The sequence below is a fragment of the Roseiarcus fermentans genome (assembly GCF_003315135.1).
GTDB classification, from domain to species: Bacteria; Pseudomonadota; Alphaproteobacteria; order Rhizobiales; family Beijerinckiaceae; genus Roseiarcus; species Roseiarcus fermentans.
Map to the genome: position 1 here is coordinate 1 of NZ_QNRK01000027.1, position 56,968 is coordinate 56,968.

51 protein-coding genes and 1 pseudogene (1 of these 52 cut by a window edge) are annotated in these 56,968 nt (G+C 69.3%); 27 read left to right on the forward strand and 25 right to left on the reverse strand.

Translation table 11 applies throughout. From position 1 onward, the window contains the following. Window positions 1-187: 187 nt before the first annotated feature. Window positions 188-2,146 carry an acetyl/propionyl/methylcrotonyl-CoA carboxylase subunit alpha gene (locus tag DFR50_RS21295; RefSeq protein WP_113891286.1) on the reverse strand — a complete coding sequence of 653 codons (1,959 nt, stop codon included), beginning with the start codon at window positions 2,144-2,146 and terminating at the stop codon, window positions 188-190. 171 nt (window positions 2,147-2,317) lie between these two features. On the opposite strand from DFR50_RS21295, the gene DFR50_RS21300 reads away from it, so the two are divergent. The 4 genes from DFR50_RS21300 to DFR50_RS21315 all read left to right on the forward strand — a co-directional run bounded on the left by DFR50_RS21300 (window position 2,318) and on the right by DFR50_RS21315 (window position 4,999). Next, the gene (locus DFR50_RS21300) at window positions 2,318-3,586 is read left to right on the forward strand and encodes a patatin-like phospholipase family protein (protein ID WP_170153319.1); all 1,269 of its coding nucleotides are present in this window, start codon (window positions 2,318-2,320) and stop codon (window positions 3,584-3,586) included. Between the two features lie 100 nt (window positions 3,587-3,686). Next, window positions 3,687-4,172: a DUF992 domain-containing protein gene (locus DFR50_RS21305; RefSeq protein WP_113891288.1), complete on the forward strand. Its 486-nt coding sequence runs from the start codon at window positions 3,687-3,689 to the stop codon at window positions 4,170-4,172. 164 nt (window positions 4,173-4,336) lie between these two features. Continuing rightward, the gene (locus DFR50_RS21310; protein ID WP_113891289.1) at window positions 4,337-4,591 is read left to right on the forward strand and encodes a hypothetical protein; all 255 of its coding nucleotides are present in this window, start codon (window positions 4,337-4,339) and stop codon (window positions 4,589-4,591) included. A 3-nt stretch (window positions 4,592-4,594) separates the two neighbouring features. Next, on the forward strand, window positions 4,595-4,999 hold the full coding sequence (locus DFR50_RS21315) for a phage holin family protein (protein WP_113891290.1): 405 nt from the start codon (window positions 4,595-4,597) through the stop codon (window positions 4,997-4,999). A 37-nt stretch (window positions 5,000-5,036) separates the two neighbouring features. On the opposite strand, the gene DFR50_RS21320 is transcribed toward DFR50_RS21315, so the two are convergent. The 3 genes and pseudogenes from DFR50_RS21320 to DFR50_RS21330 form a co-directional block, all read right to left on the reverse strand. After that, window positions 5,037-5,915 (reverse strand): restriction endonuclease, encoded by an 879-nt coding sequence (locus DFR50_RS21320; RefSeq protein ID WP_113891291.1) that lies wholly within the window; start codon window positions 5,913-5,915, stop codon window positions 5,037-5,039. Window positions 5,916-5,968: 53 nt separating this feature from the next. Then, window positions 5,969-7,578: pseudogene (locus DFR50_RS21325) on the reverse strand (carboxyl transferase domain-containing protein). 271 nt (window positions 7,579-7,849) lie between these two features. Continuing rightward, the gene (locus DFR50_RS21330) at window positions 7,850-8,503 is read right to left on the reverse strand and encodes a glutathione S-transferase family protein (protein WP_113891292.1); all 654 of its coding nucleotides are present in this window, start codon (window positions 8,501-8,503) and stop codon (window positions 7,850-7,852) included. Window positions 8,504-8,633: 130 nt separating this feature from the next. Here DFR50_RS21330 and DFR50_RS21335 point away from each other — a divergent pair, with 130 nt between their 5' ends. After that, complete coding sequence (locus DFR50_RS21335) at window positions 8,634-9,821, forward strand: bifunctional 2-C-methyl-D-erythritol 4-phosphate cytidylyltransferase/2-C-methyl-D-erythritol 2,4-cyclodiphosphate synthase (protein WP_113891293.1); 1,188 nt, start codon at window positions 8,634-8,636, stop codon at window positions 9,819-9,821. 293 nt (window positions 9,822-10,114) lie between these two features. On the opposite strand, the gene DFR50_RS21340 is transcribed toward DFR50_RS21335, so the two are convergent. Next, entirely contained in the window at window positions 10,115-11,674 is a 1,560-nt protein-coding gene (locus DFR50_RS21340; protein WP_170153325.1) for a DHA2 family efflux MFS transporter permease subunit, read from the reverse strand. Window positions 11,675-12,128: 454 nt separating this feature from the next. Here DFR50_RS21340 and DFR50_RS21345 point away from each other — a divergent pair, with 454 nt between their 5' ends. The 6 genes from DFR50_RS21345 (at window position 12,129) to DFR50_RS21370 (ending at window position 23,774) form a co-directional block, all read left to right on the forward strand. Continuing rightward, on the forward strand, window positions 12,129-13,262 hold the full coding sequence (locus tag DFR50_RS21345) for a sugar ABC transporter substrate-binding protein (RefSeq protein WP_113891295.1): 1,134 nt from the start codon (window positions 12,129-12,131) through the stop codon (window positions 13,260-13,262). 91 nt (window positions 13,263-13,353) lie between these two features. Further along, a complete protein-coding gene (locus DFR50_RS21350; protein WP_113891296.1) occupies window positions 13,354-14,871 on the forward strand; it encodes a sugar ABC transporter ATP-binding protein in 1,518 nt (505 codons plus the stop codon). Then, window positions 14,868-15,848: an ABC transporter permease gene (locus tag DFR50_RS21355; protein ID WP_113891297.1), complete on the forward strand. Its 981-nt coding sequence runs from the start codon at window positions 14,868-14,870 to the stop codon at window positions 15,846-15,848. Before DFR50_RS21350 ends, DFR50_RS21355 begins: the two co-directional genes overlap by 4 nt. Beyond that, entirely contained in the window at window positions 15,845-16,822 is a 978-nt protein-coding gene (locus DFR50_RS21360; RefSeq protein ID WP_113891298.1) for an ABC transporter permease, read from the forward strand. The genes DFR50_RS21355 and DFR50_RS21360 overlap by 4 nt, the downstream gene beginning before the upstream one ends. Window positions 16,823-17,254: 432 nt before the next feature. Next, the gene (locus DFR50_RS21365) at window positions 17,255-19,201 is read left to right on the forward strand and encodes an autotransporter assembly complex protein TamA (protein WP_113891299.1); all 1,947 of its coding nucleotides are present in this window, start codon (window positions 17,255-17,257) and stop codon (window positions 19,199-19,201) included. 325 nt (window positions 19,202-19,526) lie between these two features. Further along, on the forward strand, window positions 19,527-23,774 hold the full coding sequence (locus DFR50_RS21370; RefSeq protein ID WP_113891300.1) for a translocation/assembly module TamB domain-containing protein: 4,248 nt from the start codon (window positions 19,527-19,529) through the stop codon (window positions 23,772-23,774). Window positions 23,775-23,783: 9 nt separating this feature from the next. On the opposite strand, the gene DFR50_RS21375 is transcribed toward DFR50_RS21370, so the two are convergent. Both DFR50_RS21375 and DFR50_RS33380 read right to left on the reverse strand, forming a co-directional pair. Further along, complete coding sequence (locus tag DFR50_RS21375; protein ID WP_113891301.1) at window positions 23,784-24,554, reverse strand: bestrophin-like domain; 771 nt, start codon at window positions 24,552-24,554, stop codon at window positions 23,784-23,786. 77 nt (window positions 24,555-24,631) lie between these two features. Further along, window positions 24,632-24,754, reverse strand: a complete 123-nt coding sequence (locus DFR50_RS33380) for a hypothetical protein (protein ID WP_281016922.1) — start codon at window positions 24,752-24,754, stop codon at window positions 24,632-24,634. Between the two features lie 207 nt (window positions 24,755-24,961). Between DFR50_RS33380 and DFR50_RS21380 the strand changes: the two genes are divergently transcribed. After that, a complete protein-coding gene (locus DFR50_RS21380) occupies window positions 24,962-25,333 on the forward strand; it encodes a DUF2019 domain-containing protein (RefSeq protein WP_113891302.1) in 372 nt (123 codons plus the stop codon). Between the two features lie 19 nt (window positions 25,334-25,352). Here DFR50_RS21380 and DFR50_RS21385 read toward each other — a convergent pair whose 3' ends face one another. Beyond that, complete coding sequence (locus DFR50_RS21385) at window positions 25,353-26,339, reverse strand: L,D-transpeptidase (protein ID WP_113891303.1); 987 nt, start codon at window positions 26,337-26,339, stop codon at window positions 25,353-25,355. 123 nt (window positions 26,340-26,462) lie between these two features. Between DFR50_RS21385 and DFR50_RS21390 the strand changes: the two genes are divergently transcribed. After that, entirely contained in the window at window positions 26,463-26,792 is a 330-nt protein-coding gene (locus DFR50_RS21390; RefSeq protein ID WP_113891364.1) for a hypothetical protein, read from the forward strand. Between the two features lie 90 nt (window positions 26,793-26,882). Here DFR50_RS21390 and DFR50_RS21395 read toward each other — a convergent pair whose 3' ends face one another. The 10 genes from DFR50_RS21395 to DFR50_RS21440 form a co-directional block, all read right to left on the reverse strand. Then, window positions 26,883-27,083, reverse strand: a complete 201-nt coding sequence (locus DFR50_RS21395) for a hypothetical protein (protein WP_113891304.1) — start codon at window positions 27,081-27,083, stop codon at window positions 26,883-26,885. Between the two features lie 55 nt (window positions 27,084-27,138). Then, the gene (locus DFR50_RS21400) at window positions 27,139-27,438 is read right to left on the reverse strand and encodes a BrnA antitoxin family protein (protein ID WP_113891305.1); all 300 of its coding nucleotides are present in this window, start codon (window positions 27,436-27,438) and stop codon (window positions 27,139-27,141) included. A gap of 9 nt (window positions 27,439-27,447) precedes the next feature. Beyond that, entirely contained in the window at window positions 27,448-27,675 is a 228-nt protein-coding gene (locus DFR50_RS21405) for a BrnT family toxin (protein WP_245428016.1), read from the reverse strand. Window positions 27,676-27,769: 94 nt separating this feature from the next. Next, complete coding sequence (gene lpxK, locus DFR50_RS21410; RefSeq protein WP_113891306.1) at window positions 27,770-28,750, reverse strand: tetraacyldisaccharide 4'-kinase; 981 nt, start codon at window positions 28,748-28,750, stop codon at window positions 27,770-27,772. Further along, entirely contained in the window at window positions 28,747-30,030 is a 1,284-nt protein-coding gene (locus tag DFR50_RS21415; protein WP_113891307.1) for a 3-deoxy-D-manno-octulosonic acid transferase, read from the reverse strand. The genes lpxK and DFR50_RS21415 overlap by 4 nt, the downstream gene beginning before the upstream one ends. Beyond that, window positions 30,027-30,743, reverse strand: a complete 717-nt coding sequence (locus tag DFR50_RS21420) for a lysophospholipid acyltransferase family protein (RefSeq protein ID WP_113891308.1) — start codon at window positions 30,741-30,743, stop codon at window positions 30,027-30,029. Before DFR50_RS21420 ends, DFR50_RS21415 begins: the two co-directional genes overlap by 4 nt. Window positions 30,744-30,750: 7 nt before the next feature. After that, window positions 30,751-31,023: a DUF4170 domain-containing protein gene (locus tag DFR50_RS21425; RefSeq protein WP_113891309.1), complete on the reverse strand. Its 273-nt coding sequence runs from the start codon at window positions 31,021-31,023 to the stop codon at window positions 30,751-30,753. A 102-nt stretch (window positions 31,024-31,125) separates the two neighbouring features. Then, window positions 31,126-31,944 carry a 3'(2'),5'-bisphosphate nucleotidase CysQ gene (locus DFR50_RS21430; protein WP_113891310.1) on the reverse strand — a complete coding sequence of 273 codons (819 nt, stop codon included), beginning with the start codon at window positions 31,942-31,944 and terminating at the stop codon, window positions 31,126-31,128. 118 nt (window positions 31,945-32,062) lie between these two features. Further along, window positions 32,063-32,560: a nucleoside deaminase gene (locus DFR50_RS21435; protein WP_113891365.1), complete on the reverse strand. Its 498-nt coding sequence runs from the start codon at window positions 32,558-32,560 to the stop codon at window positions 32,063-32,065. A 114-nt stretch (window positions 32,561-32,674) separates the two neighbouring features. Continuing rightward, window positions 32,675-33,469 (reverse strand): bestrophin-like domain, encoded by a 795-nt coding sequence (locus DFR50_RS21440; RefSeq protein WP_170153320.1) that lies wholly within the window; start codon window positions 33,467-33,469, stop codon window positions 32,675-32,677. Window positions 33,470-33,786: 317 nt separating this feature from the next. On the opposite strand from DFR50_RS21440, the gene DFR50_RS21445 reads away from it, so the two are divergent. The 4 genes from DFR50_RS21445 to DFR50_RS21460 all read left to right on the forward strand — a co-directional run bounded on the left by DFR50_RS21445 (window position 33,787) and on the right by DFR50_RS21460 (window position 38,477). Further along, the gene (locus DFR50_RS21445) at window positions 33,787-35,349 is read left to right on the forward strand and encodes an ABC transporter ATP-binding protein (RefSeq protein ID WP_113891312.1); all 1,563 of its coding nucleotides are present in this window, start codon (window positions 33,787-33,789) and stop codon (window positions 35,347-35,349) included. After that, window positions 35,333-36,430 carry an ABC transporter permease gene (locus DFR50_RS21450; protein WP_113891313.1) on the forward strand — a complete coding sequence of 366 codons (1,098 nt, stop codon included), beginning with the start codon at window positions 35,333-35,335 and terminating at the stop codon, window positions 36,428-36,430. The genes DFR50_RS21445 and DFR50_RS21450 overlap by 17 nt, the downstream gene beginning before the upstream one ends. Beyond that, window positions 36,427-37,368: an ABC transporter permease gene (locus DFR50_RS21455; RefSeq protein ID WP_113891314.1), complete on the forward strand. Its 942-nt coding sequence runs from the start codon at window positions 36,427-36,429 to the stop codon at window positions 37,366-37,368. Before DFR50_RS21450 ends, DFR50_RS21455 begins: the two co-directional genes overlap by 4 nt. An 86-nt stretch (window positions 37,369-37,454) precedes the next feature. Beyond that, a complete protein-coding gene (locus DFR50_RS21460) occupies window positions 37,455-38,477 on the forward strand; it encodes a BMP family ABC transporter substrate-binding protein (protein WP_245428021.1) in 1,023 nt (340 codons plus the stop codon). Between the two features lie 383 nt (window positions 38,478-38,860). On the opposite strand, the gene DFR50_RS21465 is transcribed toward DFR50_RS21460, so the two are convergent. Further along, on the reverse strand, window positions 38,861-40,615 hold the full coding sequence (locus tag DFR50_RS21465) for a carbon-nitrogen hydrolase family protein (protein WP_245428018.1): 1,755 nt from the start codon (window positions 40,613-40,615) through the stop codon (window positions 38,861-38,863). A 228-nt stretch (window positions 40,616-40,843) separates the two neighbouring features. Further along, entirely contained in the window at window positions 40,844-42,115 is a 1,272-nt protein-coding gene (locus tag DFR50_RS21470; protein ID WP_113891317.1) for an ATP-binding protein, read from the reverse strand. Between the two features lie 623 nt (window positions 42,116-42,738). Here DFR50_RS21470 and rpmI point away from each other — a divergent pair. The 10 genes from rpmI to DFR50_RS21520 all read left to right on the forward strand — a co-directional run bounded on the left by rpmI (window position 42,739) and on the right by DFR50_RS21520 (window position 53,128). Further along, a complete protein-coding gene (gene rpmI, locus DFR50_RS21475; protein WP_113891318.1) occupies window positions 42,739-42,939 on the forward strand; it encodes a 50S ribosomal protein L35 in 201 nt (66 codons plus the stop codon). Window positions 42,940-42,961: 22 nt separating this feature from the next. After that, window positions 42,962-43,327: a 50S ribosomal protein L20 gene (rplT, locus tag DFR50_RS21480; RefSeq protein ID WP_113891319.1), complete on the forward strand. Its 366-nt coding sequence runs from the start codon at window positions 42,962-42,964 to the stop codon at window positions 43,325-43,327. Between the two features lie 87 nt (window positions 43,328-43,414). Continuing rightward, on the forward strand, window positions 43,415-44,497 hold the full coding sequence (gene pheS / locus DFR50_RS21485) for a phenylalanine--tRNA ligase subunit alpha (protein WP_113891320.1): 1,083 nt from the start codon (window positions 43,415-43,417) through the stop codon (window positions 44,495-44,497). A gap of 43 nt (window positions 44,498-44,540) precedes the next feature. After that, the gene (locus DFR50_RS21490) at window positions 44,541-44,876 is read left to right on the forward strand and encodes a hypothetical protein (RefSeq protein ID WP_113891321.1); all 336 of its coding nucleotides are present in this window, start codon (window positions 44,541-44,543) and stop codon (window positions 44,874-44,876) included. Between the two features lie 232 nt (window positions 44,877-45,108). Next, a complete protein-coding gene (locus DFR50_RS21495; RefSeq protein ID WP_113891322.1) occupies window positions 45,109-45,384 on the forward strand; it encodes a hypothetical protein in 276 nt (91 codons plus the stop codon). Between the two features lie 7 nt (window positions 45,385-45,391). After that, on the forward strand, window positions 45,392-47,794 hold the full coding sequence (gene pheT / locus DFR50_RS21500) for a phenylalanine--tRNA ligase subunit beta (protein ID WP_113891323.1): 2,403 nt from the start codon (window positions 45,392-45,394) through the stop codon (window positions 47,792-47,794). 4 nt (window positions 47,795-47,798) lie between these two features. Beyond that, a complete protein-coding gene (locus DFR50_RS21505; RefSeq protein ID WP_113891324.1) occupies window positions 47,799-48,080 on the forward strand; it encodes a hypothetical protein in 282 nt (93 codons plus the stop codon). A 412-nt stretch (window positions 48,081-48,492) separates the two neighbouring features. Continuing rightward, window positions 48,493-49,182, forward strand: coding sequence for a Crp/Fnr family transcriptional regulator (locus tag DFR50_RS21510; protein WP_113891325.1), 690 nt, complete (start codon window positions 48,493-48,495; stop codon window positions 49,180-49,182). 454 nt (window positions 49,183-49,636) lie between these two features. Further along, the gene (locus tag DFR50_RS21515; protein WP_113891326.1) at window positions 49,637-50,164 is read left to right on the forward strand and encodes a DUF1269 domain-containing protein; all 528 of its coding nucleotides are present in this window, start codon (window positions 49,637-49,639) and stop codon (window positions 50,162-50,164) included. Window positions 50,165-50,584: 420 nt separating this feature from the next. Next, a complete protein-coding gene (locus tag DFR50_RS21520) occupies window positions 50,585-53,128 on the forward strand; it encodes a plasma-membrane proton-efflux P-type ATPase (RefSeq protein WP_170153321.1) in 2,544 nt (847 codons plus the stop codon). 21 nt (window positions 53,129-53,149) lie between these two features. On the opposite strand, the gene DFR50_RS21525 is transcribed toward DFR50_RS21520, so the two are convergent. The 5 genes from DFR50_RS21525 to DFR50_RS21540 all read right to left on the reverse strand — a co-directional run. Next, a complete protein-coding gene (locus DFR50_RS21525) occupies window positions 53,150-54,814 on the reverse strand; it encodes an MFS transporter (RefSeq protein ID WP_170153322.1) in 1,665 nt (554 codons plus the stop codon). A 199-nt stretch (window positions 54,815-55,013) separates the two neighbouring features. Beyond that, window positions 55,014-55,358: a hypothetical protein gene (locus DFR50_RS31555; protein ID WP_147262838.1), complete on the reverse strand. Its 345-nt coding sequence runs from the start codon at window positions 55,356-55,358 to the stop codon at window positions 55,014-55,016. Window positions 55,359-55,521: 163 nt separating this feature from the next. Beyond that, a complete protein-coding gene (locus DFR50_RS21530) occupies window positions 55,522-56,457 on the reverse strand; it encodes an NADP-dependent oxidoreductase (protein ID WP_113891329.1) in 936 nt (311 codons plus the stop codon). A 113-nt stretch (window positions 56,458-56,570) separates the two neighbouring features. Continuing rightward, a complete protein-coding gene (locus tag DFR50_RS21535; protein ID WP_210208993.1) occupies window positions 56,571-56,861 on the reverse strand; it encodes a 4Fe-4S binding protein in 291 nt (96 codons plus the stop codon). Window positions 56,862-56,952: 91 nt separating this feature from the next. Beyond that, a protein-coding gene (locus DFR50_RS21540) for a DUF1330 domain-containing protein (protein WP_113891330.1) crosses the window boundary here: on the reverse strand, window positions 56,953-56,968 show its final stretch. 293 nt of this gene lie beyond the right edge of the window; only the last 16 of its 309 coding nucleotides appear in the window; its start codon lies beyond the right edge, outside the window — the gene reads right to left on this strand; its stop codon occupies window positions 56,953-56,955.

The window sequence follows — 56,968 nt, forward strand, 5'->3', positions numbered from 1 at the left end:
TTGCTCGCAAGGAAGGGCGGCGGGACGACCAGAGGGCGCGACAGCGGCCCAGCGGCCCTGGATCGCTTCGCTTCGCTCGCGATGACGGCGCTGTTCGCTGCCGGCTTGGGAGTTACAAAGTGACAGCATTCGTCACTCAACCGATTGAAATTGCAGCGCCCTTGCCAAGAGCGCCGGTTCGCCCGCCTCAGCCGGGATCGGCCTCGATCAGCAGGATCCGCTCGCCCATCTCCACCTGCTCGCCGACGGCCGACGTCAGGTCGCGGACCAGACCGGCGAACGGCGCCGTCAGGGCGTGCTCCATCTTCATCGCCTCGATCACGGCGAGGCGCTGCCCGGCCTCGACCCGGTCCCCCTCCCCGACCAACAGCGCCGCGACGCGCCCGTTCATCGGCGCCCGGATTCCCCCGTCGCCCTCGTCCGCCCCGCCCGCCGACCGCTCCAGCGGATCGATCAGCCGGACATAGGCCTGGCGCCCGCCGGCGAAGGCGAACACCCCGTCCGCGGTTTCGAGCAGCGTCGGCGGCGCGCCGTCCGCCCCCGCGGGCGTGTGGCGGTCCGCCACCGCGAGCGCCCGGCCCGCCTCGATCACGTGCAGCCGTTCCGGCCTGCCGTCGACCAGCACGTCGAGCCCGACCCGCCGCGCGCCCATCAGTTCGAACGAGTCGAAGACGCCCCACGGATCGAACGGCGACGCCGGTCTCGGCCGCCCGGCGTCGGCGCGGTCGATCAGCAGGCGCGCCGCCGCGAGCACGGCGCGAGGATCGGGCGGGCGCGGCGTCGCGCCGAGGCTCGCGAGGCGTTGATCGATGAAGCCGGTGTCGAAGGCCCCGGCCGCGATCTCGGGCCGGCCGGCCAGCGCGCGCAGGAAGGCGAGGTTGGTCTTCGGGCCGATCACCACGGCGCGGTCGAGTTCGCGCGCGAGCCCGGCCAGCGCGTCGGCGCGGGTCGCCCCGTGCACGATCAGCTTGGCGATCATGGCGTCGTAGAACGGGGTGACGCTGTCGCCGGCCTCGACGCCGGTGTCGACGCGCACGCCGGCGTCCGGGTCCGACCCGAGGGTCATCGTCAGGATCCGCCCGGGCGAGGGCAGGAAATTCTGCTCCGGGTCCTCCGCATAGATGCGCGCTTCGATCGCCGCGCCCTGCCGGACGATCTCCTCCTGGCGACGCGGCAAGGGTTCGCCGGCTGCGACGCGGAACTGCCATTCGACGAGGTCGAGGCCGGTCACGGCCTCCGTCACCGGATGCTCGACCTGGAGCCGCGTGTTCATCTCGAGGAACCAGAAGTCGCCGGGCCCAAGGCCGCGGGAGGCGTCGGCGATGAACTCGACGGTGCCCGCCCCCTGATACCCGACCGCCAGCGCCGCCTCGGTCGCGGCCTTCGCCATCGCGGCCCGGGTCTCCTCCGGCAGGCCCGGCGACGGGCACTCCTCGATCACCTTCTGGTGACGCCGCTGCAGCGAGCAGTCGCGCTCGAACAGATGGACGCAATGGCCGTGGCCGTCGGCGAACACCTGCATCTCGATGTGACGGGGGGCGGCGACCAGCTTCTCGATCAGCACGCGCCCGTCGCCGAAGGCGGACAGACCCTCGCGGCTGGCGCTCTCGAGCGCCGCCTCGAACTCGACGTGCGCGTCGACCCGGCGCATGCCGCGGCCGCCGCCGCCCGCGATCGCCTTGATCAGCACCGGATAGCCGATCTCGTAGGCTTTCTCGCGCAGGAACTTCGGGCTCTGGTTGTCGCCGTGGTAGCCCGGCACGACCGGCACGCCGGCTTTCTGCATCAGCGCCTTGGCCGAGTTCTTGAGCCCCATCGCGCGCATCGCCGCCGGGGGCGGCCCGATGAACACGATCCCCGCGCGCCCGCAAAGCTCAGCGAAATCGGCGTTTTCCGACAGAAATCCGTAGCCCGGGTGGAGGCACTCGGCGCCGACCCTGCGGGCGAGAGCGACGATCGCCGCGCCGTCGAGGTAGCCGCTCGCCCCTTCGCCGATTTCGTGGGCTTCGTCGGCGAGGCGCGTGAACAGCGCGCTCCGGTCGGCCGGCGTGTGCATGACGATCGCCCTGATCCCCATCCGGCGGGCGGTGCGGATGATCCGGCAGGCGATTTCGCCGCGATTGGCGACCAGGACGTTGGCGAACATGAGGGCCTCCCGAGCGAGTCTGTCTAGCGAAGGCGCGCCGCGATGGCGAGGGCGGCGCAATCGCGCCTCAATTGTTCCCTATCCGCCCTGTGGTCCAATCGACGGGCGCCGTCGCATCCCTGTCGCCCGGGCGGCGGAGGATCGTCCGACACGAAAGGAACCAGCCGGACCATGAGTCTGCTGAATAACGCGCGCGCCCTTCTCCGGCGCTTTGGTCTTCGCGGCGCCGACGAGTCTGCGGCGGACGCCGCCGGCGCGGAAACCGCGGTCGCCGCGCCGATCTCGCCGGCGCCGATCGGGGCTGCGAGCGCCGCGACGGAAGGCGGGCCGAGCCTTTCCGGGCGGCCGGCGGCGGACGGCCCTGCCGTCAAAGCGACGCAGACCCGCGTCGCGAAGGCCGCTCCGCAAGCCATTCCGCCCGACGGCCTCCCGGGCGCGGCGCAAGCGCCCGCGCCGGCGCGATTGGCCGCGTCCGTCTCCAGAGCGCTCTCCGCCCGGCGCCCGGCGCCGTGGCCGCCGGAACAGCTGTCGCTCGCGCTCCAGGGCGGCGGGTCGTTCGGCGCGTTCGCCTGGGGCGTGCTCGACCGTCTGCTCGAGGAGCCGGGGATCGCGTTCGACTCCGTCAGCGGCTCGAGCGCCGGCGCCGTCAACGCGGTCCTGCTGGCGTCGGGCATGATCGAGGGGGGACGAGCGGGCGCGCGCGCCCGCCTGTCGCGTTTCTGGCGACGCGCCAGCCAGGCGGCCGCGCTGGCGCCGGCGGCGTCATCGCCGCTGACGGCGGGTCTCGAACTGATCACGCGGCTGATGTCGCCCTATCAGTTCAACCCGTTCAACGTGAATCCGCTGCGCGAGGCGCTGGAAGCGGAGGTCGACTTCGAGCGCCTGCGGGAACGCTCCCGGATCAAGCTCCTGCTCGGCGCGACCCGCGTCCGCGACGGAAGCCTGCGCATCCTGACCAACGAAGACCTGACGGTCGACGCGGTGCTGGCCTCCGCCTGCCTGCCGCTCCTGCATCATGCGATCGAACTCGACGGCGAAGCCTACTGGGACGGAGGCTACGCGGCCAATCCGCCGCTCATTCCCCTCGTGCGCGCCTCCGAAGCCGAGCACGTCCTGATCGTCCAGGTCACCCCGAACCTGACCGATCGGCTGCCCCGGACGACGAGCGAGATCGCCGCGCGGATCGAGCAGATCCAGTTCAACGCCACGCTGAACAGCGAGCTCGAGGCGCTCGAGTACGGCAAGATCATCGGAGCGGCGGACAAGCTGCGCAAGCTCAGGATCGGCCGGATCTCGGCGGACGACCACTTCGTGCGGTTCGGCGCGGAAAGCGCCGCCAATCTGCGCTGGGAATTTCTCGCGCGGCTTTTTCTGGGCGGACGCGCCGCCGCCGGGCTGTGGCTCAACCAGGGCCTTCCGGCGTTGCGGCGCAGGGCGTGAGCGGGCGCCCGACCCCTCCGACGACGACGGCGTTGCGGCGAAAGCCCACTGGGATAGAGTGGCGGCGGCGCGGGCAAGCGCCGGAATAGAGGTTCACACCATGACAACATCCCGTCTCGCGACCCTGACGGCCGTTCTGGCGCTGCTCGCGGCGGCGCCGGCTTCGGCGCAAAAGACTGCGACGCAGATCGGCAAGCTGTCCTGCGACGTATCGGCCGGGGTCGGTTTCATCGTGGAGCAGAAGCAGACGATGCGCTGTCTGTTCACCCCGCTCGACGGCGCCCCGCCGGAGCCCTACCTCGGGCGCATCGACGAGTTCGGCATCGCCCTCGGCGCGGTCGGCCAGGGACATCTGATATGGGGCGTGGTCGCCCCGGCGGCCGGCATCCCGCACGGCGCCCTCTCGGGCACCTACGTCGGCGTCGGCGCCGAGGCCACAGCCGGCGCGGGACTGGGCGCCAACGTGCTCGTCGGCGGAACCGGGCGCGCGTTCTCTCTGCAGCCGCTCTCCGTCGAAGGCCAGGTCGGGCTCAACATCGCCGGCGGCGTCACCACTGTGACCCTGCTTTCGCCGCCCGCCAACTGACGCAAGGGCGGGTCCAAGGCGCGGGGCGGCGCGTGCCGCTCCGCCGGATGATCCCGTCTTGTCGATCCGATCGAAAGCGGGCAAGGGTTGGTCGCGCTGCGGCGCGACATCGGTCGCGGCGGTTCGAGGCGGAACCGCCGCATTCGCGCCAACGGAGGGGGCTCATGGGCGGCAAGGACGATCCCCGCCGCGGCGCCGCGGACGAGAGCGACCTCGAAGCCGAGGCCGAAGACGGGCTGGGCCGCCTCGGAGGGGTGGCGACCGCGCTGTACAAAGGCCTGCGCGACATCCTGTCCAACAATCCGGAACTGGCCAAGTCCGCCGAGGATCTGCGCCGCTCGATCCGGAAGAGCCCGCTCGCCGCCATCGGGGCCGCATTCGTCGCGGGCCTGCTGCTCGCGCTGCTCACGCGCGGCTGATCGATGATGATCGAGACCGTGATCGCCTTCATCAGAGAGCAGGCGTCCGCGTCGCTGCGCCGCGCCGCCGGTCCGGCGGCCTTGGCGCTGATCGCCGCGCTGTTCGTTGTCTTCGCCGTTGCGGGATTGTTCGCCGCGCTGTTCTTCTGGCTCGAGCCCGCGCATGGCGCCGTCGTCGCCGCCCTCCTCTGTGCGGTCGCCGCGATGGGGATCGCGCTCGTCTGCGCCCTGCCGATCGTATTCAGGCCGCGCCGGCCTCCCCCTCAGCCGACGGAAGGGGCGCTGCCCCAGATCCTCATGCTGCTGACCAAGGCCTCGTCGAGCCTGACGCCGCGGCAGATGATCGTGACGGCCGCGGTCGTCGGATTTGCTTTGTTCCTTTCGGCGCGCGGCGCCGCCAGAAAATGAGCGCGTCGATCGCCTCCGCGCGAGCGGCGACGTTCGATCATTCGACGAAATAATCTTCGTCGATCTTCTTCACCTCGTAAGTGTCCTTCACTCTGACGCCGACCTGGTGCCTGATCATCAGCCCGGCGAGCGCGGATCCGTCGATCAGCACAACCCGCTTGGAGACGCGCGCGATGAAGTCGTAAGCGGTCGAGGGGAAGTAGGACGTGGTGACGAACACGCCCTTGGTCGCCCGATGGCCCTCGAGCCCGCCGACGAAATCGCGCACCTCACGCAGCGGAACGCCCCGCTCCGGATCGAACCTCTTGGCCTGGACGTAGACGACGTCGAGGCCGAGCGCGTCCTGATTGATCACGCCGTCGACGCCGCCGTCTCCGACCCGTCCGATGGCGCGGCATGTCTCCAGCCGACCGCCGCCGTAGCCCATCTTGACCAGGAGATCGATGATCATCCGTTCGAAAAACGACGGCGACAGCGAGTGCACCCGGTTGACGATCTGGTGTGTGAGGTCGAAATTCAGGAGTTCGAAGCTGGAGGCGATCGACTCCTCTGGATTTTCGGATGGCGTAGCCACGGGACCGCGGCTGTCCGTCCGGTTTTGCGTGCGCCAGGCGACGAACTCCGGGTATTTTTCCAGCGCGCCGAGCGCGATCTCGTCCACGCTTTCGGCGAGCAGCATCCGACCGCGTTCGGTGATGCGAAAGTAGCCGCGACGCGGCATTTCGACGAGGCAGGCCTTCGCCAGATAGGAGCGCGCCCAGTTCAGTCGGTTCGCGAACACGGTCTGATTTCCGCTGGGCAGCAGCCGCGCCCGTTCTGCAGCCGGGATTCGTAAGGATTTCGCAACCTCGTCCTCGAGCGTGGCGACGCTGATCTCCTCGTACCGGCGCCCGAGCGTGCGCAGGACCGGCAGCATCAACTGCTGGAAACTCGGCAGCCGCGTCCCCTGCGCCCGGTCGGGGTCGGACGCTACATGCGGAACACTCCGAACCGGGTCGACTCGGCCGGCGCGTTGAGCGTCGCCGAGAACGCCAGCGAAAGAACCCGGCGGGTCTCCTGCGGGGTCACGATCCCATCGTCCCACAGACGCGCCGTCGCATTAGTAGGGCGAGCCCTCCGTCTCGTATTTGGCTCGGATCGGCGCCTTGAAACTCTCCTCCTGCTCCGTCGTCCATTTCCGCCCCTCCGCCTCCATGGATTCCCTGCGCAGCGTCGCCAGAACGCTCGCCGCCTGCTCGCCCCCCATCACGCTGATGCGCGCATTCGGCCATGCAAACAGGAACCTTGGCCCGTACGCGCGCCCGGCCATCCCGTAATTGCCCGCCCCGAACGATCCGCCGAAGATCAGGGTGATCTTGGGGACGTTGGCGCAGGCGACGGCGGTGACGAGTTTCGCCCCGTCCTTGGCGATGCCGCCGGCCTCGTAACGCGCTCCGACCATGAATCCAGAAATGTTTTGCAAAAAAAGCAGCGGCACGCCGCGCTGGGCGCAAAGCTCGATGAAATGCGTCCCCTTGAGCGCGCTGTCGGAGAACAGCACCCCGTTGTTGGCCAGAATGCCGATCAGCATTCCCGAAAGCCTGGCGAAGCCGGCGATCAGCGTCGCGCCATATCTCGGCTTGAAGGCGTCGAACTCCGACCCGTCGACGATCCGGGCGATGATCTCGTGGGCGTCGACCTGTTTGCGCAGATCGAGCGGGGCGATCCGCAACAGGTCCTCGGCCGGATAGAGCGGCTCGACCGGCTTCGCCCAACTCGACGGCCCGCTTCGGCGCGCGGTTGAGGTTTCCCACCGCCCGCCGCGCGAGCGCCAGGGCGTGCGCGTCGTCGCGGGCGAGCGTGTCGGCCACGCCCGATACCCGGGTGTGAAGATCGCCGCCCCCGAGGTCCTCGGCGCTGACCGTCTCTCCTGTCGCCGCCTTCACCAGCGGCGGACCGCCGAGGAAGATCGTGCCCTGCTTCTCGACGATGATGGTTTCGTCCGACATCGCCGGCACATAGGCGCCGCCGGCGGTGCACGAGCCCATCACGACGGCGATCTGGGCGATCCCCGCCGCCGACATGCGGGCCTGGTTGAAGAAGATCCGGCCGAAGTGCTCGCGGTCCGGGAACACGTCCGCCTGATGCGGCAGGTTCGCCCCCCCCGAATCCACCAGGTAAACGCAGGGGAGATGGTTTTCCGCCGCCACCTCTTGCGCCCGAAGGTGCTTCTTGACGGTCATCGGGTAATAGGCGCCGCCCTTGATGGTCGGGTCGTTGGCGATGATCATCGTCTCGCGGCCGTGGATGAGGCCGACGCCCGTCAGCAGGCCGGCGCCGTGAACGTCGCCCTCGTACATGCCGAACGCCGCGAGCGAGCCGATCTCGAGAAACGGCGATCCGGAATCGACCAGCCGCGCCACGCGTTCGCGGGCGAGCAGCTTTCCCCGTCCGACGTGGCGTTCGCGCGCTTTCGCCGACCCGCCCTCGGCGGCGGCGCTCCGCCGCGCCTGCAAATCATCGATCAGGCTTCGCCAGCCGGAGACGTTGGCCTCGTCTTCGTCGGTCGCGGGACCGAGCGTGCTCTTCAACCGTGTCATGGGGCCCGCTTTCCCGGGTCGAGTTTCATGTGTCCCGCTCCAACGCGAAGATTACAGCGTCATCTTGAGACCTATTAGACCCGGACCTGTTGCTAATCAGCTAAACTTCCGTTTCGAAAGGGATAATTTGACCCAACGGAATTTCCAGATTCGACATCCGCCGGCAAAGGAGGAGGCGCATTGATCTTGGTCTCCGGCCGGAACGGCGCAGGCGCGACCACGCCCTCCTCGAGGCGCCCTTCCGAGGCCAGCGTCCGAGGCGCCTTCGAACTCAGTAGGCTTCGTATTTCTCGATGCGCCACGGCTCCGCCTCGGCGTCGGCGATCCAGGCCTTCCATGCGGGCAGCGCCATGATCGCCTCCATGTAATCCCTTGTCGCCGGTTCGACCGGGACGGCATAGGCGTGGAGGCGGTTGACCACCGGCGCGAACATCGCGTCGGCCGCAGAGAAGCGACCGTACAGGAACGGCCCCGCCTTGCCGAACGTCTCGCGCGCCTCCGCCCAGGCCGCCTCGATCCGGGCGACGTCGCCCCGGGCCGCGTCGCTGAGCGCGACAGCCTTCGGCGAACGGCGGAAGTTGCACGGGGCTTCCGAGCGCAGCGCCCCGAAGCCGGCGTGCATCTCGCTCGCGAGCGAGCGGGCGTGGGCGCGCGCGGCCTTGCCCTTGGGCCAGATCGGCTTCTCCGGATGGAGTTCGGCGACGTACTCGACGATCGCGAGCGACTCCCAGACCGCGATCCTGCCGTCGTGCAGCGACGGGCACTTGCCGGTCGGAGCGTATTTCAGCATCTCCGCCCGTGTGCCGGGCTCGGCCATCGGAATGACGACCTCCTCGAACGGGATCTTGAAGTGGGCGAGCAGGATCCACGGCCTCAGCGACCACGAAGAATAGGCCTTGTTGGCGACGACGAGCTTGAGCGGCATGGACGAATACCCCCGGCGCTGGCGAGCGCCAAGCAATCGACGCGCGCCCGAAGCGAGTCAAGCGCGCGGCGGGCATTGACGGCGCGGGCGCGACGATCCAAACAGCGCTTCCCTTCGGGAGCCCTCGACCTTGTCCTCTCCGTCCGTCGCCCTCGTCGTCGTCGCGGCCGGCCGCGGCTCGCGGCTCGGCGCCGACCTGCCCAAGCAGTATCTTCCCTGCGCCGGAAAGCCGCTCATCGCCCACACGCTCGAGGCGCTCATCGCCGCCCGGGCCTGGTCGGCGGCGACGGTGGTGATCCACCCAGACGACCACGCGCTCTACGAGGCCGCGCTGTCGCGCCTTCCCGAGGCCGCCCGGAGGGCGCTTGCGCCGCCGACGCCGGGCGGCGCGACCCGGCAAGCGAGCGTCCGCGCCGGGCTCGAGGCGGTCGCCGCGGCGCTGCCCGACATCGTCCTGATTCACGACGCGGCCCGCCCCTTTCCCACGCCGGCGCTCGTCGGGCGCGCCGTCGCCGCTGCCGAGGCGCACGGCGCCGCCGCCCCCGGAGTGAAACTCGCCGACACCGTCAAGCAGGTCGACGCCGTCGGCCGCGTGCTCGGAACGCCGCCGCGCGCGGCGCTCAGAGCGGTGCAGACGCCGCAGGCCTTCCGCTTTCCGCTCATCCTCGCGGCGCATCGGCGCGCGGCCGCAGAGCAAGTCGGCGACCTCACCGACGACGTCTCGGTCGCCGAATGGGCGGGAGAACAGGCCTTCCTGTTCGAGGGCGACCCGGATAACTTCAAGGTGACGACCATGCCGGACTTCACCGCCGCGGAAATGCGGCTCATGCGCGGCGCGAGCGAGACCCGCGTCGGACAGGGCTTCGACGTCCACGCCTTCGCCGAAGGCGACGCCGTCTGGCTCTGCGGCGTGCGCGTGCCACATACCCACGCGCTCGCCGGACACTCGGACGCGGACGTCGCGCTGCACGCTCTGGCCGACGCCATCTACGGAGCGCTGGCCGAGGGCGACATCGGCGCGCATTTCCCACCCTCGGACCCGCAGTGGAAGGGCGCGCCGTCGCACGTCTTCCTCGCCCACGCCGCGGAGCGCGTGCGGGCGCGGGGCGGCGCCATCGTCCACCTCGACGCGACCCTCGTGTGCGAAGCGCCCAAGGTCGGCCCGCACCGGGAGGCGATGCGCGCCCGGGTGGCCGAGATCGCCGGCCTCGACGCCGGACGGGTGTCGGTCAAGGCGACCACCACCGAGCGGCTCGGCTTTGCCGGTCGCCGCGAGGGGATCGCCTGTCTCGCGACCTCGACCCTCCGCCTGCCGTGACAGCAGGGGCGGCCGCTCGCGGTTTCCGAGTCCATTTTCAGCGATTCCAGCGGCTTCCGACGCCTTTTCCGGGCGAGGCGGCGCGGCCGGCAATGTGCGACGACAGCAATCGAGATTGTCCTCCCGATAGATTGTATAGTTAAAACAGACACTTATATATGTTTCTTTGATATTAAGATGAGCTTAAGCCGGATGAACCACCCGTCTCATTGCGCATTCGCCATTTTGCGGCGCGGAAGCGCGTTCAAGCCGGCCGCATCGCCGGGATCGTCGTTCGCCGCCGCCGCGCCGCCTCAATCACCAGCCGCCGCATGGGCGGGCGTCGTCCGCGCCCGGGGACCGGCGGGGGCGGCCTTCGGCACATGGAACATCAGGATCAGCGGCAGGCCGATCAGCGAGACATACGCCATGATCAGGAAATTGTTGGCGTAGGCGATCGCCGCAGCCTGCTGGGTCACCAGTCCGTCGAGCACGGCCAGTCCGCGGCCGTTCGTCAACGACAACGTTCCCGCCCCCTCAGCCAGCTTCATCGCGTCGCTGAAGGGGGTCACGCGCTCGGCAAGCTGGCTATGAAACACGGCGGTATTGTTGACGAGGCTCGCGATCATCAGCGAGATGCCGGCCGACGAGCCGACGTTGCGGATCAGCGTCCACATCGCTGCGCCATAGGTGCGATACTCTGCCGGCAGCGTCGCGTAGCCCAACGTCTGCAGGGGCACGAAGACGAGCCCGAGCCCGACGCCCTGCGTTACGCTGTTGACGATGACCATCGGGCCCGGCGTGTCGGCGGTCCAGCCGGACATCCGCCACAGCGAGTAGATGGCGATCGACCAGCCGACGAACATCAGCGCCCGCCCGTCGACGCCCCGGTTCAGCAGGCGGCCAACCACCATCATCGAGCACAGCGTGCCGATTCCGCGCGTGCCCAGCATCTCGCCGCTGGTCAACACCGGATATCCCTGCAGGGTCTGGAGGAAGGGTGTCAGCAGCGCCATCGTGGCGAGCAGGATCATTCCGTTGAGGAACATCATCGCGTTGGCGAGGGCGAAGTTGCGGTCGCGAAACATCTGCAGCGGGATGAACGGCCGGTCCGTCGTCGCCGCGTCGGCGAAGAAGTAATAGAAGCCGACGACCGACAGGATCGCCTCGATCACGATCTCGCCGGCGTCGAACCAGCCGAGGTCCTGCCCCCGGTCGAGCATCATCTGGAGGGCGCCGATGCCGAGCGACAGGCTCAGGAAGCCCAGCCAGTTGAACGGCGCGCGCCGGGTCGGCGTCTCGCGCATCAGGAGCGCGATGCCGACGGCGGTCAGCACGCCGAACGGCAGGTTGACGTAAAAGACCCATCGCCACGAGTAGGAATCGGTGAGCCAGCCGCCGAGCGTCGGGCCCATGATCGGCCCGAGCATCACGCCCATGCCGAAGGTCGCCATCGCCGACCCGCGCTTTTCGGCCGGATAGATGTCGAGCATCACGGCTTGCGCGAGCGGCACGAGGCCGGCGCCGAACACCCCCTGAAGCAGCCGGAAGCCGACCATCTGCTCGATCGACTGGGCGAGCCCGCACAGCATCGAGGCCAATGTGAAGCCGGCCGCGCAGGCGACGAACAGCCGCTTGCGGCCGAACCGGGTCGCGGCCCACCCGATCGGTCCGGTCATGATGGCGGAAGCGACGATATACGACGTCAGCACCCAGTTGATCTGGTCCTGCGTCGTCGACAGCGATCCCTGCATGTAGGGCAGCGCGACGTTGGCGATCGTCGTGTCGAGCGCCTGCATCACCACGGCCAGCATCACGCACACCGTCAGAGCCGTGCGCCGCAGGGGCGTGTAGTCGCCGAACGAGTCGGTCATCGGGTCGCGGGCGCGAGGCCCAGCCCGCATGCGAGACATTCTCGCGGGGGACGCATGGACCCGTGTCTACCGCGGACCTTCCGACGGCGTCGACCGGCGTATTGTCGCGGACTCCGGCAGGCCGGCGGCGTGGATTTGCGTTGGGTGGTCCGGCACGGTTCTGGTTGCCTTTCCGCTGCGTTGCGCAGCGACGCGCGCGCCTTCCGCGTCTGACGGCAGCGGTCGCCGCGGCTCTCCCGGCGCCTGCCGACGGCCTTGCGCTCGATCGGCTCGCGTCTATACTGACATGCCAGCTCTCTGTCAGGCATCGAGGCGGCGAGCGCGCCCGTCAGCAGCGGGATGCGCGGGCCGTTTTCAACCCCGCCGAATACGCGTCCGCTGATTGTTAGTCTCGGCCTGCGTGCGCGTTCCGGCGGGGCTTTCGCGAACACAAAAGACTTCTGGGAGGAAGACCATGCAACTTGTTCGCCGTCTGGGAATCTGCGCCCTCGCCGGGTCGGCCTTGGCCATTTGTGCGCTGAGCGCCCGCGCCGCGGGACCGGAGGTGGTCGCGGGGCCTTCGGCCGATCCGAAGTGCTTCGTGCCATGGGCGGACAGCACCAAGTTCTTCAAGTTCCCGGCGAAGGCCGGCCCCTATCGGGTCGCGCTGGCGAACGGTTACATCGCCAACACCTGGCGCATCCAGATGATCCAGACGGCGAAGGCCTACGCCGCCCAGCCCGACGTCGCGGCCAGGCTGAAGGAATTCAAGGTCGTTTCGACCGGCGAAGACGTCGCCGCGCAGATCGCGGCGGTCAACAATTTCATCGATTCCGGCTACGACGCGATCGTCGTCGACGCCCAGAATCCGGAGGCGTTCAAGCCGGTCGTGCGCCGCGCCAGGCAGGCGGGCGTCGTGCTGGTCGCCTTCGACAACATCCTCGACACGGAGGAGGCGATCAACGTCGACGTCGATCAGAAGGGCCTCGGCGTCTATTGGGCCAAGTGGCTCGTCGACACCATCCCGAACGGCGGCAAGATCCTGGAAATCCGGGGGGTGGCCGGCACGTCCGTCGATCGCGACCGACACGACGGCATCCATGAGACGCTGGATAAGAGCGGCAAGAAGTGGGACGTCATCGAGGTGTACGGCAAATGGGACGACCCGACCGCGCAGAAAGTGACCGCCGACGCGATCGCGGTGCAAAAGCATTTCGACGGCTTCACCGCACAGGGCGGCGACACCGGCGCCGTTCAGGCGATGATCGACGCCAGGCAGCCGTTCGTGCCGTTCGGCGGCGAGACGGAAAACGGCTTCCGCAAGTTCTGCGCGAAATACGGCGCGGACGGGCTCAAATGCGCCTCCGGCGGCACCGGGCCGGCCCAGGTCGCGGTCGCCATCAAGACGGCGCTCGCCGCGCTCGAGGGGCAGGTCGTGCCGCAATCGGTCAAGCTGCCGCTGGCGACCGCCGAATATCCGAACTTCAAGGACGGGGTGAATTTTTATTCGAACCTCTCCGACAATTTCTTCGTCGGCAATTCCTTCCCGACCTGCGGGATCAATTTCAACGCGGCCGAAATCATGGGCCAGTCGAAGGAGAACAAGTAGCGCGGCCGGCGTCGCCGATGCGGGCGCCTGTCCCTCCCACACGGGGATCAAGGCCGTGACGGAGAGCGAACAGGGGCCTCCAATCCTTCGCATGGAGGGCGTGTCGAAGCGCTACGGCGGCGTCCGCGCGCTCGAGAACGCGAATCTGGCCGTCTCGGCCGGGCGCATCCACGCCATCCTGGGCGAGAACGGCGCCGGCAAATCGACGCTGATCAAGATCCTGGCCGGCGTCGTCGCGCCGGACGAGGGGCGGATCGCGCTCGACGACCGCGAGGTGGCGTTCGGCGCGCCGGCCGACGCCAGCCGCGCCGGGATCGTCTGCATCTTTCAGGAACTGTCGCTCGTCCCGGACCTCTCGGTCGCCGACAACATCGCGATCGTGAACCCGCCGACCCGCTTCGGCATGATCGACCGGCGCGCGCAACGGCGGGTCGCCGAGGCGGCGCTGGCCCGGGCCGGCGCCGAGGACGTTCACCCGATGGCGCTGGTCAAGGACCTGCCGCTGTCGCGCCGCCAGATGGTCGAGATCGCCAAGGCGCTGGCGCGGGCGCCCCGGATCCTGATCCTCGACGAAGCGACCTCGGCGCTGACCGCAGCCGACGTGGCGAAGGTGTTCGTCGTGCTGAAGCGCCTGCGCGACGAGGGGCTCGCGCTCCTCTACATCTCCCACCGGATGCATGAGATCGCCGAGCTCGCCGACGAATGCACCGTGTTCCGCAACGGCTCGAACGTCGCAACCTACCCGGCCGGGACGAAGTCGGACGCGGAGGTGGTGGAGTTGATGATCGGCCGCGAGCTCAGCGCCGTCTTTCCGCCCAAGCCTCGGCAAAGGACCGCCAGCGCGACGCCGCTCCTCGATGTCCGCCGCCTGTCGTGGACGAACCGGCTCCGCGACGTCTCCTTCCATGTCGAGACGGGCGAGGTCGTCGGGCTCGGCGGGCTCGACGGACAGGGGCAGCGGGAGCTGCTGCTGGCGTTGTTCGGCGTCCTGCGGGGCGTGACGGGCGAAGTTCGGGTCGCCGGCCGTGCGGTCGCGCCGGCGAGCCCGCACGCGGCGAAGTCGACCGCGATCGGGATGGCGCTGATCCCCGAGGACCGGAAGACCGAAGGGCTGATGCTGCCGATGTCGGTCGGCGCCAATCTGTCCTTCGCCGCGCTCGACCGCGTCTCGCGCGCGGGCGTGCTCGACCGCGACCGCGAGGGCAAGCTCGTTCGCCAGATGATGGATCTTCTGGCGATCCGCGCGGGCTCGATCGACATCCCCGTCGGCGCCCTGTCGGGCGGCAACCAGCAGAAGGTGGTGATCGCAAAGTGGCTGATGGCCGAGCCGCGCATCATCCTGCTCAACGATCCCACGCGCGGGATCGACGTCGCGACCAAGCAGGAGATCTATCAGCTCCTGCGCAAGCTCGCAGACGCGGGCGCCGCGATCCTGTTCTACACGACCGACTACAGCGAGCTGATCGGCTGCTGTGACCGGGCGCTCGTCATCTACGACGGGGCGATCAGGCGCGTCCTCGTCGGGGAGGAGATCACCGAGCGCGCGCTGGTCGCGAGCGCGCTCAACATCGACTCCGACACCGGGGTCGTCGCGGGAGGCGCGTCATGAGCGACTGGCGCTACGCCCTGGCGCAGAACCGCGCGACCCTGATATCGGTCGCCTTCTTCGTCGCGATGTTCGCGATCTATGCGAGCAACCATCCGGCCGGGTTCAGCGCGAACGTGGTCGAGACCGCCGCCAACAAGGGCGTGCTGCTGGCGCTGGTGGCGATGGCGCAAACCTTCGTCGTCATCACCGCCGGCATCGATCTGTCGGTCGGCTCGGTGTTCGTGCTGTCCAACTGCCTCGCCTCGGCGATCGTCGTCGGCTCGGCCGGGCATGCCGCCCTCGGCGTCCTCGGCGTCATCGCGACCGGCGCCGCCTGCGGCGCGGTCAACGGGCTGATCGTCATCGTCGGGCGGCTGCAGCCGATCGTGACGACGATCGCGACCGGCGCGATCTTCTACGGGCTCGCGCTGCTCCTCAGGCCCACGCCCGGAGGCGACGTCTACGAACCGCTGGCCGATGCGCTGACCGGCCGGGTGTTCACCGTCGTGCCCGCGAGCCTGGTCGCGCTCGCCGCGGTGGCGCTGGCGGTCTGGATCCCGTATTCCCGTTCCGCCCTCGGCCGCGCGGCCTACGCGGTCGGGTCGTCGGAGGCCGCCGCCTTCATGTCTGGCTTGCCGGTCGCTTCGGCCAAGGCGTCGGCCTATGTCCTCTCGGGGCTGACCGCTTCGTTGGCCGGCCTGTTTCTGACCTTCGTGACCTATTCGGGCGAGGCGTCGGCCCAGACCGGCGGATCGTACACGCTCTATTCGATCGCCGCGGTCGTGCTCGGCGGCGTCTCGCTCTACGGCGGTTCGGGGAGCGCGATCGGAGCGATCTTCGGCGCGCTGATGTTCCGCACGATCGGCGACCTCCTGTTCGTGTTCAATCTCGACCCGCTGTGGCAGCCGCTGTTTCAGGGCGTGGTCCTGCTCGTGGCGGTGTCCCTGGGCGCGGCCCGCCTGTTTCGGGTGCGCAACCGTCTGGAGCTGTTTTCGTGACCACCCAAGCGCGATCCCGGCGCGGCGGGGCCCTTTCTTCGCGCCTCGACCGGCCGGTCGTCGTCGCGTTCGCCTGCATTGTCGCGCTACTGCTGCTCGGCTCGCTCTATTCGCGCAGCTTCCTGTCGCCGGACTATCTGTTGCAGCAGCTCAAGGTCGCCTCGTTCCTGGGCGTCATCGCCACCGGCGCGCTGATCGTGATCCTGCTCGGACAGATCGATCTCTCGGTGCCCTGGCTCGTCGCGGTCGGCGGCATGATGGCCACCGCCGCGACCGCCTGGGGGCCGATCGGCGCGTGGCTCGCGATTCCCTTCGGCGTGGCCTGCGGCGTCGCCCTCGGCCTCGTCAACGGGTTCGGCGTCGCCTACCTGCGCATTCCCTCGATGATCGTCACGCTCGCCGTCAATGCAGTGGCTCAGGGGCTGATGGTCGTCCATACCGGCGGCTTCTCGCCGCAAGACTCGTCCTCGCCGGCGATGCGCGCCCTGGCCACAGGCAGCCTCGCCTTTGGCCTGCCGAACGCGGTGATCGTCTGGATCGGGATCGGAGCCTGCGCCGTCTTCGTCCTGAACCGGACCACCTTCGGTCGGTCGGTGTACGGCATCGGCAACCGCGAGCGCGCGGCCTACCTCTCGGGGGTCGACACCCAGCGCATCGTCCTCCTCGCCTTCGCGCTCGCGGGCGGACTTTCGGCCTTCGGCGGCGTCCTCCTCGCCGGCTACGCGAGCAAGGCGGCGCAGGGGATGGGCGACGCCTATCTTCTGCCGGCCATCGCTTCCGTCGTGCTCGGCGGCGCTTCGATCATGGGCGGACGGGGAAGCTATCTCGGCACAGTCGCCGGAGTCGTCCTGATCACGCTTCTCCAGTCCATCCTGTCGGTGGTGCAGATGCCCGACGCCGGCCGGCAGGTGATCTACGGCGCCGTCATCATCGGCATGCTGCTGCTTTACGGGCGGGAGGGCGCCGCGCGCTGAGCCCAGCGCATGCGACTCCCGCGGCGCGAGGCCATCCTCGCGTGCGGTCGCCAAGCCCGTCGAGCCGCGACGATCCCCGTCGACGTGGCTCCCAAGGGCGCCGCGCCGGCGACGTCGAGTCGGGCGAAGCCTCGGGCGCCGTCGTTACGGGCTCGACCCCGTGGATCGTCGCGCTTGGCGCGCGATGACGCCTGTCGGCGGGCCCCGACGCCCGCCGACACAGCCGGGATTCACGTTTCGCTAAGCATGCCGGCAGGTTTTCACGCGCGCTGCGCCCCTCGGCGGATCAAACCGCGCCCGTCCCCCCTTTTGACCTCGGGAACAGTCTGCTTCATAAGCCGGTCGGGCGCGTTGGTTCGGGTGGCAGGATAAAGGGTTCGTGTGAGGAACCGGGGTTCGCAAGATCGGCCGGCCCGCCCGAGGCTGGCGCTGATGGCGACGCTCGCGGCGTTCGGCGCGCTGTGCGTCGCCCCCGAGGGCGCGAACGCCTTCGACTTCTTCGGCCTGTTCGGATCGGAATCCCCGCCTCCGGTGTCGAACACGGCGGTGTCGTACACGGTGACGATCGACGTCGCGGGCGGCGACGGCGCGATCAAGAGCGCGGCGTCGGCCGCCTCCTCGCTCGTCACGCTGCGCAAGGACCCTCCCCCCGACGGCGACGCGCTGGCGCGCCGGGCGACCAACGATTTCGGCCCGATCATCGACGCCCTCTGGGGGCTCGGCTATTACAACGCCGCCGTCACGATCGCGATCGGCGACGCTGCGATGACCGTCGTCTCGCCCAACCTCGCCGGCTTCGCCCGCGCCGCCGACAGCTTCCGCGGCCGAGCGGTCGCTCCGGTCACGATCAGGATCGATCCCGGTCCGATGTTCCGCCTCGCCTCGATCCGCATCGTCAACGGCGCCGGCGAGGATCTGGCTGCCAGCGGAGCGCTGCCCGACCGCGTCGTCGGCCTCAAGCCGGGCGATCCGGCGGCGGCCGACGGGCTGCGCGCCGCCGAGGCGCGGATCGTCGATTATTTCCGCAACCAGGGCCGGCCGCTGGCGAAGGTCCTGGGAATCGCGCCCGTCGTCAACCATGCGACCGACACGATGGACGTCACGTTCCTGACCGCCCCGGGGCCGGTCGCGCCGTTCGGCGATGCGACGCTGGTGGGGCCGAAGGACTTTCCCCAGTCCGTCGCCCGCTCGTATCTCTACATCGAGCCGGGCGACCCCTATTCGCCCAAGGCGATCGCCGACGCGCGCAACGGCCTTCGGGAGATTCCGGCGGTCGGCGGCGTGCGGATCATCGAGAGCAAGACGCTCGACGCCGCCGGCCGCCTGCCCTACCAGGTCGACATCGACGACCGCCTGCCCTACGCCGCCGGCGCCTCGGCCAAATACTCGTCGCTGAACGGGCCGGCCGGGCAGGTCTATTGGGAGGACCGGAACGTGTTCGGCGGCGGCGAGCGGCTGCGCCTCCAGGCGGAGATGTTCTACGCCCCGCCGTGGTATATGACCTCGACCAGCGTCAAGAGCCTGTCGATCAACGATCTCGGCGGGCGCATCTCGGCGAGTTTCCTCAAGCCCGCCCTGTGGGGCAGCCGCAACGATTTCCTGCTCGACGCGCTCGGCGAGAAGGTGAGCACAAGCGGCGTGGGCTTCGTCGGCTATCAGGCCGAGGACGCCGACGTGACGGCGGCGCTGCGCCACCGGTTCAGCCAGTCCACCTGGATTCAGGCCGGGGTCGAGGGCCAGACCGGCGTCGCGACCGATTCGCTCGGACGGGTGAATTACACCCTCGTCGGGGTCCCTTTGTCCGCCAATTACGACACCACCGACAGCAAGCTCGACCCGACGACCGGCGTGCGGCTCAATGCGACGATCGCCGGCTATCCCGAATTTTTGGGTTCGACCCTCAATCTCGGACAGTTCAAGGCGCGCGCATCGGCCTATTATTCGGTCGATCCCGACCAGCGGTTCGTGCTCGCGGGGCGGATCGGGCTCGGCGCCGAGGTCGGCCCGGCGCTGGGCGATATTCCCGCCAACTGGCGCTTCTACGCCGGCGGCGGCGGGTCGGTGCGCGGCTACGCATACGACAGCCTGGGACCGCGCAACATCTGGGGCGTGACCGGCGGGCGCAGCCTGTTCGAGGCGTCGGCGGAAGTGCGGATCAAGATCACCGACACGATCGGGATCGTGCCGTTCTTCGACGCCGGCAACGCATTCACCACGCCCTTCCCGAACTTCAGCATGCCGCTCTACACCGCCGCCGGGCTGGGACTGCGCTACTACACCGCGATCGGCCCGATCCGCCTCGACGTCGCCCATCCCTTCCTGCCCGCCCCCGGCAGCGGCCCGGTGGCGGTCTACGTCAGCATCGGGCAGGCCTTCTGATGGCTCGAGATCGCGAAATTCAAGCGCTCGACACCTTCCCCGGCAAAGCCGGGGAAGGTGGCGCGAAGCGCCGGATGGGGTGTGGAAAGCAGGATGCCGTCGTTGACGGCTTCGCGGCGACGGTCATGCGGCGCGACTCACGGCAGACTATCGCCATCGTTGTTCCTGCTCGCCTCACGCCGGAGGACGGCAAGCGCGGACGGGTCCGCCATTGGCGGCAACGTCCGTGCAAACGGACCGAGATCTGTGCGGCGGCCCACACCCCATCCGGCGCTTCGCGCCACCTTCCCCGGCGAAGCCGGGGAAGGAAGCCCGGGACGCGCCCATGACCCCGTTCGTTCGCGCCCTCCTCGCCCTCGTCCTCCTCCTCGCCGCCCCGGCGCGCGCGGACGAGGCGGACAAGGGCGTGCTCGCCAACCTGATCTCGCGAGCGCTGTCCTCGCCGTCGCTGACCGTCTCGGTCGGCGCGGTCCAGGGCGTGCTGTCGTCCGACTCGACGATCAGCGACATCGTTCTGTCCGACCGCGACGGCCCCTGGCTCAAGATCGACAAGGCGCGGCTGATCTGGAGCCGGCTGGCGCTGCTCAGCCGCCGCCTCGAGGTCGACCGGCTCACCATCGACCACATGCAGGTGCTGCGCCGCCCCCTGCCCTCCGACACGCCGCCCCCGCCGCAAACCGGCGCGCCGCAGCCGATCTTGCCGGAACTGCCGGTCAAGGTGGTCGTCAAGGACTTCGCGATCGACGAGCTTTCGCTCGGCGAGCCGGTGGCGGGCGTCGCCGCGCGGCTCGCGATCGACGGCAAGGCGACGCTCGGGCCGCCTTCCGAGGGGCTCGATCTCAGCCTCCACGCCCGCCGTCTCGACGCCGGCGGCGAAATGAAGACGCTGCTGACCTATGTCCCCTCGACCGACCGCCTGACGGTCAGCGTCAATTCGGCCGAGCCCGCGGGCGGCATTTTCGCCCATCTGGCCAATCTCCCCGGCCTGCCGCCGGCGAAGTTCAGCTTCGAGGGCGCGGGTCCGCTCGACAATTTCGACGCCAAGCTCGACTTCGCGGCCGGCGGCGACGTCTGGGCGCGCGGCGACGTGACCGTCGCGCGGCAGGGCGCGGCGCGAAAGCTGACCCTCGAGCTCGCGGCCCAGCTCGCCGGGATGACGCCGCCGGTCGTCCGGCCGGTGTTCGCCGGCCAGACGACGCTCGAGGGCGACGTCCTGTTCAACGACGATTCCAGCATCGCGACGCCCGGCCTCCATCTCGTTTCGTCCAACGCCCGGCTCGACATCGAAGGAACCCGCAGGGCCGACGGCGCCCTCGACATCAGAGTTCACGCCGGCGCGATCCCGGGCTCGTCCGAGATCGGCAAGCTCGACCTCAACGCCACGATCGCGGGACCGGCCTCCTCCCCCTCGATCGACGGCCGATTCGACGCCGGCGCCATCCGCGTCGCGGAAGGGACGCTCGAGCGCGTGACCGCCGCCTTCGACGCGCATCCGAGCGGCGCGCTGACCGAGACCGCCACGCGCATCCTGTTTTCCGTCCAGGGCGACGTGAAGGGCCTGGTCCCCGCCGACAAGGCGCTCGCTGACGCGCTCGGGCGCGATTTCGCGCTCACTGCGCGCGGATCGGCCGGCGTGGGCGGCGAGATCGCCTTCGACACCCTCGACCTCGTCGCGCCGAAGTTCGAGGCGCAATATTCCGGCCTCGCATCGTCGCAAAAAATGCACGGCAAGCTGAAAGCGACCATCGAGGACCTCGGCCGCTTCTCTGGCCTCGTCGGCGGGCGGTTGGCCGGCGAGGCGCGCCTCGCCGCCGATCTCGACGGCGCGCCGGGCTACGGCCTCGTCACCGCCACGCTCGACGCGCGGGCGACCAGGCTCGTCACCCCCTATTCCGCGCTGGACAAGGTCCTCGGCGGCCAGCTCGCGGTGACCGGCGTCGCGCGCACGACGCCCGGCGGCGGCTTCGGCTTCTCCAATCTCGAAGCCGCCGGCCGCAACGGTTCGGCCGTCCTGGACGGCGACGTCCGGAAGGGCAAGGCGGATCTCACCGCCACGGTGGACATCCCGCAGGCCAGGGCGCTCGATCCCCGGGTCGACGCCAAGGCCGCGCTGGTCGCCCGCCTGACCGGCTCGCTCGATGATCTCGGCGCGGAGCTGAAGGCCCAACTCGGGGTCGGGCGGCTGCTCGACCGCAAGACCACCGGCGTTACGCTCACCGCCAGCGCCAGCCACCTCCTGGGCCTCCTCGAAGCCAAGGCCTCGCTCGCCGGCGACGTGGACGGACAGCCGCTGCAGGGCTCGGGCCATGTGGTGAAGCGCGCGGACGGCGGCTGGTCGGTCGACGACCTCGGCTTGAGCCTCGCCTCGGCGCGCCTCGCCGGCGACGTCAACATCGGCGGCGACCGGCTGGCCAACGGCGAATTGACCTTCGAGGCCAAAAATCTCGATGATCTCTCGCCCATCTTGCTGATGAAGCTCGGCGGCGGCCTCAAGGCCCGGATCACAGCCACCGTCGCCGACGGCCGGCAGGCGATCGCGATCGTCGCGGACAGCAAGGCCATGAGCGTCGGCGACAACCGGCTCGAAGGCCTCGCGGTCGACATGACGGTCGCCGACGTCTGGGCCGGGCGCGGCGTCGCGGGCTCCGCCAAACTCTTGCGCGCCCAATTCGCGGGAGAGTCGGTCGCCGACCTCCGCATCGGGGCGAAGGCGGCGGGGGACGCGAGCGACCTCGACGTCGCCGGCGTCGTCCGCGGCCTCGTCGTCAAGGCGCGCGGGCGGCTCACGGGCGGCGCGCCGATCCGCCTCGACCTCGCCGCGCTGTCGGCGGAGGGGCATGGGCGGCGGATCGCGCTCGCCGGCCCGGCGCAGATCGCTTACGGCGCGGGCGGCCTCGACATCCGCGATTTCGCGCTGGCGGTGGACTCCGGCCGCATCGCGGTCAACGGCCGCGTCGGCGACACGCTCGATCTCCGGGCGACCGCCGCCGCGGTCCCGCTCGCCGCGCTCGATCTCGTGTCGCCCGGCCTCGGCCTCTCCGGCGCCGCCGACGGCGAGGCGACGATCCGGGGGACGCGCGACAGCCCCGCCGGCGACTGGCGCGTCCACGTGCGGCAGGTCAGCGCGGCGCAGATCCGCGCCGCCGGACTGCCGGCGCTCGACCTCACGGGGTCCGGGCGGCTCGGCCAGGGGCGCACCAGCGTGGACGTGACCGCGAGCGCGGGCGCGGCCAATTCGGTCCGCGTCACCGGCTCGGCGCCGCTCGCGGCCGACGGCGCGCTCGACCTCCGGATCGACGGCCGGCTCGACGCCGGCCTCGCCAACGTCGTCCTGTCGACCAGCGGACGGAGCGTCGGCGGCGCCGTGACGACGGCGCTCAGCGTGCGCGGGACGATCGCCAAACCGAACCTCACGGGAACGGTCACGCTCGCCAACGGCGCGGTGCGCGACGACCAGACCGGCTTCAAGCTCACCGCCGTCAGCGCGCGGCTGACCGCCAGCGGCGACACGATCCGGATCGACAGCCTGACCGGGACGACGGCGAACGGCGGCACGATCGGCGCGAGCGGCCAAGTGAAGGTCGATCCGGCCGCCGGCTTCCCCGGAACGATTCACGTCGTCGGCCATCGCGCCGCGCTGGTCGACAACGCCATCGTCGCGGCGACCGCCGACCTGACCCTCGAGATCGCCGGCCGGCTGGCGCAGTCGCCGACGATTTCCGGGCGGATCGCGATCCTGTCGATGGACATCAACGTGCCCGGAAGCCTCGGCGGCGCGTCGGCGCCGATTCCCGGCACCAAGCACCTCAATCCGACGCCGACGGCCCGCGCCCTGCTCGCGCGCGCCGCCAAGGCCAGCGCGCCGGGAAACGGCCCCGCCTTCGACGCCACGCTCGCCGTCACCGTCTCCGCCCCGAACCGCGTCTTCCTGCGCGGCCGGGGACTCAACGCCGAGTTCGGCGGCGACCTGCATGTCGCCGGCGCCGCGCGCAACCCGCAGATCACCGGCGGCTTCGACCTCTTGCGCGGAACGCTGGCCCTGGTCGGCCAGCAACTCACCTTCACCCGCGGCAAGGTCACCTTCCACGGCGGCGTCATTCCGGATGTCGACCTGGTCGCCGAGACGAGCGCCGCGGACGTCACCGCGCGCATCGAGGTGAGCGGGCCGGCGAACCAGCCGGCCTTCACGATCACCTCGACGCCCAGCCTGCCCCAGGACGAGATTCTCGCCCGAATCCTGTTTCAGAAGCCGTCGGGCAGCCTGTCGGCGTTCCAGGCGCTGGAGCTCGCCAACGCGGCCGCCACGCTCTCCGGTCGCGGCGACATGCTCGATCCGCTGCGCAGGTCGCTGGGCCTCACCAATCTCGGCGTCGGAACCGGCTCGGGCGGGCTCCTCGGCCTCGGCCGGGCGATCAACGACCGGATCAGCGTCGATGTGACGACCGGGGTCACGCCGCAGCAGAACGGCGTCAACGTCAACCTCGACCTGACCCGCCACATCCGCCTGCAGGCCGGCGTCGACGCGTCCGGCGGCACCGACGTCGGCGTCGGGGCGGGCTGGGAGTGGAAGTAGCGGCGCCCGTCAGGGCGTCGGCGAAGACGCCAGCGCCGCGATCACGTGATCGATGCTGTCGGGCGATATGCGGAAATGGCCATCGTAAGGCTGACTGAATTCGAGGATCAGGAAGATCGCGCTCGCCACCGAGAGGGCGCCGACGAACTCGACAGCCACCGAGAGAACGCTGAGGGTCGCGGTCGCGCCGAGGCAACAGAAGACCAGGCCCGCCCACAGGATCACACTGTTGATGAGCCCGTGCGGCACCGGATTGCGCAGCTGGCGCCCCATCAGGAGAATGGTCATGACGACGGACGCGGCAAGGCTCCGGGCCTGATCGAACAACGCCCTCTCCTCGTCCGTCGCCGCCTTCGTGGCGGCGAAGAAGGCGTCCATGCGGCTGAGTTCGGCCCGTCCGATCTGATAGGGGACCGGCGGCCCGGCGCCGTCATGCTCCCAGAAGCGCTTGCGCATGGCGATCAGTTGTTCGCGCTGGAGCGCGCGGGCGCGCACCCCATCCGCTCCCAGCCGGTCGAGCAGGACGTCGAGCTGCAGCACCTGCCCGATTAGCGTCATCATTTCGGAATTCTGTTGGGCGTAAACGCCATAACCCGTCCAGATCAAGAGGCCGAGGACCAGCGCAAGCAGGGCCGTCACGAGCCCCTGCACGGTGGTGATCACGCTCTTCGCCTCAGACAGGTGATGCGCCGGCAGCAGTTCCTGCAGAAAATGCCCGGCCACGGCGCCGACGAATATGACGCAAGCGGCAATCATGACGCGGTGCGTGCTGGTGTGCATGGGATCTCCCGACGCGGGACTTTTGCGAATCGGCAAAACCATAGCGTTTGTCGCCGAGGCGCGCGACGGTCCGCCCGTCAGGCTTCCGCCGAATCCAGCACCACGAAGCCTGCGCCCGAGCGCGTCGTCGAATCGGCCGGCTTGTCGGTCGTCACCACCGTCAGGCCGAACTTCAGCCGCTGGCGGATCGCCTCGCGCAACCGCCGGGTCGGCCTTCAGCCGCCGGATCGTCGAGGCGTTATCGGCGCCGGCCGCCAGCCCGGTCGGCGAGCGCGCGGGGCGCCGGGTGGACACGCCGTTGCGGAGTTGTTCGGAGGAATATCTCCCAGAGACGATCTCATGGGCAAATCACGGGAAAAGCGCCAGAGCGTGGGATTGATGGGGCTTTGCAGGATTAGAGTGCTCGAATGAACAAATTTGCGAAACATACAGTTCCAGAGTTGCTTGAGCAGTTTCGGAACGCCTGCCTGGCGCAGTATGACACGTATCTGACTGAGAATGTCAGCAAACGCAACAAGTTGTTCGATTTCCTACTCGCGGTGACGCGCGAACTGAAGCGCCGCGGCGTCGAGGAGCGGCGGTCGCTGCTGACTTTGTTCGCCGACAAGAACCCTCAGGTCCGGTTTCAAGCGGCGAGCTTCGTCTATGCCGTTGCGCCGGTCGAGGCGAAGGCTTGCCTGGAGGCGATCGCCGCCGCCGGTTTGCCTGATCAATCCTTGTCCGCGGGGATGACTCTGAGTGGGCTGGAAGAGGACCCGACCTGCTTGGACTGGATTTAAGCGCGGGACGGTCTGCCCCTCAGGCTTCCGCCGAATCCAGCACCACGAAGCCCGCGCCCGAGCGCGTCGTCGAATCGGCCGGCTTGTCGGTCGTCACCACCGTCAGGCCGAACTTCAGCCGCTGGCGGATCGCCTCGCGCACCGCCGGGTCGGCCTTGAGCCGCCGGATCGTCGAGGCGTTGTCGGCCCCGGCCATTCTGGTGAGGCGCTCGATCTCGGCGGCGTTCCAGCGCAGTTCGCCGCTGCGGTCGTCGACGCCCGAAAGCGTGAACACCCGCTCGCCGAGCGGCTTGCCCGGATCGGCGATCTCGACCGAGCCGCGCGCGACCACCGCGCCGTTGTCGAACACGGTGATCGAACGGTCGGCGCCCGAGACGACGACGCTCGGCGAACGCGGCGCGGCCTCGTGCCCTTCCGAATATTCGGCCTGCTTGATCGAGGCGTCGACGGCGTTGAACTCGCGCGCGGCGTATTCGCCGAGCACCATGCCGGGATGGACCACCTCCTCCGGCTGCGAGGCGTCGTCGGCGATCACGACGGTCATGCCGAGCCGGGTGATGTCGAACAATCGCGCCGAAAAGTCCTTGGGCAGGCGCACGCAGCCGTGCGAGGCCGGATAGCCCGGCAATTGCCCGGCGTGCAGCGCGATTCCCGACCAGGTGAGCCGGTTCATGTTGGGCATCGGCGCGTTGTTGTAGGTCGAGGAGCGGTGATTCCGGTCCTTTTGCAGGATCTTGAACACGCCGGTCGGGGTGCGGTGGCCGGGCTTGCCGGTCGAGCAGGTGGAGACGGCGATCTGCACGCCGTTGCGGTAGACGTAGACGCGCTGGTCGGGCAGCGAGACAATGATCAGCGCCGGCCCGGTCGGCGAGCGCTCCGGGCGCCAGGTGAACTCGCCGTTGCGGAGCTGATCGGCGGAGGCGTCGACGAGTTGGGCGAGGGCCGGCCCGAGACGGAGGATCGAGGCGGCGGCGAGGGCGGCGCGGCCGAACTGACGGCGATTCATTCGGAAGCGGCTCCCCAGCGCTCAGGCGTTCGATTCGATAGCGCGATTGATCGCGGTCGCGCAATCTCCTATAGGCAAAGGGCCTATCGAAGCCTCGGTCGTTTGGGATTTGAAGGAGCGCTCGTGGCGGAGCAACACGAAAATCTCGTCCTAGAGCATCTGCGCGGCCTGCGCAGGGACATCGACGATATCAAGCAGACACTCAGGACGGACATGGCGACCAAGTCCGATCTCCATTCCCTGCGGGCCGACGTCGCCTCCGACTTGTTGACGATACAAGCCGAAATGGCGCGGATGCAAAAGGACACCCGCGAGCAGATCGTCGGCCTTCGCCGGGCGGTGGTCGAGTATCATTCCGCTGTCGTGGGACACGGGATCATCATCAGCGAACTCGAGGAGCGGGTTCGCCGGCTGGAACAGCATCTCAATCTGCCGTCGCTGGAGCGCCACTGAATGCTGTTGGTCCGTCCGCGGAGCAGCGTCCAGCCGAACCCCCGCCGCAGTATCTCTCCCTCACCCGCGCCGACCCCTCGAACCACAGCGTCACCGGCAGCGTCGCGACGGCGCGGGCATTAGCGCCGAGCCGGACGCGGTCCTTTCGGTGGCGACCAGAATCGCCCGGCGCCGCGCCGCCTCCTCGATCAGCGCCTCGACCTCGTGCGGCCGGAACGGGTGGTCGGGGAAGTCGTGGCGGGCGACGCCGGCGACAGCGACCACCTCGCGCCCGATCAGCGCGGCGGCCACCGCGACCGTGTCCGGCTCGCGGCGAACACCGGCCGGTCGGGCGCGCGCCCGTTCGCTATCTTCCCGCCTTCGCCGGCGCCGGGCGCGCCTTCGCGGACGCTTCCGCCTTCGGCCCGAACCCCTCGCGAAGCACCTTCTCGACGCGGGCGTTGTAGCCCGGCCCGCTCGCCCGGATGCGTTCCACAAGCTCGGCGCTCAACCGGAAGCCGACGCGCACCTTCGGCGCCTCGGACTTCGGCCGGCCGCGCCGAACCGGCGTCGCGGCGAGCTTCGCCTGATACTCCGGGGTCGACAGGTCCGGGGCGTCCTCCGGGTCAATCCAGTCGGCTGCCGTAGAGGGCTTGTTCCCGGTCATTGGCCTTCCTCAGGCTGATGATGCGGCGAGCCGCGCCGCGCCGCGCGGGGTCCAGACGCTCACGACCATGCGCCTGTCGAGGCGGCCGATCGTGATGAAGCGCGGCTCGCCATAGTCTTTCCGCGCGTCAGCGACGGTCAGCGTCGCGCCGGCGAAAATTTCGGCCGCCCGCGCCCTATCGAGACCCCGGCGGTCGAGAGTCGTCTGGCGCTTGTCGAGGTCGAATTCGATCTTCACGATTTATTGTGGCGACAATAACGCCGATCGGCAAGCCTCGGTTCGGCTGAGAAGCGGCGCCCGAGCCTTACCGCTGCCTGTCGCTTCGCGACGTTCAGCCGAACAGCCGCCGCAGCATCTCCCTCACCCGCGCCGACTCCTCGAACCGCAGCGTCACCGGCAGCGTCGCAACGGCGCGGGCGTAGGCGCCGAGCCGGACGCGGTCCTTTTCGGTGGTGACCAGAATCGCCCGGCGCCGCGCCGCTTCCTCGATCAGCGCCTCGACCTCGTGCGGCCGGAACGGGTGGTGGTCGGGGAAGTCGTGGCGGGCGACGATTTGCGCGCCGACCCGCCTCAGCGTGGCGTAGAACTTGTCCGGGCGGGCGATGCCGGCGAAGGCGACCACCTCGCGCCCGATCAGCGCGGCGGCCGAAACCGCGTCCGGCTCGAGGCTCGCGGAGAACACCGGCCGACCGGGCGCGGCCGCCTCGGCGCCGCGCCGGGCGGCGACATCGCCGCCGATGACGACGAGGGCGCCGACCAGCGGCGCCTGCGCCACGAGCGGCGCGCGCAGCGGTCCCGCCGGAAGGCACAAGCCGTTGCCGAACCCCTGCGGGCCGTCGACCACCGCGATGGCGAGGTCTTTGGCGAGCGCCGGATTCTGCAGGCCGTCGTCGAGCACCAGGACCTCGGCGCCCGCCTCGACCGCGAGCGTCGCGCTGCGGAGGCGGTCGGGTCCGACCCAGCAGGGGGCGATCTGCGCCAGCAGCAGCGGCTCGTCGCCGACGATCGCCGCGGTGTGGAGGATGGGATCGACCCGCACGGGCTCGGCGCGGCGGGCGCCGCCGTAGCCGCGCGACAAAAACGCGACGCGCCGGCCGTCGGCCATCAGCATGCGCGCCAGCGCCATCGCGGTCGGCGTCTTGCCGGCGCCGCCGGCGACGAAATTGCCGACGCAGACCACCGGCGCGCCGACCGTCGCGCCGCGCTTGCGCATGCGGCGCGCCGTCACCGCTCCGTAGATCATTCCGGCGGGCTGCAGAAGGCGAGCGAACGCCGTCGGCTTCCGGGCCGCCCAGAAGCCGGGCGCCCTCACGGGCGCGCCCCCCCGCCGGGAAGAATCGGCGCCAGGGCCTTCATCGAGCGCTCGACCGCCCCGGACCTGCGCTCGACGGTGTCGCCCGCGGCCCGCGCCATGGCCCTGAGACGGGCGCCGTCGGCGAACAGCCCGATCAGCGCCTCGCCCAGGCGTTCGGGCTCGACCACCTCGAGCGCGCCGCCGGAGGCGTCGAGCGCGGCGTAGACGTCGGCGAAGTTGCCGACCATCGGCCCGTGCAGGATGGCGGAGGCGAGCCGCGCCGGCTCGATCGGATTCTGCCCGCCGCCGCCCGAGAAGGACTTGCCGACGAACACGATTCCGGCGAGTCGGTAGAACAGGCCGAGTTCGCCGATCGTGTCGCAGACGTACACCGCCGTCCCGGGTCCCGGCCGCTCGCCGCGCGACCTGAGGGCGCACGGCAGCCCCTCGGCCTCGATCTCCCGCCGGATCGATTCGCCGCGATCGGGATGCCGCGGCGCGATCAGCGTGAGGGCGTCGGGGAACACCCGGGCCAGCCGCTTGTGGGCGCGCGCGGCGATCAGTTCCTCCCCGGCGTGGGTGGAGGCTGCGATCCAGATCTGCCGCCCTGACGCCAGGCCCGAGAGCTCGGCGAGTTCGCGACGGTCGGCCGGCAGCGCGGGCGCGTCGTATTTGATGTCGCCGGCGATCTGGACGCGCGGCGCGCCGAGCGCGACCAGGCGCTCGCCGTCGGCCTCGCTGCGGGCGAGGCAGAGGTCGAAGCGGCCGAGCAGCGCTCGAATCGTCCGCGGCGCCTTGCGCCAGCGTGCAAACGAGCGTTCGCTGATGCGTCCGTTGACGAGCGCGAGCGGCAGGTCGGCGCGCTTCGTCTCGAGGATCATGTTCGGCCACAGCTCGGACTCGGCGACGAGCGCCGCGTCCGGTCGCCAATGGCGGAGGAAGCGCCGAACGTAGAGCGGGACGTCGAGCGGCGCATACTGGTGAATAGCCCCCGCCGGCAGGCGCTGCGCGAGCAGCGCCGCGGACGTCACCGTGCCGGTGGTCACGAGCGCAGTCGCGCCGGCGCGCGCGATTCGTTCGACGAAGGGCAGCAGCGAGACGGCCTCGCCGACGCTCGCCCCGTGCAACCAGACGACCCGTCCCGCGGGGCGCGGGAGGCCAGCGACCCCGCGCCGCTCGCCGATGCGATTCCCGTCCTCCTTGCCGCGGCGACGCCGCCACGCCAGAAACAGACCGGCGAACGGCGTCGCGAGCGCCGTCAGGGCCCGATAGGCGTGCAGCGAAAGGGGCGCCCTCATACCGTTCTCAGGTGAGCGCCGGGATCCTTGGCGCCGACCAACGCATAGGCCCGGGCGTGGACCTCGTCGAGGCCCTGCTGCACGGCGAGGCGCGCCGCCTCCATCGCGGCGTCGTCGGCGTCGGGCGGCACGACGATCGCCTCGCCGGCCACCACGACCGCCCGGCTGAACGGCAGGCCGAGCGAGGCGCGGTCCCAGGTGTCGAACTGGAGCCGCCGGCTCGTCACCGACGCAGTCGGAACGATCGGCCGGCCGGACAGTTTCGCCAGCGCCACGATCCCGAGGCCGCAGACGCGGGCGCGCTTGGGTACGTCGGCGGTCAGCGCCACCGAGGCGCCGGACTGAAGCTGGCGCAGCAGCTCGCGCATCGCCGGGACGCCGCCCTTGTAGTAGGCGCGGTCGGCCGGGCCGCCCGAGCCGCGCACCGGCGTCACGCCCAGATGCTCGAGCGCGACCGCCTGGGCGCCCGCGTCCTCGTGACGTGAAATGAGAGCCGCCATCCGGTCGATCGCCGGCGGCCAGGCGAACGTCATCATCAGATGCTGGCCGTGCCACATCGCGCAAATGACCGGCGTCCGCCCCGCGACCGCATCGTCGAGGCGCTCGGGAACGGTGGTGAAACGGCTGGTGACCTGAACGAGACGCAAATATTTCGCCAGCAGGAAGCCGACGGCTTCCTGCCAGAACGGCGACCGGCCAATTCGTCTTGCCATGGAGCGCTCAGGCGGTCCTTGTCGGCGGCGCGAGGTCCGGCTCGATCAGGCGGTGCAGGTGGACCACGTAGTAGCGGGTCTGGGCGCTGTCGACGGTCTGCTGCGCCTTGGCCCGCCAAGCCCTCTCGGCGCTGGCGTAGTCGGGAAACAGACCGACGATGTCGAGCTTGGACACGTCGCGGAACTCATGGGTTTCGAGGGACTTCAGCTCGCCGCCGAAAACAAGGTGCAGGAGTTGCGGCTTCTCCGCAGTCGGAGGCGCCGATGTCGGTTTTGTCATGGGTCCGTTGCCCTCGGGCTGAAGCGCGGGAAATTGCGTCGCGCGGCTTTGCCTCCGCGCGCGGCAAAAGGCAAGCCGCGCGATCGGCGCGGCGCCTGCGCCTTACGCCGCGGCCGCGAGGCCGAACGCCTCAAGCAAGAGCGGCGCCAGATCGTCCGCCACTCCGAGCAAGGCGTCGCGCCGGATGCGCTCGCGGTTGTATTGCAGCCGCTCGCCGGAGGCCTCGACCAGCCGCCCGCCCGCCTCCTCGAGCACGAGATCGGCGGCGGCGATGTCCCAATCGTGCGAATTCTCCCGCGACACGGCGAAGTCGAGCGCGCCGCTCGCCGCCATGCACATCCGGTAGGCGAGCGACGGCACGAACGGCGCGATGTCGAGCCGCGCGCCGAGCGTGGCGGCCATCGCAGCGAGGAACGGCTTCGGGCCTGCGACCCGGTAGCCCGCACGCTCGCCGCGCGCGGCGAGCGCGAGGGCTTCGCCGTTCAGCCGGGCGCCCATCCCGCGCGCGGCCGAATAGGTTTCCGCGAGCGCCGGGGCGTGCACGACGCCCGCGATCGGCCGGCCGTCCACGATCAGCGCGAGCGAAACCGTCCAGCGCGGATCGCCGTCGACGAACGCGCGCGTGCCGTCGATCGGGTCGACGACGATCAGCCGACGGCGGCCGAGGCGGGCTGTGGTGTCGGCCGTCTCCTCGGACAGCCAGCCGGCGTCGGGAAAGGCGGCGCCGAGACGGCGCTTGAGAAAGGCGTCGGCGGCCAGATCGGCCTCGGTCACCGGCGAGCCGCCCTCCTTCGCCTGGACCGCCGCCGACGTCTTGCGGCCGGGACGAAACCACGCGAGCGCCCCCTCGCCCGCTTCGCGCGCGGCTGCGATGAGGAGATCGCGCGCGGCCAGCGCGTCCCGATCGGGGTCGAGGCTCAAGGGGCGGGTCCATTCAGGTGCGGGATGCTCGCGGCAGCCTTTATCGGTCCGCGTCACGGCGCGCAATCGGACTGAAGCCGCGATCGCCGATCGGCCGGCGATCTCCTCCCCGGCCCGGCTATCCCCGCGCCTTCCAGTAGTCCGCCTGCAGCGCCGCCGCCTCGTCCTCGAGCAGGGGTCCGACGACCTCGGTCGCGCGCTGCCCGGCCGCGAACACGACCGCGCACGGCAGGTCGAGGGTCGGATTCTCCTCGTGCGCGCCGGTGGCGGCTTTCAGCGCGGTCTCGGTCTGGCCGTAGACGACGCGGCCGATGCCGGCCCAGTAGATCGCGCCGGCGCACATCGCGCACGGCTCGGCCGAGGTGTAGAGCGTGCAGCGCCTGAGGAACGCGAGATCGTAGGCGCGCGTCGCGCGCGAGGCGAGCAGGCGCTCGGCATGGGCGGTGCGGTCGCGCCCCTCGCTGGTGAATCCGTTGCCCTGCTCCATCAGCAGATTGCCGTCGCCATCGGCCAGAACCGAGCCGAACGGGTGATCGCCCGATTCGCGGGCGCGGCGCGCGACGTCGAACGCCTTGCGCAGCAGCGCCTCGTCGGTGTCTCGGACGTTCGCCGCCATGCCGGCCTCCATCGGTCGTTCGGGATCGGATCCGCCGGGACCGAAAGGCGCATCCCTCCGGTCGGCGCGAAGGAGAAGGAAGCGACGCCGCCTCGATGTCAACGCGTTTCGCGACTACCGGCTGACCCCGACCGCGCCCTGCCCCTGCCCGACATATCCGAGCACCTGCTGAAGCGGAACCGGCGAGACGCGGAAGGCGCCCGAATACGGCGCGCTCAGGTCGACGATCAGGGCGGCGACGCTCCCCACCGCGAAGGCGCCGACGCCGAGGGCGACCAGCGAACTCCCTGCCAACCGCGACTTGAGTCCGAAACCCAGGAACAACGTGGCCGCCCAGGCCATGACGGCGAAGACCAGGGGATAGGGCACCGGGTTCGACAGCGCAAACGCCATCGACAGCCTCGCCTGCGCGATCGACTCGACCGTCTGCTGCGCGGCCGCCAGCGCCGCGCGCTCGCCGTCCGTCGCGGGCGTCAGCGAATCGAGATAGGCCTGCCGCCGCTTCAGGTTGGCGAGCGCCGCGGAAAAGCTGTTCGCCGCGAATTGCCGGTCGCTCAGCCCGGCGCCCCAGATCTCGTCGATCGTCCTGGCGAGGTCCTGCCGGAGCAGCGCCCGTCCGGCGTCGGCGCCGCGCCCGTAATCGATCAAAGCCAGATCGAGCTGAAGAACCTTGGCGGCGAGGGTCTCGATCGCGACGTTCTGGCCGGAATAGACGCCATAGGCCGTCCAGACCAGCAGGCCGAGCACCAAGGCGGACAGAAGGGACAGGAGCCCGGCGACCGCCCCGATCATGTCGGCCGCGGGTCCCGTCGTCAGCCGCTCGGGCAGGACGCGCTGCAACACGAGGCCAACCAGCCCGCTGACGAAGATCGCCGCGGCGACCGCGAGTCCGAGTTTCCACCCATCCATCACCCGTACGCCCCCTGACAGCCCTCGACCCGGCCCGCGCCGCCGCCTCGTAACGCGCATTCCGGCGCGGCGCACCAAATACGAAGACCCTTCCGCCCGCAATCGCCAGGCGCGCTCGGGGGCGCCGACAAATTCATCTCAATCGCCGTATTGTTGTGCAGTCATCCGTCAAATTGCCGGCCACGAAGTCTACCGCCAATTCATTTGACACCGTCCGCCGCCAAGATAGGGTCCGAAACGACACGAAGCGCAGGGGAAGCATCGGCGCCGATCTTGCGACGGGCGGCGTACGAAGGCCGGAAACGAGGGATGGCGAGGTGAAGGTTGGGGCTCCCCCGCGGCTGGAGTTGGTTGGCGTCAGCAAGTCGTTCCCTGGCGTGCGCGCCAACGACAGCGTCAATCTGAGGGTCAAACCCGGCGAGATCCACGCGCTGCTCGGCGAGAACGGCGCCGGGAAGTCGACCCTCGTCAAGATGATCTACGGCATTCTGGCGCCGGACGAGGGCCAGATCGTGTTCGACGGCGCGCCGACGCGCATCTCCAATCCGCGCGCCGCCCGGCGCCTCGGCATCGGCATGGTGTTCCAGCATTTTTCGCTGTTCGAGGCGATGACCGTGCTCGAGAACATCGCGCTCGGCCTCGATGCGCGCCTTTCGCAGCGCGATCTGCTCGCCGAGTTCCACCGGGTGCTCGACGCCTACCGGCTGAAGCTCGATCCGCGCCGGATCGTGTCGACGCTCAGCGTCGGCGAACGCCAGCGCATCGAGATCGTGCGGGCGCTGCTGCTCAACCCGCGCCTCCTGATCATGGACGAGCCGACGTCGGTGCTGACGCCGCAGGAGGTCGAGCAATTGTTCGAGACGCTGCGCCGGCTCGCGGCCAGCGGCTGCTCCATTCTTTACATTTCCCACAAGCTGCACGAGATCGTCGCGCTCTGCGACACCGCCACGATCCTGCGCGGCGGCAAGGTGGTCGGGACCGCCGACCCCAAGCGCGAGAACCCGCGCTCGATGGCCGAGATGATGATCGGCGCCAGCCTGAAGGAGATCGCCAAGCCGGCCGAGCGGTCATTCGGGCCGCCGAAGCTCGAGACGCTGGACCTCAGCCTGCCGAAGCCGACCGAGTTCGGGGTGGCGCTGAAGGGGGTGACGCTGTGCGTCCGCGCGGGCGAGATCTTCGGGGTCGCGGGGGTGGCCGGCAACGGGCAGAACGAACTCCTGTCGGCGCTGAGCGGCGAGACGCCGTCGGCCGCCGAGTCGGTGATCCTGCTGGGCGAGGGGGTCGGCCGGCTCAGCGTCACCGAGCGCCGGGAACTGGGCCTGTGCGCGGTTCCCGAGGAGCGCAACGGCCACGCCGCCGTCGGCGAGTTCTCCCTCACCGACAACGCTTCGCTGACCGGGCGAAACCGCATGGACTTCGTCAGCTTCGGCCTGATCAATTCGGGTAAGGCCACCAGCTACGCGGCCGAGGTGATCGGCGCCTTCACCGTCAAGGCCACGGGCCCGGGCGCGCTGGCGGGTTCGCTCTCCGGCGGCAACCTGCAGAAATTCATCATGGGCCGGGAGATCCTGCAGCAGCCCGCGGCGCTGGTCGTCTGCCAGCCGACCTGGGGGGTCGACGCGGGCGCGGCGGCGGCCATCCATCAGGCGATCGTCGATCTCGCGGCGCGCGGCTCGGCGGTGCTGGTCATCTCCCAGGACCTCGACGAACTTCTGACGCTGAGCGACACGATCGCGGTCATCAACCTCGGCGCGCTGTCGAAACCGATGACCGTCGGCGAGGTGTCGATCGAGGAGATCGGCCTGCTCATGGGCGGCGTGCACGGCGATCCGGCGGGAACGGCGCAGATGACGGAGCAGTTGCATGCGCATCCGGCTTGAGAAGCGGCTGACGCCGAGCCGCTTCATGCTGGTGGCGACGCCCGTGGCCTCGGTGCTGCTGACGATGGCGCTCGGCGCCGTGATCTTCGAACTGCTCGGCTTCGACGGGCCCGACGCCATCTATCAGACCTTCATCACCCCGATCGTCGCGCCCTACAAGTGGGTCGACGTGCTGACCAAGGCCGCGCCGCTGATCATCATCGCGCTCGGGCTGTCGCTCGGCAACCAGGCCAAGATCTGGAACATCGGCGCCGAAGGCCAGTACGTCATCGGCGCCCTCGCCGGCGCCGGCGTCGCCTTCGCCATGCCGCAGGCCGCGCCGGGCTTCGTCGCCGTCCCGGCGATGATCGTGGCGGGGATTATCGGCGGCATGGCCTGGGCGGCGATCCCGGCGCTGCTCAAGACGCGCTTCCGCGTCTCGGAGGTCCTGTCGACCCTGATGCTGGTCTACGTCGCGATGCAGGTGCTGAACTACCTGATCGGCGGGCCGTGGAAGGACCCGAACGGCCACAACTTCCCCCAGACGCCGCCGTTCAGCGCCACGCAGTCGCTGCCCAACGTCATTCCCGGCACGGTCGTGCCGCCGGGCTTCGTCGTCGCGATCGCGCTCACGCTGGTGTTCTGGGTGCTCGCGAGCCGGTCGGTGTACGGGTTTTCGGTGCGCACCGTCGGCGCCGCCCCGAGCGCCGCGCGCTACGGCGGCTTCGACGCCGCCCGCACCGTGTGGTCGACGCTGATGATCAGCGGCGGGATGGCCGGGCTCGCCGGAATCCTCGAGGCGATGAGCCAACTCGGCCAGATCAACCTCGGCTTTCCATCGGGCTACGGCTTTACCGCGATCATCGTGTCGTTCCTCGGCCGCTTGCACCCGGTCGGGGTGTTCCTGGCTGGGCTGATCCTGGCGGTGACCTACGTCGGCGGCCAGGTGGCGCAGACCGCGGTGCACGTGCCCGAGGCGACCGCCGGCATTTTCCAGGCGACCATGCTGTTCCTCATTCTGGCGAGCGACATTCTGGTCCGCTACCGCCTGCGCCTCGTCCGCGCCGCGCCGCGAGCGGCAACCGCCGGAGCCCCCGCGTGAACATCGGTTTCATCATCGACGCGCTGGTCACCATCATCGGCGTCACCACCCCGATCCTGCTCGCCGCCACCGGCGAACTCGTGGTCGAGAAGAGCGGCGTGCTCAACCTCGGCGTCGAGGGGATGATGCTGATCGGCGCGGTGACCGGGTTCGCGGTCACCCTGAATTTCGGCGATTCCTTGGGGGACTGGGCGCCTTGGGTGGGAATCGGCGCCGCGGCGCTCGCCGGCGCCGCCTCGTCCATGCTGTTCGCCTTTCTGGTTCTCTCGCTCGGCTCGAATCAGGTCGCCACCGGGCTCGCGCTGGCGATCTTCGGCATCGGCCTGTCGTCGCTCATCGGCGCGAGCTACGTCGGCACAGTGATCGCGCCGTTCAACCAGGTGTTCCCCGACTGGCTGGCGGAAGACCCGATCGGGCGGGTGGCGTTCGGCCACAGCCCGCTCGTCTATTTCGCGCTGATCATGGTCGTCGCGGTCGGGTATTTTCTCAACCGCACCCGCGCCGGGCTCATCCTGCGTGCGGTCGGCGAGAACGATATCTCGGCCCATTCGATCGGCTATCCGGTGGTTGCGATCCGCTATGCGGCGGTGGCCTTCGGCGGGGCGATGGCGGGCGTCGGCGGCTCGTATTTCTCGATGGTGATCACGCCGATGTGGGCGGAGCAGATGACGGCGGGGCGCGGCTGGATCGCGCTCGCTTTGGTCGTGTTCTCGAGCTGGCGCGCCGGGCGGCTGCTGGTCGGCGCCTATTTCTTCGGAATCCTGATGACCCTCGAGCTCTACGCCAAGGCTTCGGGCTTCTCGTTCCTGCCGTCGCAATTCTGGGCCGCCATGCCCTACATCATGGCGATCGTCGTTCTCGCCGTCATGTCGGCGCGCGACGTGGCCGGAAGCGAGGCCCCGGCCTGCCTCGGGCGGCCGTTCATGCCCAACAGTTGAATGCCATGTCCCGAATCAAGGAGAACGACATGAGTCTGGTGACACGACGCAATTTCGTGAAATCGGCCGCGGCGGCCGGCCTCGCGATGCCGGCGCTCGGCGGGAGGGCCCTCGCCGCCGAGCCGCTGAAGATCGCCTTCATCTATCTCGGCCCGATCGGCGACTTCGGCTGGACCTGGGCGCACAACAAGGGCCGCCTCGCTGTCGAAGAGGCGCTCAAGGGCAAGGTCAAGACCACCTACGTCGAGAACGTGAAGGAGGACGCGAGCGCGATTCCGATCCTGAAGGACCTCGCGCAGCAGGGCAATAAGCTGATCTTCACCACCTCCTACGGCTACATGGACCAGACGGTCGAGGTCGCCAAGCAGTTCCCTGACGTCAAGTTCGAGCACGCCACCGGCTACAAGACCCTGCCCAACCTCGGCGTCTACAATTCGCGCTTCTATCAGGGCCGGGCGGTCGAGGGCACGATCGCCGGCCACATGTCGAAGTCGGGCGTGATCGGCTATCTCGGCTCCTACAAGGTGCCCGAGGTGGTGATGGGCGTGAATTCCTTCACCCTCGCCGCGCAGGCGGTGAACCCGAAGATCACCACCAAGCTGGTGATGATCGACTCCTGGTTCGACCCGGCGAAGGAGGCCGCCGCCGTCCAGACGCTGATCAACCTGGGCTGCGACGTGATCGCGCAGCACACCGACAGCCCGGCCGGCCTTCAGGTATGCGAGCAGCGCAAGGCGTGGTGCTTCGGCCAGGGCGCCGACATGCACAAGTTCGCCCCCAAGACCCAGCTCACCGCGATCGAGGACATCTGGGGGCCCTACTACATCTCGCGCGCCAAGGCGGTGCTCGACGGGACCTGGAAGTCGGAAGACACGTGGTGGGGCATGAAGGAAGGCACCGTCGTCATGTCGCCCTTCGCGCCGTTCATGCCCGCCGACGTCAAGGCCGCGGCCGAGAAGATCATCGCCAGCACCAAGGACGGCAGCTTCGACGTCTTCACCGGCGAGATCAGGGACCAGTCCGGCGCGGTCAAGGTCGCCAAGGGCGAACGCATGCCCGACAAGGACCTCGCCGTGATGGACTGGTACGTCCAGGGCGTCCAGAGCTGACGAATCGCGCGCCGCGCGCACAGACCTGAACCACGGGAGAGGCGCGACCCTCTCCCGTTTTCCGTCGCGGGCGCACCAGGCGAGAAGGGCGTTCAGGCCGAATCCCGAAGGGTTGGCGCGGACAGCCGAAACGCAGGCAAGGCAACTCCCAACCCCGTCTTTGCGAGGAGCAACCCCCGGGTCGAAGAGCCCGGGGGGACGAAGCAACCCATGCCGCCGGTTTGCTCCGTCTTCTGCTCGCGACGAAGGGCGGCGGGACGATCAGAGGGCGCAACAGCGGCCCAGCGGCCCTGGATCGCTTCCCCCCGGGCTCTTCGACCCGGGGGTCGCTCGCGATGACGGCGTTCTTCACCCCGCCTTGGGAGTTGCCAGGCAAGTCATAATCAGAGGCAAGGGAAGCGCGCATCGCCTGCGGCTCGCCAGCGCGTCATGCATGCGCTTCGTTCCGGAAGGGCGAGGGGGATGAACCACTGGGCCTGCTGGCCGGCAATCAACTGGCCCTGATTGATCCAGGTCCCGGGCGCTGGAACCACCGTCTCGTATCGAACCGCATCTGCGCCGGCGTCCGCGGTCAGCGTCGGCGTCGAAACGACCGGCTCCGGTCCATAGATCGCCGCGGCCGTGTGATCGCGATCGCGCCGTCCCCCGCTGACGATCCACACCTGATTCTGCTGGGCGGCGGCGTAAGGGAAGAAATCTGCGCGGCCGGTCGGCGGGTCGGCGACTGCGTAGAGCTTGGCGTCGACCTCGACCTTGAGCGGCGCCGGCGCGCCGGCTGGAGCGGCCAGAATATCCGTCCGCATTGCGGCATAAAGGGCGCCGAGTTCCGGAACCGCAAGCTCGTCGGCGGACGCGAGGCCGATCCGACCGAGCGGCGTGGGAATGACGGCGATCGCATCGCCGGGCGAGGCCCAGCCGGCGCGGCCGGCGTCGGGGTGGGTGGCGCGATAGCGCCCGAGAACGGCGCCGTCCGGCCCGGTCAGCACCACCGTATGGTAGACGCGCTCGCCGTCACGCTCCGGATAACTCCCAACGAGGTAGCCCTTGCCCCGGCGGGCGGCCTCCGACAGCGCCCGCTCGAACGCCCCGCCGCGGCGTTCGGCCCGGGCCAGGATCTCGTCGGCGCCGAGCCCCGACGGCAGGCCGGAAAGCTCCGGCAGAACGGTGAGCGCGCCTTCGGCCGGAGAGACCGCCGCCAGCAGCGACGGTCCCTCCGGCCATTGAACGGCGGCCAGCGACACGCTGCGCCGTACGACGGTCGCGTTGCCGTCGACGGGGCTGCGGTGCAATGCGAGCAACGGCGAATAGAGCCCGGGGCGCCGCAAGGCGAGCCGCGCGTCGCGCACGGCGTCCGCGTCCGACGGCGTGACGGTCGCGGTGAAAATACCATGCAGCCCCGGCGCCAGATCCTCCGGCGGCACGACCGGGGCCTGGGTCAGTTTGCGCCCTTCCGGCGACCATATGCTCGAGCCGCCGTTGTAATAAAGCTTTCCGCCAGTGATCGGATTGGTTTCGATCCCGCTGCGCGTGGCGGCGACGACCCAGACGCCGTTCTCGGCGCTCATGGACTGCGCGTTGGCCACGGTCGAATGATTGCCGGTCGCCTCTGCGGCTGGCGTTCCCGGCATGACCCGGTCCGACACGGAATGCCACCCGATGATCTCGGCGCCGCGCAGGGCCGCCAGACGCGGATATTGCCAATAGGTGTCGTCGTAACAGATGACCAGTCCGATACGGCCGATCGGCGTGTCGAACACTTCGACGCCGGTATTTCCCGGAGAAAAAACAATCTGGTCCTGCGGGTTGAGGCCGATCTTGCGGTACTTGCCGACGACGCCTTCGGGGCCGAGCAGGACGGCGGCGTTATAGGCCAGACCGGTTTCGACGTCCCGCTCGGCGATCCCCACGCTCATGTACATGCCGGTCCGCGCGAGAATCGGCTGAAGCGCCGCAGTCGTCTTGCCCGGGATCGTGTCGAGGTAGGGCGCAATCTGCGCCGGATCGCTGAACAGATATCCGCTGACCGCCGTCTCGGGAAAGACGGCGTAGTTCACGCCCTCTTCGGCCGCCTGCTCGGCGGCTTGCGCAAGGCGGGCGATGTTGCCGTCGAGGTCGCCCCAGGCTGGGACGAAGTCCACGGCCGCGACCTTGATTGGATGGGAACCCGGATTCGACGCCGCGTCGGGCGCTCCTGTCCAGGCCAAGAAGCATAGCGCGACGCCGAGTATTCGGTATGTCCAACGCATGGGCGACCTCGGGAATGCGCACCCGCATCGCGACCGGGTTGCGGCGGAGTGTCGCAGCATTCTCCGCCTGCCGGCGTCCGTCAACGGCTTTGACCGGGGAGGCTCGCGGGGCGCGCACCCTCAGAACGTCGATGCGTCGGTCCAGTCCGGGTCGTTCGCTTCCGCCCGCGAAGCGCTGCGACGATGCAGCACGTCCTTGGCGATCCGCTTGTCGCGGACATTGCGCATGATGATGTAGGGCCTGAGAATCGGGTTGAAGAGCCGGTAACGGCGCCGGGCGCCCTCCCCCGCCCGATGAAGGATCTGACCCGTCCCGGGCTCGCTGAGATCCTTGAGGACGCGGGCGGAGGTCAGCGGCGCGACATCGCGATCCCGAATCGCCGAGAGCGGCGCCCCGACGGCGCCGGCGACGAAATACCGTTGTTCGTCGACGTCCGCGAGCGCGCAGGCGAGCAGAACGTCGCGGTGGAGGGCGGGGTTGCGCGCGCGGCGAACTGCGTCGTCGTAGAGCGACTTGACCGACTGCTGCCACTGGTCGAGCGCGCGGATCATGCCGGCTTCCACATGCTCCGCGCAGACGATCATGCTGCGCGCCCCGAGCGCGGCGCGCGCGCTGTAGATCGACAGGAGATGGGTGATGTAGGGCGCGCCCTGCGAGTACTGGACCAGGTCCTCGCAGGCCTCGAACTCGATCTCCATCGCCAGCCGTTCGAAGCCGCTCATCACGATGCCGCGGATCTCGCCGTCGGACATCGCCGGCATGTGCACCTGAATCAGCGCCCGCTCGATCGACTGATGCTCCCGGATCAGTTCGTCGACCGAGTCGGCGACCCCGATCAGCAGCACCGTCGCATTGACCGCGTGATCGGACAGCGCCTTGATCGTGTCGGCCATGGCGGTGATCGCGTCGGGGCGCCGGATCCGGTCGAACTCGTCGAAGATCACGATCAGCGCCGCCGTCGCCGCTATGCCCTGCAGCGTCCGGCGGACGCCGTCGGGCGTATCCGAATTGAGAGCGTAGTCCTGGGGCGGCGCGGTCAGCGGATTGCGCAATCCGCCGAAACCGATGTCGGGCCGGCGCTTCGCGGCCTCGATGTCCTTGAACGCCTTCGCCCAGAGCGACGAATAGGTGTCCGAGATGTCGCAGTTGGTGCGCGAGACGACGAAGGCCTGCCGCCTCGCCAGAAAAGCGGTGATCATGTTGGAGAGCGAGGTCTTTCCCGTTCCGCGCTCGCCGTAGAGAATCGCGTGGCAGCCGCGCTGCGACACCGCCTCGACGATCTTGAGAACCTGATCCTTGCGGCCGGAGAACAGCTCCCGCTCGTTGATCGGCGCGCCGGGGGTGAACACCGCGCCGGTCTGAAACATGAGCGCGTCGAAATCCTGATCCATCGCAGACCCGGCTCAGCAATCATGCGTTTATAGGCGACATTCGACCACTTGAATGCCGTGCGCAGCGAGAAGATGCCCGTCGCCGCGACTTCGGTCAAATCGCGGGGCGCGAAGTGATTCGTAGTTCACAACGCTAACAGAAAGATCGCGACCTTTCCAGGCGAGACTTCCGGACGGAATGCGTGTTCGTCACGTGCGCTGTTCTCCCCGGACCGCGTCCTGCGGTAAGAATGGCTCCGTCTTCTGCCGCAACGAAGGGCGGCGGGATGATCAGAGGCCGCAACAGCAGCCCAGCGGACCTGGGTCGCTTCCCCCCGGGCTCTTCGACCCGGGGGTCGCTCGCGCTGACGGCGCTCTTGGCTGCCGGCTCGGGCGCTACAACGCGCCTGACGGACCCCGCCAAGGCCTTGAACTTGATGGACTCCGGCCCGAAGATCTGGTGCGGTCGGCGGGGCGGAAGGGGACGGAAGCTTTGTCTTGCGCCGCGCGCCCCTTTCGCGTATGTCCCGGACCCTCAGAACCGCCCGGCCGGGCTGCCGTGGCGGTTCTTTTCGCTCGTTCCGACGCGACGGAGCTCATTGCTCCGCTTATTTCCAACAGGGCGTCAAGCCCGGGAGAGCCAAATGCCCAAGTTGAAGACGAAATCAGGCGCGAAGAAGCGCTTCAAGATTACCGGGACCGGCAAGGTCGTCTACGCCCAGTCGCAGAAGCGGCACGGCATGATCAAGCGCACGCCCAAGCAGATCCGCAATCTGCGCGGCACGGCGGTCATGTTCAAGACCGACGGCGACAACATCAAGAAGTACTTCCTGCCGAACGGCTGACCCTTTTCCCGGAGTTTTACGCATGTCACGCGTCAAGAGGGGCGTAACGTCCCACGCCAAGCACAAGAAGATTCTGAAGCAGGCCAAGGGCTTCTTCGGCCGCCGCAAGAACACGATCCGCGCCGCCAAGGCCGCGGTCGACAAGTCGATGATGTACGCCTACCGCGACCGCAAGAACCGCAAGCGCGAATTCCGCGCGCTGTGGATCCAGCGGATCAACGCAGCGGTGCGCGAGCACGGCCTGACCTACAGCCGGTTCATCTCGGCGCTGTTGACGGCAGGGATCGAGGTCGACCGGAAAGTCCTGTCCGAACTCGCCATCTCCGAGCCCGCGGCCTTCGCCGCGATCGTCGAGCAGGCGAAGGGCCATCTGCCCAAGGCGGCCTGAAACCGGCGCCGTTCCGAGCATCGTCCGCCGCCGCCATGCCTTTGAAAGCGTGCGGCGGCGGTTTCCGTTTTCGACCGAGTTTTTTCGATGACCGACCTCGCCGCCCTGAAAGACGAAACGCTCGCTGCCGTCTCCGGCGCGCCGGACGAAGCGGCGCTCGAAGCCGTCCGCGTCGCCGCGCTCGGCAAGAAGGGCGCGATCTCGGCGTTGCTCGCCACCCTCGGCAAGCTCTCGCCTGACGAGCGCAAGACCCGCGGCGCCGAGATCAACGCCCTGAAGGACTCGGTGGTCGAGGCGCTGGCCGGCCGCCGCGCCGTCCTGAAGCAGGCCGCGCTCGCGGCCCGGCTCGCGCGCGAGGCGCTCGACATGACGCTGCCGACGCCGGCGCCCGGCGTCGAGACCGGGCGCATCCATCCGATCAGCCAGGTGACGGAGGAGATCGTCGCGATCTTCGCCGACCTCGGGTTCTCGGTCGCGGAAGGGCCCGACATCGAGAGCGACGACTTCAACTTCACCCGGCTCAACTTCCCGCCCGGCCATCCCGCGCGCGAGATGCACGACACGTTCTTCCTCCAGCCGGACGCGACCGGCGAGCGCAAGCTGCTTCGCACCCACACGAGCCCGGTGCAGGTGCGCACGATGCTAGCCCAGAAGCCGCCGATCCGCGTCATCTGCCCCGGGCGCACCTATCGGACCGACTTCGACCAGACCCACACGCCGATGTTTCACCAGGTCGAGGGGCTGGTGATCGACCAGAGCGCGACGCTCGCCAACCTGAAGTGGGTGCTCGAGGAATTCTGCAAGGCGTTTTTCGAGGTCCCGAAGGTCGGCATGCGCTTCCGTCCGAGCTTCTTCCCCTTCACCTCGCCGTCGATGGAGGTCGACATCCAGTGCCGCCGCTCGGCCGGCGAGATCCGCTTCGGCGAGGGCGAGGACTGGCTCGAGATCCTCGGCTGCGGCATGGTCCACCCGAACGTGCTGACCAACTGCGGGATCGATCCCGAGCTCTACCAGGGCTTCGCCTGGGGCATGGGCATCGACCGCGTCGCCATGCTCAAGTACGGCATGCCGGACCTGCGCGACCTGTTCGACGCCGACCTGCGCTGGATCAACCACTATGGCTTCAAGCCGCTCGACATGCCGACGCTGGCGGGCGGCCTGAGCGGCTGACGGTTGGCGGCGAGGGGTGCAGCGGCGCGCGCCTCGTGGTAAATTGGCGGACCAGTTCGGCGGGCGAAGGATGTCCCAGGCACAGAGAGACCAAGCGGCCGAAGCCGCCGCGAAATCGGCGGTCGTCCGCCTCTTCGGGAAGAACGCCATCGATCGCATCGAAGTGTTTCCGGCCGAGGATCATACCGGCGAACAGAGTCTGTCCGTTACGATCTACCTCCGGGACTACAAGGCTTATGTATCGGGCGCCCGTCTCCTCGACACGATCGTCGCGGTCTCGGATGCGCTGAGAAATATCGACGACCTTCGCTTCCCTTACGTGACCTTCCTCGCGCCTGGTTATGAGCACGCCGAGGACGATGAGCGGCCTGCCGCCTAACCCAAGATCCTCCATGTGGCCTCTCGTCCGGCATCAGCTCGACAACGCTCGTTTGCTTGCTACCGTCGACAAGGGACGCCCGAGATCGGCTTCCTTGCGTCGCGCCGTGTCAACCGCCTATTACGCTGTATTTCAAGCGCTCTGCAGAACGTGCGCCGACAGTCTGGTCGGATGGCGTCGGCCTTGGGAGATCGTCACACCCATCTTCCGAGCGCCAGACCACAACAGAACCTTGCAGGCCTTCCTGCAAGGCCCGTCGGCGACCAATCCGGACATGCAACGCCTGGGGTCGGCTTTCAAAGAACTGCTGGCGGCGCGGGAATGGGCGGACTATAGCCCGGAACCACGCCCGCAGTTTGAACAGGGCAAGAGAAGCTCGCCCTTCACCCGCGAGGAAACCCTCGCGCTGATCGAGGTCGCCGAGGCCGCTGTTGCAATCCTCGACCGGCTCGACGATGACGCGCGACTCAAGCTCGCCGTGCGCCTCGTCGCCAGAACCAGGAAATGACATCTCCATGAAATTCACCCTCTCCTGGCTCGAGGACCACCTCGACACGCAAGCCTCGCTCGCCGAGATCGTCGACGCGCTGACCCGGGTCGGCCTCGAGGTCGAGGGCGTCGAGGACCCGGGCGCGATCTACGCCGGCTTCGTCGTCGGCGCCGTGATCGAGGCGAAGCCGCATCCGAACGCCGACCGGCTGCGGGTCTGCGTCGTCGACGCCGGCGCCGGGCCGGTGCAGGTCGTGTGCGGCGCGCCGAACGCGCGGGCCGGCATGAAGAGCGTGTTCTCGCCGGTCGGAACCTATATCCCGGGCAAGAAGATCACCCTGGCCAAGGGTGTGATCCGAGGCGTCGAGTCGCACGGCATGCTGTGCTCGGCCGCCGAACTCGAGCTCAGCAACGACCACGACGGGATTATGGAGCTGCCGGACGACGCGCCGGTCGGCGTTCCTTACGCGCGCTTCGCCGGGCTCGACGATCCGGTGATCGACGTCGCATTGACCCCGAACCGGCCCGACGCCACCGGCGTCGCCGGCATCGCGCGCGATCTCGCCGCGGCCGGTCTCGGTACGCTGAGAACGCCCGGTCCCGAGACCTTCGCCGGCGCGTTCGACTGCCCGACCGCGGTGCGGCTCGACTTCGCCCCCGCCGACGCGCATCTCTGCCCGGCTTTCGCGCTGAGACTCGTGCGCGGCGTCGCCAACGGGCCATCGCCGGAGTGGATGCAGAAGCGCCTGCGCGCCATCGGCCTTCGGCCGATCAGCGCGCTCGTCGACATCACCAACTACGTGACCTTCGACCGCGGCCGCCCGCTGCACGTGTTCGACCTCGCCAAGATCCGCGGCGACCTGACCGTGCGGCGCGCGCGAGCGGGCGAGAGCGTTCTCGCCCTCGACGGCAAGACCTACGCGCTCGACGAGAGCACGGTGATCATCGCCGACGCGGACGGCGTCGAGTCGATCGCCGGCGTCATGGGCGGCGAGCACTCCGGCTGCGACGAGAGCACGCGCGACGTCCTGATCGAGAGCGCGCTGTGGGACCCGACCAACATCGCCCAGACCGGGCGCAAGCTCGGCATCGTGACCGACGCGCGCTACCGCTTCGAGCGCGGCGTCGATCCCGACTTCTGCGTTCCAGGCCTCGATCTCGCGACCGGGCTCGTGCTCTCGATCTGCGGCGGCGAGCCGTCGCGCATGATCGTCGCCGGCGACCCGACGGCGCCGCGGCGGACGATCGACTTCCCCTACAGCGAGGTGAAACGGCTGATCGGGGTCGACATCCCGCGCGCCGAGGGCGAGGCGATCCTCGCCCGGCTCGGCTTCGGCGTCGAGGACGGCCGGGTCCGCGTCCCGTCGTGGCGCCCCGACGTTCAGGTCAAGGCCGACGTGGTCGAGCAGATCATCCGGATCGCGGGCCTCGACCGGGCGCCGCCCGCCCCCCTGCCCCGCCTCGACGAGGGCGTCGCGGCGCCGGTGCTGACGCTGCTGCAGAAGCGCACGCGCCTCGCCAAGCGCACGCTCGCCTCGCTGTCGCTGCGCGAGGCCGTCACCTGGTCGTTCATAGCGAAGCGGGCGGCCGAGCTGTTCGGCGGCGGTCAGCCGGCGCTGGCGCTCGCCAACCCGATCGCCGCCGACCTCTCCGACATGCGCCCGAGCCTCGTCCCCGGCCTCGTCGCCGCCGCGGAACGCAACGCCCGGCGGGCGCTGACCGACGTGGCCCTGTTCGAGGTCGGGCAGATCTTCCTCGGGCCGGGCGACACGGACCAGCGGACGGCGGCCGCCGCCGTGCGCCGCGGTCTCGCCAAAGCCGGCGGCGAAGGCCGGCAATGGCGCGGCGGCGGGGCGGTCGACGCCTTCGACGCCAAGGCGGACGCGATGGCGCTCCTCGCCGCCCTCGGCGTCGCCGGCGCGGTCCAGGTCGTCCCCGGCGGCCCCGCCTTCCTGCATCCGGGCCGGTCCGCGACGCTGCAGTTCGGGCCCAAGACCGTCGTCGGCTGGTTCGGCGAGCTCCACCCGAGCGTGTGCGAGGCGCTGGATGCGGAGGGGCCGATCGTGGCGTTCGAACTCGTGCTCGACGCCGTCCCGGCGCCCAAGGCGAGGCCGACCAAGGCCAGGCCCAGGCTCGAACGGTCCGACTTCATGGCGGTCGAGCGCGACCTCGCCTTCGTCGTCGACGAAAGCGTGCGCGCCGGCGACCTTCTCAAGGCGGCGCAGGCCGCCGAGCGCGCGCTCGTCGCGGATGTCGGCGTGTTCGACGTCTACCAGGGCAAGGGGCTGCCGGAAGGCAAGAAGTCGATCGCGATCGCGGTCACCCTGCAGCCGCGGGAGCGCACCCTGACGGACACGGAGATCGAGGCCGCGGTCGCGCGGATCGTGGCCGAAGTGTCGAGGCGGACCGGCGCGACGCTGCGAGCCTGAACCGATGCGCGCCGCGGTCGCGTTCCTCGCGCTCTGGGCATGCCTGACGGGCCCGGCGCGCGCCGACGACGACCCGGCCTGCGCCAAATTCGAGGAGCCGCTCGCCTACAACGCCTGTCTCGCCAGTCGGGGGCCGAAGGCGAACGCCGTCGGCAAGGCCAGCGGGGCGCCGGTGCGCGCCCGCGCGGACCCGGAGGCCGAAGCGCCGGCGATGGCGAAGAAGCCGTCCCGTTCCCAGACCGTCCGGCGGCGCGGACGCGTCCACATGGAGTTCTTTCTGCGCTGAAGGCTCGAGGGGCGCGGCGCCGCAAAGCCCGCGGAAAGCCGGGCGCCGCGCCCCGATCCCCGCGCAAGTGGGAGGGCCTCCGCGGGGGCGACCGGCGGGCCGATGTGGCGGTCCGACAGCCGTTCTTCGTGCGACCGATCCCCGCCGCACGCACCGCCACCATAGCCGAGCGGTTGCGCGGCGGCTGTGAGCGGCGTCACACGAAAGCGATGCGCCGAGTGTGATCTTCGTCACAGCGGGACGCGAGCGCGCGCGATAACGGTCGGTTACGGGAAAACGACGCGCGGGACCGCGCGTCGCTCGATGGATCATCCTTTCGCACCGCGCTAGCGGAGCGAAAACAGGTATTTATTCCCGCTTGACGATTGGCCGGGCCTCGTCCACGGTCGCCGGACAAGTTCGAGCGGAGTCGATGTCGGTCCCCAGCACGCTGGCGGCGCACCGCTATTTTCGATCGTTCGACGCCGAGACCTGCAAGGGTCTCGATCGGCAGTGCATCTGGCTGCGAACGACGGCGGGAGCCTGGATTCTCGACCAGTCGGCGACCGACCGCGACGTCTTCTTCATCCTGTCGGGCCAGTTGCGCGCCGTCTACAACAACGCCCGCCAGGACCTGATCTTCAACGACATGAACGCCGGCTCGATTTTCGGCGAGATGGCGGCGATCGACGGCGCCCCGCGGGCCGCCAGCGTGTTCGCCATCGTCGATTCGCTGGTCGCGAAGATGCCGGCCAACCTGTTCGTCGAGACGATGTTCAACAACCGCCCGCTGTGCGAGGCCGTGGTCAAGACGCTGATCCAGCGCCTGCGCGCCATGTCGAGCCGGGTGAGCGAGCTCGGCGCGCTCAACGTGCGTTGCCGGGTTCATGCCGAACTGCTGCGTCTCGCCCGGCGCGATCGCGACGACCCGCGACGCGCCATCATCGTGACGCCGCCGAATCAGTCCGAACTCGCAGCGCGCATCAACACGAGGCGCGAAACCGTGTCGCGCGAGATCAACGCGATGGAGCGCAACGGCCTGATCGAGCGCCGCCGCGGCGCGATCGTGATCACCGACGTTCTCAAGCTCAGCGCGGAGCTGCAGCAGGCGAGCAGCGGCTGAGTCGAACCGCCGGCGTGGCCGTCGTTGCGACTACGCCCGCGTTTTCAAGGTTTTGGACCCCGGAATTGATACTCCCAAGCCGGCGCCGCCCTCTCCCTTGGGGAGAGGGACAGCCGGGCGAAGCCCGGCAGGGTGAGGGCTCGGAACGCCGACAGTCGGCCTGGCGCACCCTCACCTGGCCGCTTCGCGGCCTGTCCTCTCCCTGAGGGAGAGGGATTGCCCACTGCCTCACCCCGGCTTTGGAGTTACTGGAATTGAACCCAGTGACAAGAACTGACGCGCGTGCGGGAGGTCCCGCCGCCCGGCTGGCCCCCAAACGTATTGACGGGCGCATGTGCGCGATGCGAGGGCGGGTCGCGATCTCGGGGCCGCAGCGCGCGTAGAGACCGGCTCCGGGTCGCGACGTTTCAGCGCCGGAGCCGCGATCGTCCGGCCTCTCTTGGAGGAAAGAGCCATGAGCGATCTCGTTTTCATCGTGTTCGACAGCGAAGCCAAAGCCGAAGAAGTCCGCAACAAGGTCCTCGACCTGCAGAAGGACTACCTGATTGAACTCGAGGACGCCGTGATCGCAATCCGCGGCGAAAACGGCCGCATCAAGCTCAACCAGATCATGCACCCGACCACATTCGGCGCCGTGTCCGGCGCGTTCTGGGGCATGCTGATCGGCTGGGTCTTCTTCATGCCGCTGATCGGAGCGGCGCTCGGCGCCGCGGGCGGCGCGCTCGGCGGCGCCATGACCGACGTCGGCATCAACGACAATCAGATGCGGGAAGACGCCCGCAAGGCGATGACGCCGGGCAAGGCCGGGCTGTTCCTGCTGATCCGCAAGATGACGACCGACAAGGTGCTCGACGATCTCAAGGGCGAGGGCGGAACGGTGATCAGCACCTCGTTCGATCACGCCAAGGAGGAAGCGCTCAAGGCGGCGCTCGCCGCCCACGTTCCGGCGCCGGCGACCGACGCGCCGCCCGCCGCTTCCTGAACGCCCGTCCTTTCCCCGCGCGCGGCTGCCTGCCGGGGAGTCGTCAGCCGCGCGGGGCTCGGGCCAGACCCCCGCCCGCACCGGCGCGATCGGGAAAGCCGGCCGGCGCCGAGCGCGCCCCTCGCCGAACTGCGTCGCCACGAAGGGGGACGAGGCGCCGAAAGGCGCCTGAGCCCGCGGCGTATCGACGCAGAATCCTCGGGGAGGCTGGCGTTAGCGCCCGACATGGGCGCCAAGTCCCGTGTTGCCCCGCAATCCCTGTCGGGTCGCCAGGAATCGGCGGCGCCCCGTCGACTCGCCATGGGTCGACGCGTGGATCTGGCCAATGTTTCTTCCGGGTGCGGTTCCATGTCCGAAACGGCTGTCCAACCGGGCCATGACGACGGACTCTCCGCCGGCTCGAGCTCAAGCGCGACGACGATGAACGGCGACGCCGGCGCCGGCAAGCCGAAGCGGCTCGACGCCGCCGCGATCGCCGCCAGATTCGCCGAGCTGAAGAGCTCGGCGAAGGGCCTGACCTCGGACGAGGCCAGGGCCCGGCTCGCCAAGGATGGCCCGAACGCCATCGTCGCCCGGGAGGAGCCGCTCTGGCGCAAGGCGGTCGCGTATTTCTGGGGTCCGATCCCATGGATGATCGAGGCCGCGGCGCTGATTTCGCTCGCTCGGCAAGACTGGCCCGACTTCATCGTCGTGACCGGCCTCCTCGTCTACAACGCCGCCGTCGGCTTCTGGCAGGACGCCAAGGCCGCCTCGGCGCTCGCCGCCCTCAAGAAGGGCCTCGCCCTGACGTCGCGCGCGCTGCGCGACGGCGCGTGGCGGACGATCGACGCCGCCGACCTCGTCATGGGCGACGTGGTCGACGTCACCGCCGGAAAGATCGTCCCCGCCGACCTCGTGCTGACCGGCGGCGCGTATCTGTCGATCGACCAGGCGGCGCTGACCGGCGAATCCCTGCCGGTCAGCAAGGCGATCGGCGACTCCGCCTATTCCGGCTCGATCGCCAAGCAAGGCGACATGCAGGGCCTCGTCACCGAGATCGGCGACAACACCTTCTTCGGCCGCACGGCCGGGCTCGTCGCCTCGGCGGGCGCGCAGTCGCATTCGCAGAAGGCGGTGGTGCAGATCGGCGACTTCCTGATCCTGCTCGCGGCGGCGCTCGCGGTCGTCCTGGTCGGCACGCAGGTCTACCGCACCATGGTCGTTCCCGGCCACTGGAGCTTGGACCAGGCCGGGCAGATCGCGCAGTTCGTGCTGGTGCTCCTCGTCGCCTCGGTGCCGGTGGCGCTGCCGGCGGTCATGTCGGTCACGCTCGCGCTCGGCGCGCTGGCGCTCTCGAAGCAAAAGGCGATCGTGTCGCGACTGTCGGCGATCGACGAGCTCGCCGGCGTCGACGTGCTGTGCAGCGACAAGACCGGCACGCTGACCCAGAACAAGCTGACGCTGTCGACGCCCATCCCGTTCGGGGGCGTGCATCCGGAGGAGATCGTCGACGGCGCGGCGCTCGCGACCAAGGCCGACAGCGACGACGCGATCGATCAGGCGGTCATGAAGGCGATCTCCGACCCGCAGGCGCTCGCCCGGTGGAAGCAGACGAATCTCGCGCCGTTCGATCCGGTCAACAAGCGCACGATGACGACCGTGACCGACCCGCAGGGCAAGACCTGGCGGTTCGCCAAGGGGGCGCCGCAAGCGATCTCGGCCTTGTGCAAGCTCGATCCGGCGACGGAGACGACATACGACGACAAGGTCGACGAGCTGGCGAAGCACGGGTTCCGCGCGCTCGGCGTCGCAAGATCGGAGGACAACGGCAAGACCTGGACGCTGCTGGGCATCCTGTCCCTGCTCGACCCGCCGCGGCCCGACGCCGCCTCGACCATCGCCCAAACCCGGAAGCTCGGCCTCGCGGTCAAGATGGTCACCGGCGACGACGTCGCCATCGGCAGTGAAATCGCGCGGGAGCTCGGACTGGGCGCGCGCCTCCTGGTCGCGAGCGACGTGTTCCCGAAGGGCGCGGACCCGAACCGGATCTCGCTCGACGCGGCGCACGCGGTCGAACGCGCCGACGGATTCGCGCGCGTCTTTCCCGAGCACAAGTACGAGATCGTCAAGAGCCTGCAGGAGACCGGCCACATCGTCGCCATGACCGGCGACGGCGTGAACGACGCGCCGGCGCTCAAGCAGGCCGACTGCGGCATCGCGGTCAGCGGCGCGACCGACGCCGCACGCAGCGCGGCCGCCCTGATCCTGACCGCGCCCGGGCTCTCGACCATCGTCAACGCAATCGTCGAGGCGCGAAAAATCTTCGAGCGCATCACGAGCTACGTCTACTACCGGATCGCGATGACCATCGCGATCATGCTGACGGTCGTGCTGTCGAGCGTGCTCTTCGCCATCCAGCCGCTGACCGCGATCATGATCGTCGCGCTCGCCCTGCTCGACGACATCCCGATCATGACCATCGCCTACGACAACGTGCGCACGGCCGAAGCTCCGGTGCGCTGGAACATGCATCGCATCCTGGTGTTCTCCGGCGTCATGGGCCTCATGGCGACGGCGCAGAGTTTCGGCCTCGTGCTGCTCGGGCTCGAGTGGATGAACGACCAGGCCCTGACGGCGTGGCGGCCGATCGACCCCAGCCATCTCCAGACGATGCTGTTCCTGCAACTCGCCGCGGGCGGCCACATGCTGCTGTTCGTCGTGCGCGCGCGGGGCTCGATGTTCGCTCCGCCCTGGCCGTCGGCGCCGCTGTTCCTCGCCATCGTCGCGACCCAGGTCGTGGCGGTGCTGATGTGCGCCTACGGCGTCCTCGTCCCGGCCTTGCCGTGGGCGCTGATCGGGGTGGCGTGGGCCTATGTGATCGGCTGGACGATCGTCACCGACGTGGTGAAGCTCATCTTCAACCGGACCGACGCCGGGCGCGAGCGGGTCGGGCCGCTGGCCGCCCATACGGCCTCGCTTCGCTGACCGCGCCGTCCGCCGGCGCGCTCACCCCGCGACGGTCACGGGCTGAAGAAGCGGGGCCTTCCGCCGGCTTTCCCGGTTGCGCTTGGGCGCGATCAGGAACTCCGCGTTCGGCGGCGCCTTCAGGAACTTGTGCGCCTCCGCCTCGACCATCTGGTCGGCCTTGGTGACGCGCGCGCGCAGGTGCTTCAGTTCGAGGATCGACTGGATGAGGAACGTCTCGACGATGCGGCCGACGTCGCCCGCGTCCACGAACACGTTCCAGGCGAAGGCGCCGTCGCGCCTCCGCTCTTGGCCGATCTCCTGCATGATGGCGAGAAACGGCGCCCGGTCCTCCCGCTCGACCCGGTATTCGACCGTGACCAGCACCGGGCCCTGGTCGTCGTCGACCGCGAGGACAAAGGCGCGGTCGCGCCAGTGCAGCGACGGCGTCAGGTCCTGCCCGGCGGCGGTCTGCAGCTTCCGTGTCCAGGTCGCCGCCATTCCGATCAGGGTCCCGGCCGCCGCGACATAGAGGGTCGTGGGCAAGCCCCAGACGCTCGCGACCTTGCCCCAGACGGCGCTGCCGATCGTCATCGCGCCGAAATAGGCGGTGAGCAAAATCGCCATGCCGCGCCCGCGCACCCAGTCCGGAAGCGCCACCTGCGCCGACACGAACAGGGTCGTCATCATCAGGGTCCAGCACGCGCCGGCGAGGAAACTGACGGCGAGCGCGGGAGCGAGCGTCTCAGCCGCCCCGTACACGACCAGCGCAGCGATCGTGCCGACCGTCGCGAGCCGCGCCAGCCAGTCGGGGCCGAGCCGGTCCTTCAGCCACCCGAGGCCGAGCGAGGCGACGATCGACCCGAGCCCGATCATGCCGAGGAGCGCCCCGTAGACCGCGGGCCCGTTGTGCATCTGGCTGCGGGCGACCAGCGGCAGCAGCGCCCAGTAGGCGCTGCCGAACAGGAAGAAGGCGACGGCCCGCAGAAGCGTCGCGTCCATGTCGCGGTTGTGCCGGACGTAGCGCAGGCCGGTGCGGACGGCGCTGGAGAAACGCTCCGCGGGCAGCGTCTCGCGCACCCTGCGCGGCGCCCGCCACCACACCACCGCCGCCACGACCGCCAGATTGCCGATGCAATAGAACCAGAACGGCACGTCGATGCTCAAGGCCGCGATGGCGAACCCGCCGAGCGCCGGCCCGATCGCGCGGGCGACGCTGTAGCTCGCGTTGTTGATCGCGATGGCGCTGTCCAGATCCTCCTTGCCCACGAGCTTGGGCGTGACCAGTTGCCACACCGGCGCGGCGATCGCGCCCCCGATCCCGAGCGCGAACGTGGTCAAGAGCAGGTTCACCGGGGTCGCGAGCTTTGCGCTGACGAGACCGGCGAACACGATCGAGATCGCGAGCACGGCGACCTGCGCCGCGAGCAACAGGCGGCGCGCGTCGACGATGTCGGCGAGCGCCCCCGCCGGCACGGTCAGCAGGAACATCGGCGCCATGGTCGCCACCTGCACCGCCGACACCATCATCGGGTCCGGGTTGAGGCTGGTCATGAGCCAGCTCATCGAGGTGTCGAACATCGCGATGCCGACGTTGAAGAGCGCGCTCGCGGCGAGGATGACGGAGAAGGCGAGGTTGCCGAACACGCCCCAGCGCGACCGCTCGCGCGGCGACCCCTCGGCTGCGGCGGTGGAGGGACTGGTCAATCGGGCGCTCCGCGAGTGGGCCGCAGGTCGCCGGAGCGGCGGCCGGACTGGCAGATGGCAAGGCGGGAAAGCAAATTCAAGGCGGTTCGGTTGCGAACCGCCGGAGAGGACGACGCTCATGCGTGCGGCGACGGGAGGAGCCGCGTCCGGCTATGGCCGTCGCGTTCGGCGGGCGCGCCGAACGGCCCTGCGGATATCTCTACGTTCCCTCGGCAGCCGCAGGGCGATATTTATGCTTCGCATGTCGTGCGGAATCATCGCTTCGCGACGGTGCAGCGGGCGGTCCCGAGGCAGTCTGACACTTCTCCTCCAGGACTTTGGTTTCCTTCGCGCCACGCAAGGTCACGGTGTTCACGGTGTCCGTCCCGACCAGAAGCGGTCCGACGTTTTCCCACGACCCGTCGGCATTGCGCTTCCACTCTGCACAACTGAGAGTCAGCGACTTGCCATGAACCTGGACGGACTCTTGCTTGGCGTCTTCGTCCGCTACCGCGGCGCCCTGCGCCGCGATAAAGGCGAAGGATAGCGCTAGAATTCTAAGCATTGTGGTTTCCTCGGGGCCAATCAATCAGCTCAGCCGCCGCATCGAAGCAGCGGACGCCGCTGGAGTCGAGGCCTGCGCCAATCGCCTGCGCGCCGCCGCACAGGGCGAGATCGATTGGCGCCTCCGAGGTTGCGATGGTTGTCGCCGGCTTGGCCCGCTGTCGCTATCGCATGGGAGCAATCACCAGCTTTCCCTTCGGCAAGCCCGTCCGCTCGAGTTCGACCATCGCCGGGATCGCCTCGGACAGCTGCACGATGCGGCCGATCGCCGGGACGAGCTTGCCCTGCTCGGCCGCGTCGGCGACGCCGGCAAGCGATTGCAGCGTCGGATCGCCGAACACCAGGTGATGTCGCGACGGGAGCAGGCTGCCGATCATCTTGGCGACCGTGGGGACGATGTGCAGCGACAGGCCGCCGCGTTTCAGCATCGCGCCGCATTGGCTCAGCGACAGCGCGCCCGCCGTATCGAAGACCACGTCGAAGCGACGTCGGAAGGAAGCGACGTCGAAGGCGCGATAATCGACCACTTCGCCGACGCCCAGCGCCAGGGCTTCCGCGCGCCCGGACGCGCTGCAACTGCCGACGACCTCGGCGCCGCGCATGCGCGCAATCTGCACCGCCGACCGTCCGACCCCGCCCAGACATCCCGTGACCAAGACCGACTGGCCAGGACTCAGGCTCGCCTTCGCCGCCAGCGCGTTCCAGGCCGTCAGGCCCACGATGGTCAAGGCGGCCGCCTGTTCGAACGAGACGGACGGCGGCTTGCGCCAAACGTTCTTTTCGTCCGCCACGACGCATTCGGCGAACGCGCCGGCTTGACGGATGGAGGTGACGCCGAAGACGTGGTCGCCCACCTTGATCCGCTCCGCGCCCGGCCCGACGGCGTCGACCACGCCGGCGAAATCGTGGCCCAGGCCGCGCGGAAACCGGAAACCGGACAGCGCCTTCAACTCGCCCCGGCGAATCTTCCAATCCATCGGGTTCAAAGACGCAGCCCTGACCTGAACGCGAACTTGGCCACGCCCGGGCTCCGGCCGCTTCGCCTCGTCCAGCCGCAGTTCCTCCGGACCGCCGTATCGGAAATATTGAACGCGCTTCATAAGCAATCCCCTCGATCCGCTTTGCACTGACATGGCCAGGTTTCAATCAAGCCGACCGATCCAGATCGTCTGTGCGAGGTCATCGCAAAGAAATGCTCGCCATGGTCGTACGCTCATGGTTTTGCTTTGACGAGTTTGATGGCGTGCTCAGGGCATGCCTGGACGCACAACCCGCACGCTCGGCAGCGAGCGGCGTTCGGCGTATAGGAAACCTTTCCGCCGTGGACCCGATTCTTGATCTTCGACAGGAATCCGAGATTTGCGTAGTCGGATCGCTCAATCTTTCGAATTTCGAACACCTGGTAAGGGCATACCTGCGCGCATGGGCCTTTGGCTTCGCAGCGAGAGAAATCGACGACCGGCGCAAATGCGCCCTCGGGATGTTTGCAGTTTTCATCGCTCACGATATCGCTCCAACGAACGCGGCCCTGTGCGCATGACGGCTCGAGATCATTCTCCGCGTCCCGCGCATGGATCTTCGATTTTATGTCCGCGTCAGGCGCCCGGGCCG

Bases quoted from the DNA above. Each gene is read 5' to 3' on its own strand.
- DFR50_RS21295 (WP_113891286.1), bottom strand. From the start codon at position 2,146: ATGTTCGCCAACGTCCTGGTCGCCAATCGCGGCGAAATCGCCTGCCGG.
- DFR50_RS21300 (WP_170153319.1), top strand. From the start codon at position 2,318: ATGAGTCTGCTGAATAACGCGCGCGCCCTTCTCCGGCGCTTTGGTCTT.
- DFR50_RS21305 (WP_113891288.1), top strand. From the start codon at position 3,687: ATGACAACATCCCGTCTCGCGACCCTGACGGCCGTTCTGGCGCTGCTC.
- DFR50_RS21310 (WP_113891289.1), top strand. From the start codon at position 4,337: ATGGGCGGCAAGGACGATCCCCGCCGCGGCGCCGCGGACGAGAGCGAC.
- DFR50_RS21315 (WP_113891290.1), top strand. From the start codon at position 4,595: ATGATGATCGAGACCGTGATCGCCTTCATCAGAGAGCAGGCGTCCGCG.
- DFR50_RS21320 (WP_113891291.1), bottom strand. From the start codon at position 5,915: ATGCTGCCGGTCCTGCGCACGCTCGGGCGCCGGTACGAGGAGATCAGC.
- DFR50_RS21330 (WP_113891292.1), bottom strand. From the start codon at position 8,503: ATGCCGCTCAAGCTCGTCGTCGCCAACAAGGCCTATTCTTCGTGGTCG.
- DFR50_RS21340 (WP_170153325.1), bottom strand. From the start codon at position 11,674: ATGACCGACTCGTTCGGCGACTACACGCCCCTGCGGCGCACGGCTCTG.
- DFR50_RS21345 (WP_113891295.1), top strand. From the start codon at position 12,129: ATGCAACTTGTTCGCCGTCTGGGAATCTGCGCCCTCGCCGGGTCGGCC.
- DFR50_RS21350 (WP_113891296.1), top strand. From the start codon at position 13,354: ATGGAGGGCGTGTCGAAGCGCTACGGCGGCGTCCGCGCGCTCGAGAAC.
- DFR50_RS21355 (WP_113891297.1), top strand. From the start codon at position 14,868: ATGAGCGACTGGCGCTACGCCCTGGCGCAGAACCGCGCGACCCTGATA.
- DFR50_RS21365 (WP_113891299.1), top strand. From the start codon at position 17,255: ATGGCGACGCTCGCGGCGTTCGGCGCGCTGTGCGTCGCCCCCGAGGGC.
- DFR50_RS21370 (WP_113891300.1), top strand. From the start codon at position 19,527: ATGACCCCGTTCGTTCGCGCCCTCCTCGCCCTCGTCCTCCTCCTCGCC.
- DFR50_RS21375 (WP_113891301.1), bottom strand. From the start codon at position 24,554: ATGCACACCAGCACGCACCGCGTCATGATTGCCGCTTGCGTCATATTC.
- DFR50_RS21380 (WP_113891302.1), top strand. From the start codon at position 24,962: ATGAACAAATTTGCGAAACATACAGTTCCAGAGTTGCTTGAGCAGTTT.
- DFR50_RS21385 (WP_113891303.1), bottom strand. From the start codon at position 26,339: ATGAATCGCCGTCAGTTCGGCCGCGCCGCCCTCGCCGCCGCCTCGATC.
- DFR50_RS21400 (WP_113891305.1), bottom strand. From the start codon at position 27,438: ATGACCGGGAACAAGCCCTCTACGGCAGCCGACTGGATTGACCCGGAG.
- DFR50_RS21415 (WP_113891307.1), bottom strand. From the start codon at position 30,030: ATGAGGGCGCCCCTTTCGCTGCACGCCTATCGGGCCCTGACGGCGCTC.
- DFR50_RS21420 (WP_113891308.1), bottom strand. From the start codon at position 30,743: ATGGCAAGACGAATTGGCCGGTCGCCGTTCTGGCAGGAAGCCGTCGGC.
- DFR50_RS21425 (WP_113891309.1), bottom strand. From the start codon at position 31,023: ATGACAAAACCGACATCGGCGCCTCCGACTGCGGAGAAGCCGCAACTC.
- DFR50_RS21435 (WP_113891365.1), bottom strand. From the start codon at position 32,560: ATGGCGGCGAACGTCCGAGACACCGACGAGGCGCTGCTGCGCAAGGCG.
- DFR50_RS21440 (WP_170153320.1), bottom strand. From the start codon at position 33,469: ATGGATGGGTGGAAACTCGGACTCGCGGTCGCCGCGGCGATCTTCGTC.
- DFR50_RS21450 (WP_113891313.1), top strand. From the start codon at position 35,333: ATGCGCATCCGGCTTGAGAAGCGGCTGACGCCGAGCCGCTTCATGCTG.
- DFR50_RS21460 (WP_245428021.1), top strand. From the start codon at position 37,455: ATGCCGGCGCTCGGCGGGAGGGCCCTCGCCGCCGAGCCGCTGAAGATC.
- DFR50_RS21470 (WP_113891317.1), bottom strand. From the start codon at position 42,115: ATGGATCAGGATTTCGACGCGCTCATGTTTCAGACCGGCGCGGTGTTC.
- rpmI (WP_113891318.1), top strand. From the start codon at position 42,739: ATGCCCAAGTTGAAGACGAAATCAGGCGCGAAGAAGCGCTTCAAGATT.
- rplT (WP_113891319.1), top strand. From the start codon at position 42,962: ATGTCACGCGTCAAGAGGGGCGTAACGTCCCACGCCAAGCACAAGAAG.
- pheS (WP_113891320.1), top strand. From the start codon at position 43,415: ATGACCGACCTCGCCGCCCTGAAAGACGAAACGCTCGCTGCCGTCTCC.
- pheT (WP_113891323.1), top strand. From the start codon at position 45,392: ATGAAATTCACCCTCTCCTGGCTCGAGGACCACCTCGACACGCAAGCC.
- DFR50_RS21505 (WP_113891324.1), top strand. From the start codon at position 47,799: ATGCGCGCCGCGGTCGCGTTCCTCGCGCTCTGGGCATGCCTGACGGGC.
- DFR50_RS21510 (WP_113891325.1), top strand. From the start codon at position 48,493: ATGTCGGTCCCCAGCACGCTGGCGGCGCACCGCTATTTTCGATCGTTC.
- DFR50_RS21515 (WP_113891326.1), top strand. From the start codon at position 49,637: ATGAGCGATCTCGTTTTCATCGTGTTCGACAGCGAAGCCAAAGCCGAA.
- DFR50_RS21520 (WP_170153321.1), top strand. From the start codon at position 50,585: ATGAACGGCGACGCCGGCGCCGGCAAGCCGAAGCGGCTCGACGCCGCC.
- DFR50_RS31555 (WP_147262838.1), bottom strand. From the start codon at position 55,358: ATGCTTAGAATTCTAGCGCTATCCTTCGCCTTTATCGCGGCGCAGGGC.
- DFR50_RS21530 (WP_113891329.1), bottom strand. From the start codon at position 56,457: ATGAAGCGCGTTCAATATTTCCGATACGGCGGTCCGGAGGAACTGCGG.